The sequence below is a fragment of the Streptomyces ficellus genome (assembly GCF_030406405.1).
Lineage (GTDB): Bacteria > Actinomycetota > Actinomycetes > Streptomycetales > Streptomycetaceae > Streptomyces > Streptomyces ficellus_B.
Genome location: NZ_JAUEPL010000015.1, coordinates 57,672 through 112,213, shown reverse-complemented (window position 1 = coordinate 112,213; position 54,542 = coordinate 57,672). Strand labels below are relative to the sequence as shown.

At 71.4% G+C, this 54,542-nt stretch carries 53 protein-coding genes, 1 tRNA gene and 1 pseudogene (1 of these 55 only partly in view); 25 read left to right on the top strand and 30 right to left on the bottom strand.

Annotation, left to right across the window (positions count from 1 at the left end; genetic code table 11):
* A partial coding sequence (locus tag QWM81_RS13100) for a DMT family transporter (RefSeq protein WP_290112006.1) occupies positions 1–884 on the bottom strand: 884 nt, incomplete at its 3' end.
* Entirely contained in the window at positions 881–1,651 is a 771-nt protein-coding gene (locus QWM81_RS13095; protein ID WP_290112005.1) for a phosphatase PAP2 family protein, read from the bottom strand. The genes QWM81_RS13100 and QWM81_RS13095, both read right to left, overlap by 4 nt.
* Before the next feature lie 152 nt (positions 1,652–1,803).
* On the opposite strand from QWM81_RS13095, the gene QWM81_RS13090 reads away from it, so the two are divergent.
* Positions 1,804–2,430, top strand: a complete 627-nt coding sequence (locus QWM81_RS13090; RefSeq protein ID WP_290112004.1) for a TetR/AcrR family transcriptional regulator — start codon at positions 1,804–1,806, stop codon at positions 2,428–2,430.
* Between the two features lie 18 nt (positions 2,431–2,448).
* On the opposite strand, the gene QWM81_RS13085 is transcribed toward QWM81_RS13090, so the two are convergent.
* Positions 2,449–2,925, bottom strand: a complete 477-nt coding sequence (locus QWM81_RS13085; RefSeq protein WP_290112003.1) for a DUF309 domain-containing protein — start codon at positions 2,923–2,925, stop codon at positions 2,449–2,451.
* A gap of 178 nt (positions 2,926–3,103) precedes the next feature.
* On the opposite strand from QWM81_RS13085, the gene QWM81_RS13080 reads away from it, so the two are divergent.
* Together QWM81_RS13080 and QWM81_RS13075 are read left to right on the top strand one after the other, a co-directional pair.
* Entirely contained in the window at positions 3,104–5,761 is a 2,658-nt protein-coding gene (locus QWM81_RS13080; RefSeq protein WP_290112002.1) for an ATP-binding protein, read from the top strand.
* Between the two features lie 51 nt (positions 5,762–5,812).
* Positions 5,813–5,886 (top strand) — tRNA-Pro (locus QWM81_RS13075).
* 228 nt (positions 5,887–6,114) lie between these two features.
* On the opposite strand, the gene QWM81_RS13070 is transcribed toward QWM81_RS13075, so the two are convergent.
* Both QWM81_RS13070 and QWM81_RS13065 read right to left on the bottom strand, forming a co-directional pair.
* Positions 6,115–6,762 (bottom strand): flavodoxin family protein, encoded by a 648-nt coding sequence (locus QWM81_RS13070; RefSeq protein WP_290112001.1) that lies wholly within the window; start codon positions 6,760–6,762, stop codon positions 6,115–6,117.
* A 50-nt stretch (positions 6,763–6,812) separates the two neighbouring features.
* Positions 6,813–7,790 carry a DMT family transporter gene (locus QWM81_RS13065; protein ID WP_290112000.1) on the bottom strand — a complete coding sequence of 326 codons (978 nt, stop codon included), beginning with the start codon at positions 7,788–7,790 and terminating at the stop codon, positions 6,813–6,815.
* A gap of 121 nt (positions 7,791–7,911) precedes the next feature.
* On the opposite strand from QWM81_RS13065, the gene yczR reads away from it, so the two are divergent.
* Positions 7,912–9,345 carry a MocR-like transcription factor YczR gene (yczR, locus tag QWM81_RS13060; RefSeq protein WP_290111999.1) on the top strand — a complete coding sequence of 478 codons (1,434 nt, stop codon included), beginning with the start codon at positions 7,912–7,914 and terminating at the stop codon, positions 9,343–9,345.
* Between the two features lie 107 nt (positions 9,346–9,452).
* On the opposite strand, the gene QWM81_RS13055 is transcribed toward yczR, so the two are convergent.
* From QWM81_RS13055 to QWM81_RS13035, 5 genes are all read right to left on the bottom strand, one after another.
* Positions 9,453–9,800 carry a hypothetical protein gene (locus tag QWM81_RS13055; protein WP_290111998.1) on the bottom strand — a complete coding sequence of 116 codons (348 nt, stop codon included), beginning with the start codon at positions 9,798–9,800 and terminating at the stop codon, positions 9,453–9,455.
* A gap of 77 nt (positions 9,801–9,877) precedes the next feature.
* A complete protein-coding gene (locus QWM81_RS13050) occupies positions 9,878–10,810 on the bottom strand; it encodes a fatty acid desaturase family protein (protein WP_290111997.1) in 933 nt (310 codons plus the stop codon).
* Between the two features lie 36 nt (positions 10,811–10,846).
* Positions 10,847–11,803, bottom strand: coding sequence for an iron-containing redox enzyme family protein (locus QWM81_RS13045; RefSeq protein WP_290111996.1), 957 nt, complete (start codon positions 11,801–11,803; stop codon positions 10,847–10,849).
* Positions 11,804–11,919: 116 nt separating this feature from the next.
* Positions 11,920–12,084 carry a hypothetical protein gene (locus tag QWM81_RS13040; protein ID WP_290111995.1) on the bottom strand — a complete coding sequence of 55 codons (165 nt, stop codon included), beginning with the start codon at positions 12,082–12,084 and terminating at the stop codon, positions 11,920–11,922.
* Between the two features lie 333 nt (positions 12,085–12,417).
* Positions 12,418–12,741: a hypothetical protein gene (locus QWM81_RS13035; RefSeq protein WP_290111994.1), complete on the bottom strand. Its 324-nt coding sequence runs from the start codon at positions 12,739–12,741 to the stop codon at positions 12,418–12,420.
* 299 nt (positions 12,742–13,040) lie between these two features.
* On the opposite strand from QWM81_RS13035, the gene QWM81_RS13030 reads away from it, so the two are divergent.
* Entirely contained in the window at positions 13,041–14,030 is a 990-nt protein-coding gene (locus QWM81_RS13030; RefSeq protein WP_290111993.1) for a helix-turn-helix domain-containing protein, read from the top strand.
* Positions 14,031–14,204: 174 nt separating this feature from the next.
* Here QWM81_RS13030 and QWM81_RS13025 read toward each other — a convergent pair whose 3' ends face one another.
* The 4 genes from QWM81_RS13025 to QWM81_RS13010 are packed head-to-tail and all read right to left on the bottom strand — an operon-like array spanning position 14,205 to position 17,703.
* Positions 14,205–15,212 carry an ATP-grasp domain-containing protein gene (locus QWM81_RS13025; protein WP_290111992.1) on the bottom strand — a complete coding sequence of 336 codons (1,008 nt, stop codon included), beginning with the start codon at positions 15,210–15,212 and terminating at the stop codon, positions 14,205–14,207.
* Between the two features lies 1 nt (position 15,213).
* Positions 15,214–16,401, bottom strand: a complete 1,188-nt coding sequence (locus QWM81_RS13020; RefSeq protein ID WP_290111991.1) for an ATP-grasp domain-containing protein — start codon at positions 16,399–16,401, stop codon at positions 15,214–15,216.
* A gap of 43 nt (positions 16,402–16,444) precedes the next feature.
* Entirely contained in the window at positions 16,445–17,464 is a 1,020-nt protein-coding gene (locus QWM81_RS13015; protein ID WP_290111990.1) for a TauD/TfdA family dioxygenase, read from the bottom strand.
* Positions 17,461–17,703: a hypothetical protein gene (locus QWM81_RS13010; protein WP_290111989.1), complete on the bottom strand. Its 243-nt coding sequence runs from the start codon at positions 17,701–17,703 to the stop codon at positions 17,461–17,463. The genes QWM81_RS13015 and QWM81_RS13010 overlap by 4 nt, the downstream gene beginning before the upstream one ends.
* A gap of 276 nt (positions 17,704–17,979) precedes the next feature.
* Here QWM81_RS13010 and QWM81_RS13005 point away from each other — a divergent pair, with 276 nt between their 5' ends.
* Positions 17,980–18,198 (top strand): (2Fe-2S)-binding protein, encoded by a 219-nt coding sequence (locus tag QWM81_RS13005; protein ID WP_290111988.1) that lies wholly within the window; start codon positions 17,980–17,982, stop codon positions 18,196–18,198.
* Between the two features lie 21 nt (positions 18,199–18,219).
* Here QWM81_RS13005 and QWM81_RS13000 read toward each other — a convergent pair whose 3' ends face one another.
* The 3 genes from QWM81_RS13000 to QWM81_RS12990 all read right to left on the bottom strand — a co-directional run bounded on the left by QWM81_RS13000 (position 18,220) and on the right by QWM81_RS12990 (position 20,523).
* On the bottom strand, positions 18,220–19,179 hold the full coding sequence (locus QWM81_RS13000) for a DMT family transporter (RefSeq protein WP_290111987.1): 960 nt from the start codon (positions 19,177–19,179) through the stop codon (positions 18,220–18,222).
* Between the two features lie 126 nt (positions 19,180–19,305).
* Positions 19,306–19,902, bottom strand: coding sequence for a cupin domain-containing protein (locus tag QWM81_RS12995; RefSeq protein WP_290111986.1), 597 nt, complete (start codon positions 19,900–19,902; stop codon positions 19,306–19,308).
* A 42-nt stretch (positions 19,903–19,944) separates the two neighbouring features.
* Entirely contained in the window at positions 19,945–20,523 is a 579-nt protein-coding gene (locus QWM81_RS12990; RefSeq protein ID WP_290111985.1) for a helix-turn-helix transcriptional regulator, read from the bottom strand.
* Between the two features lie 473 nt (positions 20,524–20,996).
* Between QWM81_RS12990 and QWM81_RS12985 the strand changes: the two genes are divergently transcribed.
* A complete protein-coding gene (locus QWM81_RS12985) occupies positions 20,997–21,980 on the top strand; it encodes a GlxA family transcriptional regulator (RefSeq protein WP_290111984.1) in 984 nt (327 codons plus the stop codon).
* Positions 21,981–22,059: 79 nt separating this feature from the next.
* A complete protein-coding gene (locus tag QWM81_RS12980; protein ID WP_290111983.1) occupies positions 22,060–22,689 on the top strand; it encodes a DJ-1/PfpI family protein in 630 nt (209 codons plus the stop codon).
* A gap of 77 nt (positions 22,690–22,766) precedes the next feature.
* On the opposite strand, the gene QWM81_RS12975 is transcribed toward QWM81_RS12980, so the two are convergent.
* The 4 genes from QWM81_RS12975 to QWM81_RS12960 are packed head-to-tail and all read right to left on the bottom strand — an operon-like array spanning position 22,767 to position 31,654.
* The gene (locus QWM81_RS12975) at positions 22,767–24,986 is read right to left on the bottom strand and encodes an NADP-dependent isocitrate dehydrogenase (protein ID WP_290111982.1); all 2,220 of its coding nucleotides are present in this window, start codon (positions 24,984–24,986) and stop codon (positions 22,767–22,769) included.
* A 37-nt stretch (positions 24,987–25,023) separates the two neighbouring features.
* The gene (locus QWM81_RS12970; protein WP_290111981.1) at positions 25,024–29,652 is read right to left on the bottom strand and encodes a non-ribosomal peptide synthetase; all 4,629 of its coding nucleotides are present in this window, start codon (positions 29,650–29,652) and stop codon (positions 25,024–25,026) included.
* A complete protein-coding gene (locus QWM81_RS12965; protein WP_290111980.1) occupies positions 29,649–31,343 on the bottom strand; it encodes an amino acid adenylation domain-containing protein in 1,695 nt (564 codons plus the stop codon). The genes QWM81_RS12970 and QWM81_RS12965 overlap by 4 nt, the downstream gene beginning before the upstream one ends.
* On the bottom strand, positions 31,340–31,654 hold the full coding sequence (locus tag QWM81_RS12960) for an acyl carrier protein (protein WP_290111979.1): 315 nt from the start codon (positions 31,652–31,654) through the stop codon (positions 31,340–31,342). Before QWM81_RS12960 ends, QWM81_RS12965 begins: the two co-directional genes overlap by 4 nt.
* Positions 31,655–31,900: 246 nt before the next feature.
* On the opposite strand from QWM81_RS12960, the gene QWM81_RS12955 reads away from it, so the two are divergent.
* The gene (locus QWM81_RS12955; RefSeq protein WP_290111978.1) at positions 31,901–32,224 is read left to right on the top strand and encodes a CAP domain-containing protein; all 324 of its coding nucleotides are present in this window, start codon (positions 31,901–31,903) and stop codon (positions 32,222–32,224) included.
* A gap of 57 nt (positions 32,225–32,281) precedes the next feature.
* Here the strand turns inward: QWM81_RS12955 and QWM81_RS12950 are convergent, their stop codons facing one another.
* Complete coding sequence (locus QWM81_RS12950) at positions 32,282–33,046, bottom strand: peptidoglycan recognition protein family protein (RefSeq protein ID WP_290111977.1); 765 nt, start codon at positions 33,044–33,046, stop codon at positions 32,282–32,284.
* A gap of 143 nt (positions 33,047–33,189) precedes the next feature.
* On the bottom strand, positions 33,190–33,888 hold the full coding sequence (locus tag QWM81_RS12945) for a class I SAM-dependent DNA methyltransferase (protein WP_290111976.1): 699 nt from the start codon (positions 33,886–33,888) through the stop codon (positions 33,190–33,192).
* A 179-nt stretch (positions 33,889–34,067) separates the two neighbouring features.
* Here QWM81_RS12945 and QWM81_RS12940 point away from each other — a divergent pair, with 179 nt between their 5' ends.
* From QWM81_RS12940 to QWM81_RS12930, 3 genes are all read left to right on the top strand, one after another.
* On the top strand, positions 34,068–35,507 hold the full coding sequence (locus QWM81_RS12940; protein WP_290111975.1) for a WGR domain-containing protein: 1,440 nt from the start codon (positions 34,068–34,070) through the stop codon (positions 35,505–35,507).
* Positions 35,504–35,989: a hypothetical protein gene (locus tag QWM81_RS12935; RefSeq protein WP_290111974.1), complete on the top strand. Its 486-nt coding sequence runs from the start codon at positions 35,504–35,506 to the stop codon at positions 35,987–35,989. The genes QWM81_RS12940 and QWM81_RS12935 overlap by 4 nt, the downstream gene beginning before the upstream one ends.
* A gap of 205 nt (positions 35,990–36,194) precedes the next feature.
* The gene (locus tag QWM81_RS12930) at positions 36,195–36,734 is read left to right on the top strand and encodes a DoxX family protein (RefSeq protein WP_290111973.1); all 540 of its coding nucleotides are present in this window, start codon (positions 36,195–36,197) and stop codon (positions 36,732–36,734) included.
* A gap of 46 nt (positions 36,735–36,780) precedes the next feature.
* Here the strand turns inward: QWM81_RS12930 and QWM81_RS12925 are convergent, their stop codons facing one another.
* From QWM81_RS12925 to QWM81_RS12915, 3 genes are all read right to left on the bottom strand, one after another.
* Positions 36,781–37,500 carry a potassium channel family protein gene (locus QWM81_RS12925; protein WP_290111972.1) on the bottom strand — a complete coding sequence of 240 codons (720 nt, stop codon included), beginning with the start codon at positions 37,498–37,500 and terminating at the stop codon, positions 36,781–36,783.
* Positions 37,493–38,863, bottom strand: coding sequence for a TrkH family potassium uptake protein (locus tag QWM81_RS12920; protein WP_290111971.1), 1,371 nt, complete (start codon positions 38,861–38,863; stop codon positions 37,493–37,495). The genes QWM81_RS12925 and QWM81_RS12920 overlap by 8 nt, the downstream gene beginning before the upstream one ends.
* 165 nt (positions 38,864–39,028) lie before the next feature.
* Positions 39,029–39,502 (bottom strand): MarR family winged helix-turn-helix transcriptional regulator, encoded by a 474-nt coding sequence (locus tag QWM81_RS12915; RefSeq protein ID WP_290111970.1) that lies wholly within the window; start codon positions 39,500–39,502, stop codon positions 39,029–39,031.
* 71 nt (positions 39,503–39,573) lie between these two features.
* On the opposite strand from QWM81_RS12915, the gene QWM81_RS12910 reads away from it, so the two are divergent.
* From QWM81_RS12910 to QWM81_RS12870, 9 genes are all read left to right on the top strand, one after another.
* The gene (locus QWM81_RS12910) at positions 39,574–39,696 is read left to right on the top strand and encodes a hypothetical protein (protein WP_290111969.1); all 123 of its coding nucleotides are present in this window, start codon (positions 39,574–39,576) and stop codon (positions 39,694–39,696) included.
* A 187-nt stretch (positions 39,697–39,883) separates the two neighbouring features.
* Positions 39,884–41,476 carry an MFS transporter gene (locus QWM81_RS12905; RefSeq protein WP_290111968.1) on the top strand — a complete coding sequence of 531 codons (1,593 nt, stop codon included), beginning with the start codon at positions 39,884–39,886 and terminating at the stop codon, positions 41,474–41,476.
* Positions 41,477–41,718: 242 nt separating this feature from the next.
* Entirely contained in the window at positions 41,719–43,134 is a 1,416-nt protein-coding gene (gene guaD, locus QWM81_RS12900) for a guanine deaminase (protein WP_290111967.1), read from the top strand.
* A 65-nt stretch (positions 43,135–43,199) separates the two neighbouring features.
* Positions 43,200–43,601 carry a hypothetical protein gene (locus QWM81_RS12895; protein WP_290111966.1) on the top strand — a complete coding sequence of 134 codons (402 nt, stop codon included), beginning with the start codon at positions 43,200–43,202 and terminating at the stop codon, positions 43,599–43,601.
* 178 nt (positions 43,602–43,779) lie between these two features.
* Positions 43,780–44,583, top strand: a complete 804-nt coding sequence (locus tag QWM81_RS12890; protein WP_290111965.1) for an alpha/beta fold hydrolase — start codon at positions 43,780–43,782, stop codon at positions 44,581–44,583.
* Positions 44,584–44,711: 128 nt separating this feature from the next.
* Positions 44,712–45,098 (top strand): hypothetical protein, encoded by a 387-nt coding sequence (locus tag QWM81_RS29115; protein WP_353938294.1) that lies wholly within the window; start codon positions 44,712–44,714, stop codon positions 45,096–45,098.
* Between the two features lie 640 nt (positions 45,099–45,738).
* A complete protein-coding gene (locus QWM81_RS12880; protein WP_290111964.1) occupies positions 45,739–45,972 on the top strand; it encodes a hypothetical protein in 234 nt (77 codons plus the stop codon).
* A 393-nt stretch (positions 45,973–46,365) separates the two neighbouring features.
* A complete protein-coding gene (locus QWM81_RS12875; protein ID WP_290111963.1) occupies positions 46,366–46,902 on the top strand; it encodes a hypothetical protein in 537 nt (178 codons plus the stop codon).
* Between the two features lie 273 nt (positions 46,903–47,175).
* Positions 47,176–48,051 (top strand): alpha/beta fold hydrolase, encoded by an 876-nt coding sequence (locus QWM81_RS12870; protein ID WP_290111962.1) that lies wholly within the window; start codon positions 47,176–47,178, stop codon positions 48,049–48,051.
* 56 nt (positions 48,052–48,107) lie between these two features.
* Here the strand turns inward: QWM81_RS12870 and QWM81_RS29110 are convergent.
* Positions 48,108–48,206: pseudogene (locus tag QWM81_RS29110) on the bottom strand (DUF2188 domain-containing protein); the annotation flags it as partial.
* A gap of 549 nt (positions 48,207–48,755) precedes the next feature.
* On the opposite strand from QWM81_RS29110, the gene QWM81_RS12865 reads away from it, so the two are divergent.
* Complete coding sequence (locus QWM81_RS12865; protein WP_353938293.1) at positions 48,756–48,986, top strand: hypothetical protein; 231 nt, start codon at positions 48,756–48,758, stop codon at positions 48,984–48,986.
* Positions 48,987–49,681: 695 nt separating this feature from the next.
* Here QWM81_RS12865 and QWM81_RS12855 read toward each other — a convergent pair.
* Complete coding sequence (locus tag QWM81_RS12855) at positions 49,682–50,671, bottom strand: hypothetical protein (RefSeq protein ID WP_290111961.1); 990 nt, start codon at positions 50,669–50,671, stop codon at positions 49,682–49,684.
* A gap of 166 nt (positions 50,672–50,837) precedes the next feature.
* On the opposite strand from QWM81_RS12855, the gene QWM81_RS12850 reads away from it, so the two are divergent.
* Both QWM81_RS12850 and QWM81_RS12845 read left to right on the top strand, forming a co-directional pair.
* The gene (locus tag QWM81_RS12850; RefSeq protein WP_290111960.1) at positions 50,838–51,497 is read left to right on the top strand and encodes a hypothetical protein; all 660 of its coding nucleotides are present in this window, start codon (positions 50,838–50,840) and stop codon (positions 51,495–51,497) included.
* A gap of 111 nt (positions 51,498–51,608) precedes the next feature.
* Entirely contained in the window at positions 51,609–51,791 is a 183-nt protein-coding gene (locus QWM81_RS12845) for a hypothetical protein (protein WP_290111959.1), read from the top strand.
* Between the two features lie 68 nt (positions 51,792–51,859).
* Here the strand turns inward: QWM81_RS12845 and QWM81_RS12840 are convergent, their stop codons facing one another.
* Both QWM81_RS12840 and QWM81_RS29105 read right to left on the bottom strand, forming a co-directional pair.
* On the bottom strand, positions 51,860–52,426 hold the full coding sequence (locus QWM81_RS12840) for a hypothetical protein (RefSeq protein ID WP_290111958.1): 567 nt from the start codon (positions 52,424–52,426) through the stop codon (positions 51,860–51,862).
* 319 nt (positions 52,427–52,745) lie between these two features.
* On the bottom strand, positions 52,746–53,786 hold the full coding sequence (locus tag QWM81_RS29105) for an RNA polymerase sigma factor (protein WP_353938295.1): 1,041 nt from the start codon (positions 53,784–53,786) through the stop codon (positions 52,746–52,748).
* 656 nt (positions 53,787–54,442) lie between these two features.
* Between QWM81_RS29105 and QWM81_RS12830 the strand changes: the two genes are divergently transcribed.
* On the top strand, positions 54,443–54,542 hold the start of the coding sequence (locus tag QWM81_RS12830; protein ID WP_290111956.1) for a hypothetical protein. It continues 155 nt past the right edge of the window; only the first 100 of its 255 coding nucleotides appear in the window; its start codon is at positions 54,443–54,445; the stop codon falls past the right edge of the window.

The following is a 54,542-nucleotide window of genomic DNA, read 5'->3' as shown; positions in this document are numbered from 1 at the left end:
GGCACGCCGGGCCGTGCAGCCGCGCCGGGTGCGGTGGGCGGGGCGGGCGCGCGGGGCTCGGTGACCGGCGCCGGGTGACCCGCCGTCAGAAGGAGAACCCCGCGTCCCGCCACCGCCGCGGCGGCCGCCGCGACCAGCCAGCCGGCCGGGCCCGCGCGGAACGTCTCGCCCAGCAGCGCGACGCCGATGACCGCGGCGGCGGCCGGGTTCGCGAGGTTCACCACCGCGAGCGGCGCGGCGAGCCCGCCCCGGAACGCCGCCTGCGACAGCAGCAGCCCGCCCATGGCGAACGCGGACACCAGCACCGCGAGCAGGGCGGTCTGCCACCAGGTCACCGGCCCGCCCGGCAGTTCCCGCGCCAGCGAGGCGGTGACCGTCTGGGTGAGCGCCGACGCCACGCCGGACGCGATGCCCGACGCCGTCGCGAGGCGCAGGCCGCGGCCCGCCCGGTGGACCAGCGCGGCGATCAGCAGCGCCGTCGCCGCGGCCACCGACAGCGACTCCGGCAGGGACAGTGCGTCGCCGGGCGTCGCGGGGCCCACCACCGCGACCAGGCCGACCAGCCCGCCCAGCGTCCACAGCGCCCCGCGCCACTCCGCCCGGGCCACCCGCCGCCGCTCGTAGTAGGCGCCCACCGGCAGCGCGGCGACCAGGGTGAGGGCGCCCAGCGGCTGGACCAGCGTGAGCGGCCCGTAGTGCAGCGCCGCGACATGGGTGAGCGCGCCGGCCGCGTTCATGCCGACGGCCCACCACCACAGCGGCCGCGCCAGCAGTGCCCTGGCGCCCTCGGGCGTCGAGGCCAGCCGCGACTGGACGACAGCGGCGAGCGCGTACCCGGCGGCGGAGGCCAGCGAGAGCAGTACGGCGAACAGCGTGGCCCTCATCGCAGCGCCACCTCGGCCGGCCGGACGGGGACGGTGCCCATCGTGAGGCCCGGCGCCCGTACGGCCAGCAGGCCGCCGCCCAGCAGTACGGCGGCCACCAGCGTGTCCAGCCAGTAGTGGTTGGCGGTACCCACGACCACCAGCAGGGTGACGAGCGGGTGCAGCAGCCACAGCATCCGCCACCGGCCGCGCGTGGCGGCGATCAGCCCGACGGCGACCATCAGCGCCCAGCCGAAGTGCAGTGACGGCATCGCCGCGAACTGGTTGGCCATCGTGTCCGTCGCGGGAGCGGCCCCGTACACGGACGGCCCGTAGACCCGTGCCGTGTCGACGAGCCCGGCCTCGGTGAGCATGCGCGGCGGTGCGAGCGGCACGAGCAGGTGCAGGGCGAGCGCGGCGGCGGTCAGCAGCGCGAGGACGCGGCGCGACCAGAGGTAGTGGGCCGGGCGTCGCCAGTACAGCCAGGCCAGGAAGGCGAGCGCGGCCGGGAAGTGGACGGCGGCGTAGTAGGTGTTGGCCAGGTGGACGACGGTGCCGTCGTGCAGGAGCAGGCGCTGCACCCAGCCCTCGCCCGGCAGGTGGACCGCCCGCTCCAGACCCCACACGTCCTCGGCGTTGCCGAACGCCCGGGCCTCGTGCCCGTTCGCGGCCAGCCGTCCCAGCTTGTACACCACGAACAGCGCGGTCACCAGCAGCAGCTCACGCATCAGCGGCGGCCGGGGCACCTCGGTCGTCACCGGCTCGGCAGGACGTATCCCGGCAGCCATTCTCCGGCCTCATTCACAGATCACATCGGACGCAAACGAGTGAAGCGTAGATCCGTTCTCATCGAGACGCAAGCGTCTCGATACGTTTGCGTCTCGATTGAGCGGACCTTACTCTCGTACGTGCAGACGCCCCCGCACCCGTGGAGGAACCGATGTCCACGCAGGCCGCCACGGCCGCCGCGCGCCGCAGCAAGATCACCCCGGAGCGCGAGCGGGAGCTGTACGGGGCCGTCCTCGACCTGCTGCGGGAAGGCGGCTACGACGCCGTCACCATGGAGGGTGTCGCCGCCCGCACCAAATGCGGCAAGGCGACGCTCTACCGCCAGTGGAAGACCAAGTCGCAGCTGGTCACGGCCGCCCTCGACAAGAGCCGGCGCAGTCTGTTCACCGGCATCGACACCGGCACCCTCGCGGGCGACCTGCGCGCGGCCGCGGTCGCCGCCGCCGCGCGCCGGGGCGCGGACACCGAGCTGATGGAAGCCGTCGGCCAGGCGTACCTCCACCACCCCGACCTGCGGCGGGCGCTGCGCGAAACGGTCATCAACCCGGAGGTCGCCGCGCTCGACGCGATGCTCCGGCGCGGCGTCGAGCGCGGCGAGATCGCCCCCGACCACCCCGCCATCCCCTTCGTCGCCCCCGGCTTCCTGGGCGTCCTGCGCGTCGAGCCGCTCTTCGAAGACCGCTTCCCGGCCGCCGACGCCCTGCCGGCGTACCTGGAAGCGGTCATCCTCCCCGCCCTGGGCCTCACCCCACCCGGCGGCCACCGGCCCGCGCCGTAACCCCTCTGGCGTACGGCGCTACTGACGGACCGTCAGCGAAGGCGCCTCCGCCGCCGCGTCCACCGCACCGCCCTCCAGACGTCCGGCCAGCGCCCGCGCCCATGTCACCAGACCGCTCACATCGATCCCGTGCACCGGCGCGTACGCGCCGATCCGGTCCGCGCCCCGCAGCAGCAGACGCGCCCCGCCCGACAGGTTGCCACGGGCGGCGTGCGTCAGGCCGACCGCCAGCTGCGCCAGCCCCCGCCACAGCTCGCGCTCCTCCTCCGGGCACGACTTCCAGGCGTCCTCCAACACCTCGTGGGCGTGGAAGGGCATCCCCGCATCCAGCAGACGCTGCGCCTCCCGCAAGGTCTCGCCGGGCGCGCGCACCACCCCCTCGGGCTGCCGCTCCACCCCCCGCTCGCCGTACGGCAGGGGGCGGCCCAGCCCGTCCCGGGGGCGTGCGCTGCGGGCGCGCCCCTCCGCGTCCCGGTCCCTTCGTGTCCTGTTCACGCCCCAATTGTCACCCGTCCGGCGGGCACTGTCCCCACCATGTCCTCCACCCAGGGCACGGGACTACGCTCTTGTTCAGCGCTCGTTTTTCACGCTCGTTGTTCGCGCCGGTGCGGAGACACGGTGGGGAAGACATGGTGTGGAGACTTCGTCGGGTACTCGTGGGGGAGACAAGGCGATGCTGCCGTCCCGGCCGGAACACCGGCTTGCCGTCCCGCTGTTGGAGCGCGAGCCCGAGCTCGCCGCCGCCGCCCACGCCGTGGACGCCCTCCGCGGCGCGGCCGCCTCCGGCGGCCTGCTGATCTACCGGGGCGAGGCCGGCATCGGCAAGACGGCCCTGCTCGCCGCGGTCCGGCGGCTCGCCGACGACCGCTGCACCGTCCGCTGCGCGCGCGGCGGTGAAACCGCCACCTCCGTCCCCTTCCACGTCGTACGGCAACTGCTGCGACCCGCCCTCGCACAGCTCGGCGACGACCGGGTCAGGCACCTGCTGGGCGACTGGTACGACGTCGCCGCGCCCGCCCTCGGGCTGGCGGCGCCCGGCGGGCCACCCGCCGACCCGCGAGGCGTGCGGGACGGCCTGGACCGGGTCGTCGCCCAGCTCGCCGAGCGCCACCGGGACCGGCCGCTCGTCCTGCTCGTGGACGACGCGCACGGGGCGGACGCCGAATCGCTGGCGTGGCTCGCCTCCTTCGCCGAGTCGCTGCCCGGGCTGCCGCTGCTCGTCGTCCTCGCGCACCGCCCCGGCGGCACACCCGTCGAGCCCGCCGCGCGCCTCCTCGACCGGCTCGGCGCCGCCGCCCGGCTCCGCGTCGCCCTGCGCCCCTTCACCCCGGAAGCGATCGCCGAACTGGCCCGTGCCACCCTCGGCGACCGGGCGGACGACCCGTTCTGCCGCGAGGTGTGGGCGGTGACCGGCGGCAATCCGTACGAGGCGGTGGAGCTCCTCGCCAAGGTCCAGGACCGGATGCTCGACCCGGTGGAGAGGTCGGTGGCGCTCCTGCGCGACCTGGGCGCCTCCGCGCGCGGCAGCGGACTCGTCGCGCGGCTGGAACGGCTCGGCGCCGGCCCGACCCGGCTCGCCTGGGCCGCCGCCGTGCTGGGCACCGACATCTCCCAGCGCCTCGCCGCCACCCTGGCCGGGATGCCCCCGGCGGAGGCGGCACGCTGCACCGAACGGCTCCGGGAAGCCCGTATCGTCACCGGGCCCGACCCCATCGAATTCGTCCACCCCCTCATCGCCACCGCCATATACCGCTCCATCCCGCCCGCCACCCGCACCGCCATGCACGGCAGGGCCGCCTGGGCCGTCGCCCGCGCGGGCCTCGGCGCCGCGGCCGCCGCCCGCCACCTGCTGGAGATCCACCCGGACGATGACGAGGAAGTCGTCGCCCAACTGCGCGAGGCCGCCCGCGAGCACCTCGCCGTCGGCGCCCCCGAGGCCGCCCGCCGCTGCCTGGAACGCGCCCTCCAGGAACCCCCGCCGCCCCACGCGTACGCCGAGGTCCTGTACGAACTGGGCTGCGCCGCCCTTCTCACCTCACCGCCCGCCACCGTGCGCCACCTGCGCTCCGCACTCGACCTGCCCGGCCTCGACGGAGACCTGCGCACCGACGCCACCTGCCGCCTCGCCCAGGCCCTCGCCCACAACAACCAGCTCCGCGAGGCCGCCCTCTCCGTCGCCGGTGAGGCCGCCCGCACCCCGGCGGGCACCGCCCGCATGCGGCTCCAGGCCGCGCACTTCATGTACGAGGCGTTCCAGGCGACCGAGACCGACGGGGCCGGCCGCTCCCGCCGCCTGGCCGACCTCGCCGACCACCTCCCCGGCGCCGACAACGCCGAGCGCGCCCTGCTGTCGCTGCGCGCCTTCGACGCGATGCTGCGCGGCGAGGACGCCGACCTCGTCCTCCACCTGTGCGAACGCTCCCTCCTCGACGGCCGCCCGGCCCGCGGCCTGGGCTGGACCGACACCGAGTGGGGCTTCGAGACACCCGCCATGGTCGGCATCACCTACGCCTTCACCGACCGGCCCGACCGCGCCCTGGACCTGTTCGAGGAAGCGGTACGGGCCTTCGAGATCTCCGGCTGGAGCGGCGCGCACCTGGCCTTCGCGCACGCCCTCGTCGGCCTCGCCCACCGCCGTCGCGGCGACCTCGTCGCGGCGGAGAGCTATCTGCGCGAGGGCCTGCGCCTCGCCGACCGCGTCGGCACCGGACTGCCCGTCCAGTGGGACGCCGCCTGCCTGCTCATCGAGACCCTGCTCGCCCGCGGCCGGGTCACCGAGGCCCGCGGCGTGGCCGACCACTACGGCTTCGGGCCGCCCTGGCCGAGCGCCATGATCATGCCGGACGGGCCCTGCGTCCACGGCCGCCTGCTCCTCGCCGAAGGCCGTACGGAGGAAGCCGTCACCGAACTGGAAGCGGCGGGCCGCGCCCTGGAGGGCCGCGACCGCCACAACGGCCTGTGGGCGCCCTGGGCCTGCGACCTCGCCCGCGCCCTGGCCCCTGGCGACCCCTCCCGCGCCGCCCAGCTCGCCACCCGCGCCCGCGTCCAGGCCGAACGCTTCGGCACCGACACCGCCATCGGCGAAGCGCTGAGGTGCGCCGCCCTGATGGCCCGTCCCGACGAGGCCGTCCAGCTCCTGGCCCAGGCGGTCCACCACCTGGAGGCGTCCCCATCGGCGTACGAACACGCCCTGGCCCGCTACGACTATGCCGTGGCGCTCGGCTCCCCGGCGGAACTGTCCCGCGCCGCCGCCCTGGCCACCGCCTGCGGCGCCGACACCCTGGCCGCCCGCGCCCTCCTGGCCCGCGACACGACCCGGGCCCGCGAGTGAGGTAATGTTCTCTTGCGCGCTCACCCGGCGAACCCCGCGGAACGCGCGCAACGGGACGTGGCGCAGCTTGGTAGCGCACTTGACTGGGGGTCAAGGGGTCGCAGGTTCAAATCCTGTCGTCCCGACTTCGCGAAGTCGAAGGTCAGGGGCCGTTTCAGAGGAATCTGAAACGGCCCCTTGATCATTTCTCGGGGCCTGTCCGGGGCGGGGGAATGGTGGGGCCATGCTGGTGGTCGAGCTGCCCGGAAGGCCGATCAGCCGACCGCCCGCTGACGTGGCGAAGCCCCGGCTCGGTGTGTCCACCGGCCGGGCTTCCGCCGTCTCCTGTGGCGCCCCAGGGCGTGCGTGCCCGCTCAGCCGATGGCCGCGACGGCACTGACGCCCTCGTCCTCGCCCTCGACCTCGTCCGCGCCCGGCGTGTCGGGCGAGACCCGGCCGAACAGCGACGTGGCCCCCTGAAGCGCGGCGGTGTCCGTGTGGACCTGTCCGGGTGCGCTCCCGTGACCGAGCAGGGCTCCGCCCCAGTGCATGCCGAGGAACTCGGCACAGTTGCGCAGGGTGCCGAGCAGCGGATCGGCCTTCGCGCGGTCCGCCGAGGAGAGCGCGGTGACCGCCCACATCGTCTTGCCCGCCATCCGCTCCTTGAACGCGACCCCCGGGACCCGCATCCAGGCCGACCAGTGGTCCAGGTAGAGCTTGGTGCTCGCGGACAGGCTGTACCAGTAGAGCGGGGACGCGATCACCAGGTCCGTGGCGGCGAGCGTGGCGTCGAGCAGACCGCGCGCGTTGCCCACGGGCTCCGGGTACTGGCCGGTGCCCACATGCCGGAGGTCTTCGAAGGGGGGCAGCGGTACGTCGCTCAGCCGTACCCAGGACCGCTGCACGTGGGCCGGCAGCTCTGCCGCCGCGATACGCGCGAGGGTCTCGGTGTTTCCTTCCGGCCGGGCACTGCCTAGAAGGAAGAGGAACCTTCGGTCCGTTGTGTGGTGCGGTGCGGTCATGCTGTGGCCTCCTGATCGGTTCCCTGACGTGGCGTGGTCCCCGGAATGGTTCAGCCTCTGCGGCTTGAGGGACCCTCGGCAGCGGGTTCGAGGACGGGGGACGGTACGGGCTTCGCCGCGTCGGGAGCCGTTGTCGACGGGAGCGCGGCAGGGGCCGGCCGGCGGCGGGTCAGCGCGATACCGGCGAGCACCAGGGCCACGCCCGCCAGGGTTATCGCGGTGACCGGCTCACCGAGCGTCAGCACTCCCAGAGTGACCGCGACGATCGGCAGGAGGTACGCGACGGTCGACGCGAGAGTGGCGCCGTCGTCCTCGATCAGCCGGTAGTTCAGGAGCACGGCGTACCCGGTCCCCAGGGCGCCGAGGATGACCAGGGCGATCACGGCGTCCGCACGCAGGTGTATGGGTGTCAGCCCGGCGAACGGGGTCGTCACGGCCGCGATGGCGGTCGCGGCGAGCAACTGAGCGGCCACCAGCGCGACCGGCGGTATGCCACGGCCCGCCAGCGTGCGGTCGATGTAGGTGTACCCGAGGGCGTAACTCAGCGCCGCGGCCAGGCAGGCCAGCACGCCGCCCATGGCCGGGGCGGACGCCCCGCTCTGCCAGGGCTCGAAGATCAATACGGCGCCGGTGAACCCGACGACGAGGCCGGCGAGCAGTGCGGGTGTCAGCTTGGCACGTTGCCGGCCCGCGAAGACGCCCACCAGCAGGGCCCACAGCGGGGTCGTGGCGTTGAGCGCGCCGGCCAGTCCGGAGTCGACCGTCTGCTCACCGACGGCGAACAGCAGGAACGGCACCACGTTCGCGAGCAGTGCGGCGACGCCCAGGTGAACCCAGACCATGGTGCCGCGTGGCAACCGCAGCTTCGCGAATCGCACTGCCGCCAGCAGCACCAGCGCGCCAAGGGCCAGGCGGACGAGAAGGATCTGGGTGGGGGTGAATCCCCGTAGCGCGATCTTGATCCAGAGGTAACTGGATCCCCAGACCAAGGCGAGGAGTGCCAATCGAGCGAGAGCGCCTCGGCGCATGACGTGTATCCCTCCAACTGGAGTGCTGTGGCCTTGCAGCCTTGACGTGTGCCTGGAAATGTAGGAGCCGACCCGACGAGTGGCTATATCCAATCGGGGGGCAGTGGCTTCAGGGGGATAAATGGGACGTCACGTAGGCGCACCGCAGTTGGCGGCGATGCTCGGCACCTTGCGCACCGACCGGCCCGGCTACCTGGAACTGGCCGACGCCGTACGGCAGTTGATTGACGACGGTCGGCTGGGTGACGGCGTGCGGCTGCCCGCCGAGCGGGAGCTCGCCGCCGCGATGGGTGTCAGCCGCACCATGGTGACCGCGGCGTACCGGGAGCTCCGCGCCGGGCGGTACATCACCAGCCGCCGGGGGGCCGGCAGCTTCACTTCGCTCGCGGGAAGGAGGCAGCCGGCTGCCCGCGGGTTGTGGTCGGCGGGGCACGCGGAAGTGATCGACCTCGCGTGCGCCGCCCTGCCCGCACCGCCCGAGCTGCTGGAGGCGGTGCGTGTGGCCGGTACCGATCTGGCGCTCTACACGCGGCACTCGGGGTACCTGCCGCTGGGACTGCCGGTGCTGCGCGAGCGGATCGCCGAGAAGTACACGGCGCGCGGCGTGGCCACCATGCCGGAGCAGATCATCGTCACCGCGGGCAGCCTCCACTCGCTGCACCTGGTCCTGAAGCTCCTGGCCGGGCCCGGCGAGAAGGTCCTCGTGGAGTCGCCGACGTACCCCAACGCGCTCGCGCTGCTGGACCAGGCCGGGGCCCGGCTGGTCACCTGCGGTCTGGGGCCGGCCGGATGGGACGGGGCGCAGTTCCTCGACATGCTCGCCCAGGCGCAGCCGCGCCTGGCGTACCTGATCCCCGACTTCCACAACCCCACGGGGCATGTGATGCCGGCCCAGCTGCGCGAACAGCTCGTCGCGGTGTCGCGGGCCACCCATACGGACCTTGTGGTGGACGAGACCCTGGTCGATCTCCACCTGGACGGGGGCCCCGTGCCGCCGCCGTTCGCGAGCTTCGACCGGAACGGGCGGGTGCTGTCGATCGGCAGCATGAGCAAGGCGTTCTGGGGCGGTCTGCGCGTGGGATGGATCCGCACCTCCGCGCAGGTGGTGCAGCAACTGGCGGCCGTCGCTGTCGACCTCGGCGTCAGCTGCTCCATCCTCGACCAGCTCATCGCGGCGCGGCTGCTCGAATCCGCCGCCACTGTCGTCGCCAACCGGCGTGCCGAGTTGGCGGCGCAGCGCGACGCGCTCGTCGCCGCACTGCACGAGCATCTGCCCGAGTGGCGGTTCCGCATCCCTTCGGGCGGAATCTCGGTGTGGGCGGAGCTCGACGCCCCGGTCAGCAGCCACCTCGTGAAGGCCTGCGAGGAAGTCGGCGTCCGGCTCGCGGGCGGCCCGCGCTTCGGCGCCGCGGGGACCCTCGAACGCTTCCTCCGGCTGCCGTTCACCCGGCCGGCACCGGAATTGGAAGAGGCGGTACGCCGTATCGCCGCTGCGCGGGCGCACCTGGACGCTCGATCCCGGCCGTACCTGACTGAGCCTGCCGTACTGGCGTAGCCCGCCGTACGACCCCCGGGGACCGGGGCACCGTCGCATCGGTGAGCGGGTGGCAGGGCGCGTGTGTCCGTCCCGCCCATGCGCGCCCCGCCACCCTCCCCGGCCGTTCACAGGATCTCGTCGCACTCCCAGCACTGCGCGTCGCTCAGTGCCTCGGCGAATTTCCGTCGGCTCTTGTTCAGCTCACTGGCGAGCAGTTCACCGATGTGCTCGGCGTCCCGGGACTCGGCGTCGACGGACCAGCTGTTCCACCATGTGCCGCCGGGCTGGCCGGCCTGGACGAGCTCCCGGAACACCGCGGTGAATTCGAGCCGCATCCTGCCCGGGCCGTCACTCAGCCGGACGGTGAAGTCCGCCTCCGGGACGGACACCTTGATGAGGTCTTGAATGAACGAGGCGGAGAAAACCCCCGGAATGGACTTGCTGAGCAGCGGATGGGCCAGGCGCACCGCCAAGCCCCCGATGCGGATGGCACGTGTCCCGTGTCCGCCGGCCCGGGGGCCGCCATGGACTTCCGTACTCGCCAGGATGGTCATGCCGATCGCCCGCTGTTGCGGTTCGCCTCACGCACGATGGCGCGGTAGAAGTCCGGGTAGCTCCGCTCGACGAATTTGGCACAGGCGGTCACCTCGCCGTGTCGCTCCCTGAGGCGATTGATCGCTACCGTCATCGCCGCATGGTGTTCTACGTGGAGATTGTTGCCGTTGGTGTACCAGGTGCTGAACCAGGAGCCTTTTATCGACCGCGTGTTGCGCAGTACATCAGTGGTGTCACTGTCGCAGAGGATGTGCTCGGGGAGCTCCAGGAGGAAGTGCATGGGAATGGCCACCAGGAGCGGCAGAAGCCAGAGCTGTAGGACAAGATCGCCGTAACCCGCACAGACCGCCACTACCGCCGCGGCGATCGGCAGAATCATCATCCGGTATTCGATGATGATTTCACGCCGGCGGCGCTCGGCGATCTGGCCGGCGTCGTACTTCCAGGTGCCCCGCCAGCTTCGCACGATCTCCCTCGCCACGATGAGGAAGCGATCGTAGGAGAATGTGCCCCGCGCCAGAACACTCCAGGTGAGAGGCGCTCGTGTGTCGAACCCGAAGAACTCCGAGTCCTGGGGTGTTCCCAGAGAAGCGTGATGCTGCAAGTGGCGCACGCGGTAATGGCTGAACGACACGAGCATCGGGAGGCCCAGCGGAATCCCGACGATCCGGTGCGGCTTCGCCGCGGTGAACGCCGAGTGGTGCAGGCACTGATGCTGAAGCTCCACCATATGTGCGTAAAGTGCGCCGAGGACGAAGACGCCGATCAGTTTTCCGGCCCACCCGTCCTGGAGTCCCAGGAGCACGCCGACCGTGCCGATCGCGCCCGCGACCAGGAGCTTGCCGACGAACACGGTCTGATCGCGCTTGGTGGTCCTGGCTCTTTGAAAGAGCAGTCCGTCCCGCTCTTTTTTCGCTGCTGTTGTCACGATTACCCCTCCCCTCTGAAGTCGTGGACAGTCCCTCTACCGCAGACCCCGCATGGCGTCCCAGATCTCCCTGTAGTAGCCGTTGGCCACCCGCACGCGAGTGAGAATGCCGAGGCTGATCTCCCGCAGAAGTTCCGGGGAGCGGTCCACGAGCGGCACGAAGACCCCCTCGAACCACTCGGCGCCGTGGTCCGCGTCGACGTGCACGTGAATGCGCTGGTAGTCGATGACGTCTTCCGGAACCCCGAGCCTGTTGCACCCGTCGACCATCGCCTGGAAGCGGGGCGAGGCGCTCTGCTCCAGCACGCCCATCGCTCCCAGCGCACGCGGGTTCAGGTGCCGGTGGATGCCGTACATCAGGAGCATCGACGCGTTCTCGTACGCCTCCGGGACATCCAGGCTGGAGTGGTCGACCCCGGCCTTTTCGAGGTGCGCGCGCATGTACCGGGCCGAGTGCTCGAACATGCGGGTGTGCACCCGCTCGATGTCCCCCTCGCCCATCTCGTCCCAGTAGTTCTCGGCGATCGTGAGCTTGGTGTGACCCTGAGTCCCGATCTGGACCATCGCCATGAGGTCGTCGAACTTGCTGTCCACCAGCTCTTCACCCATGAAGAAGAGCGCGATTTCCTCAAGGGTGGCCTCTTCTGCCAGATACCGGCAGAACTCCGGCTGGGTGTGCTGATCCGCGGTCGTGAGGAACCACTCGCGGAACTCAAGCCCGGTCTTCGGCAGCGTCCCCTCGTCCACCTGCGCGTCCTCCCACCGAAGCCATGCGCTCTCGATGGCGCTGATCTCGGCGTCCGCGTTCAGGCGCGGAATGCTGCCGAACTCGTCCGGGCCCGCCATGTAGGCCACGTAGTGGGCGTGGAGCTGTTTGAACAGCCGCAGCCGGACTTCCCTGTCGGGGGAGGCGTTGAGCGGGAAAGCGAGCTCCAGCTCGCGCTGGAACTGCGACGTGGAATGCGCCGAGACCTCTATCAGTGAAGCGGTCATGCTTGCCATCCTTCTGTGTGAGTGTGTCGTTCTCGCCGAACCGGTACGCCGGTTCGGGCCGGATCGGAAAGTGGCCTTTCAGCCGCGGCAGGCCCGCAGGCCGCCCAGTCCCGGCGTCACGGGCCCCAGGTCAGGTCGTTCGTGGTCAGGATGGGGGCCGTCTCTCCCGGCGCCTGGGCCTGGAGGCGCGTCGTGGTGGCGACCTCCGGCTGGGGTGCCGCCGACAGGAGCAGGCCTGCACAGGCGAGGGAGAGAACGAGTGCGCTGCGAACCGCTGACAAAAGAACCATCCTTCTGAAAATTGACCGGGGAATGCCGGATACGCCTTTAAGATTTCGACTTACGGCCGGCGCCCGACTGGTTTTCCGTTCCGACGTGCTAAACCCTGCCGACCGGGCGTTGCGGAAGGAAGAGCTCCGCTATGGACAGATCATGCAGTGGCATATTGCGTCCAGGTGCTCGGCTGCTCGTGGAACGGGGTCGGTACGACGGCCGGGCCGGCCGGCCCGCGCGGCGGCGCGGCTGGTCAGGGGCACGGTCCGGCGCCCCAGCAGTGGCCGGCTCACCCGGCGGGAACCGGCGAAGCGGTCTCCGGGGCGCGGTTACGGATTGCCTCATTCCGTTCCCCGGCCGTCGCCGAGCAGCAATTCGTACGGGAGGGGAGGCAGGGCGGCCTGGCAGGTGATGAGCCGAAAGCCCTGGAATTCCCCGGCCGTCTTCAGGGCGCGTGTACAGACCGCATGCGCGGAACGCTCCGCCTCCGCCAGGGAAGCGCTCAGCAGGAACAGTCCGAGGACGGGACCCGAAGCCGCCCATGGATGCGCTGCGACGTGCTCCACGCTCTCCTCGGGGAGAGCGCACTGCATCACGGCGTCCGCGGCGTTCTCCGGCAGCGTTTCGCTGCTTACCGCTGCGAGTTGGGCATGAATGAGATACACCCATCAATACTCACCACATTTTAACCAGCGGTAAGGTGACGGGTGTGGACACTTTATGCCGCTGCAGAAAGTGTCCTCCGCGGCACCCGCCACCGCCGCTCGCGCACCCGAGAGGCGCACATCGGCGCGTGCGGTCGCGTTGCTCTCGGTACACGGTGGAGCGGGTGGGACCGGAAGGTGAACGGATCAGGCCATAACGGCGATTCCGCACGGTGAGCGTTTTTTCACCGTAGACCGACGGGTCACACTCGCCTAAGCTCCCCTCGTCTTATGTGAACTGGGCTGGCGGGGGGCCACATATGCTGGAGACTCTGGGCGTCGGTCCGTTGTCCGAGCGGATCTACCGATCGATGCTGGCGTACCCCGGCGAGAGCGTCAGCGGGCTGGCGCTGCGTCATGGGATAGCGGAGTCAGAGGTTCGCCAGTCACTGAGCCAGCTCAGCGAGCTGTCCCTCATCCGCCCCTCGGAGAGCGACGGCAGCGGTTTCCACCCCATCGCCCCGGAACTGGCCATGGAGTCGCTCCTTGCCCGCCAACAGGCGCGGCTGGCCGCCGAGCAGTCGAAAGTGGAGGCCTCACGGGCAGCCGCCGCGCAACTCATCGCCGAGTATTCGGCCCTTCGGCCGTCAGGATCGCAGACCGACCAACTGGTCGGGGTCGACGCCATTCGTGAGCGCCTGGCACAGCTCGGAAACGCGGCCGAGTCGGAGGTGATGACGTTCGCGCCGGGCGGCGCGCACGCCCCGGCGGATCTGGCAGCGAGCCGTGGACCCAATACGACGCTGCTCGACCGAGGCGTCCGCATGCGGACGATCTACCTCGACAGCGTCCGCAACGACCTTCCGACCGTGGAACACGTCAGCTGGCTGCACTCCAAGGGAGGCGAGGTGCGCACCACGGCGAGCCTGCCCACCAGACTGGTCATCGTCGACCGCAAGCAGGCTCTCCTGCCCACCCAGCTGGTGGACGCCCGCAATGGAGCGGTGCTGGTCAGGAGTGAGGGAACCATCGCCGCGCTGTGCGCCCTCTTCGACTCCGTGTGGTCGGCCGCCACCCCGTTCGGCACCAAGCCGGCGCTCGACCCTCGCGGCCTTCCGCCTCAGGAGGCCGAGGTTCTCCGGCTGCTCGCCATGGGCCTGACGGACGAGGCCATCGCGAAGAAACTCGGAGTCTCGCCGAGAACCGCCCGGCGTATCGCCGCCGAGCTGATGGAGCGACTGGCCGCGCGTAGCCGTTTCGAGGCCGGGGTCCACGCCGTCCAGGACGGGTGGCTGCCACCCACACGCTGATGATGCGGCCCCCGGGCCGGCGCGAGCACGGGCCGCTCAACCTGCCCGGTCCTCGCCGGTGCACGACTCCGCGTCGGGTGGCACGCCGTGACCAGGGGCCGTGTCAGAGGAATCCGGCACGGCCCCTTGGTCATCCCGGGGCCGCCAGGAGCAGCACCCCGGCGGCGCCCCCGCCTACGGCAGCTTCCCGGCCGTGCGCAGCGCGGCCAGTACCGTGTTCACGGCCTCCGAGGACTGGTCCTCGCCCGTGACGCGCCGGTGGTAGTTCAGTCCGCCCGGGTTCTCCATGTTGATCTCGATCACATAGGGGAAGGCCAGATCGACGCCCACATAGAAGATGCCGTGGTCCATCAGTCGCTTGCCGAGCCTGCGCAGGAACGCGCGCTCGTCCGGGGTGAGTCGCAGCGCTTCGTAGCGTGCCCCCACCGTCGCGTTGGCCCGGTTGTCGTTCTCGCGGGGGAAGCGGAGAAAGCCGGACACCGGGGTGTCACCCGCGAGGATCACCCGCTTCTCGTTGGTGCGGACGTTCGGGATGTACTCCTGGACGGCCGCATGGCGCTTGGCCATGCCGATGATCTCGCGCCCGTAACTGACGTACCGCGACGTCTCGTTACCGGTGGCGGAACTCAGCAGCGCGGAGCGGTTGCGGTCTCTTTCGTTGACGACGTAGACGTCCGCGCCGCAGCCCCCGTTGGTCGGCTTCACGACCCAGGAGCGGTCGGCGTCGGACTCGACCAGTCCGTTGAGGAAGTCGAAGTCGTTGGACACGTACGACACGGGCAGATGCTCCGGCGGCACCACCGCACCGAGGTTGATCTTCGTGTTGAGGTAGAACAGCGCCGACGCGTCGTTGACGAACGGCACCCGCTGGTTCAGCAGCCACAGCAGCTGGAAGTAGTCGGTGGCCGCCTCGGGATGGGTGCCCGCGAGGACCCACACCAGGTCGAAGTCCTCCGCCGAGGCATGGGGCTCGCTCAGTTCCGGGAACGCACCCCCGGCGATGAACTCCTCCGACAGCCTCATCCGGTCGCACACGACGACGGAGTCGTGCACACCCAGCGAGTCGACGTCCCCGATGTGGACCTCGTGGCCTTCGCGGTAAAGGGCACTCGGAATGATCGACTGGTTGTCCAGCTTGAACGTGGACGCCTGCGACACCAGGACCAGAATCCTGTACGGCAACTCAACTCACCTTCTCCGGCAGGTCTTCCAGGTTCTCCATCAGCCAGGCCTCCGCTTCGAGAAGGCGCTTCTCCACTTCCGCGGTGTCGGTGCCGCTCACGATGACGAAGCACAGGTACGAGGCGCTGTAGGTGGTCACCGCGCCCGGTTCGAGCCCCTCGTTCACCTCGTAGTGCCGCACCCAGTCGAACGGCGGCCTGCCCGGCGCCCGTACCGGAATGCCCTGGGGCAGGATGGAGACCGAGCCGTGCACCTCGGCCGGCGGGCCGGACGGCGGCGGGTCGACGGGCAGGCCGCACGACTGGCGCAGCACGGCGGTGTGCAGGTCCACGCCGTAGGTGGCCCGGGTGAGGGCGGGGATACGGTCGCCGCCGACCCGTGAGGCGATCTCGCAGAACACCAGCTCGTCCCCGGGGGCGTGGAACACCTCCAGGTGGTACGCGCCGGTCTCGGGGGTGTCGAAGGCTCCGAGTACGCGGTCGAGGAACTCCTCCAGCCTGACGGCGAATGCGTCGTCCGGGCGCAGTTGCAGGGAACCGTTGTTCTGCCCCGAGAACACGCCGAGGCAGCTGCGCAGGTAGCGGGAGGAGGCGACGAACCGGTAGCCGTCCGCCAGTACCGCGTCGACGTGGTACATCGAGCCCTCGATGAATTCCTCGGCCATGAGGTCCTCCCGCCAGGGGCGGCGGCTGAACGCGATGAGGTCCTCCTCACCGCGCAGCACCACGATGTCGCGCGAGCCGCCCTGCTTCACCGGTTTCACGACGACGGGGTAGGCGTTCTCCGCGATGAAAGCGGTCAGGTCCACGATCGTGCCGAGGCGGGCGAAGCGGGGGGTGCGGACGGTACGGCTCGCGGTCTGCTTCATGACGACCTTGTCGCGGAACGACAGGGCGCTGGCCGAGGACTGGCCGGGGATTCCGAGGTCCTCCCGGATGCGGGCCGCCCGTTCGAGGTCGTACTCGTTGTCCGTGATGAGGTGCGTGAACGGCTTCTCGCGTGCCAGGCGCCGGATCATGAGCTCCACGTACGGCACGGACTCGCAGTTCTCGACGTACTCGTACCGGCCCAGTTTCCCGGTGTTCTTCAGTTCGTGGTGGCTGAACACCTGAAGGCTGCCGGCGATGTCCGGGAACATGGCGGCGTAGTCCAGGTGGGGGCTGTAATTGATCACTGCGACATTGGTCATGGTGCGTCGGCCTCGTGGTCGTGGGCGGGCGTCGTCAATGGGGTCAGTGGAGGCGGCGGCTGCCGACCGCGGCCCGGTAGCGGATGTCCCACTGGTTGCGCCGCACATAGGTCCGCTGGAGCCAGCGGTCGCGCCCGTCGTAGCGGGCGGTGAAGCGCGAACGCGCGTGCAGGCCCTTGCGGTTGTTGATCAGCAGCGCCTGCCCGGGGCGCAGGAACACCTCGTGCGCCACCTCCCGGCAGGCCGCCTGGAGCCGGTCGAGGGCGGACCGCGCGCGGTCGTCCACCGGGCGGATGCCATTGGCCGCGGCGGTCACCTCCGGGAACGCCTCCGGTCCGCTGATCATGGGGACCGGCTCGGACAGCACCTCGGCCCCGCCCGCGACGTCACGGACGTAGCTGCCCGGGGCGTTCATCCGGAACAGCGGGCTGCGCAGGATGTCGAGCGTCCCCGCGTCGACGGCACGGCAGATGTCGCGGGCGTCGGCGTAGTACGTGCCCGCCACCCCCTCGTGATCGGCGCGCAGACAGCTCAGGACCAGGAAGTCCGGGCCGGCGGCCTCGTAGCGGCCGCTCGGGTCGTGGACGATGTCGTTGTGGAAGTTGAGGAAGACGGACGATCCCTGGTTCGTCTGCGTCATGGCCCCGCCCTCGACGGGGACCACATCGTGAACCAGCCGGCCGTTCTTCTCCGTCATGAAGCCGACCGGCTCCCCGATCAGCCCGCTCAGCCCCAGCAGCACCCCCTCGGCCACGAAGGTGTCCTTGTCCGGGCTGGGCCCGCCGTCCCGCGGGGTGTCGGGCAGCCGCTCGTCCACGGGGAGGTTGCGGACGTAGCCCACGCCGGGAGTGTCGGGGTGCCGGCCGAAGTCCAGGATCTGCTGGAGCGTCTCGACGGGCAGCTGGGCGAACACCTGGTGGTAGCGGGCCATGGACCGGTCGATGTCCCGGCTCGGGTCGGGCGTGGCGGCCAGTTCGGCGCCGAGGACGTCGCGGACCCGGTCGGACAGGTCGATCTCGATGAGCGTCGGTTCCGTGGTCACCACGGAGGCGTTGACGGTCATGAACGTACTCCTGCTGAATCTCGGACGGTCGGTGGAACGGTGGGGGTGGTGGCGGGGATGGGGAGGTCGTCGTGGAGCTTCTGGGCGAGGCGCACCGCCGCGTCCTCGTCGGCGGCGATGTGGACGGTGGCGAGCCCCCCTCTGATCTCGGTCACCGGGACGCCGGCGACCTGCGCCGGTACGAGGCCGTGGCGGCGTACGGACGCCTCCAGGTCGACGTAGCCGCCGACCAGCACCACTACGGGGCCGTCCCCACCCCGTGGGGCTGTGGGAGCCGGAGGCGTTCATCGTCCTCGCCCCCGGCCACGAGCGCGGCACCGCGAGCGCCGAGGCCGTCTTCCGCCGGGCGGTGGAAGAACTGCCGCGCGAGAAGTGGGTGCGCGTCCTGGAGTTCGTCGAGCGGCTGCCTCTGACGCCCTCCGGCAAGATCCGCCGAGCCGAGCTGCGGGACCGTCCTCAGACGCCCGGCATGGTCCACCGGCTGCCGCACGCCTGGGAAGAGGAAGGAGAGCGCGATGAACAAACCGCTGGGGCAACCCAGTCCGCTGCTGTGCCTGTGCGCGCACGTCACGGAGCGTGAGATCGTCGAGGCGGTGGAGCGCGGCGCGGACGACCTGCCGGCCGTGCGCGAGGCCACCGGGGCGAACACCGGCTGCGGTGACTGCGCCCACGACATCGAGGACCTGATGAGCGACTGCCGGGAGCGGTCGGCGGCGCGCACCACCCACCGCTGACCTCGGCTCCCGGGCCGGAGTTCAGCGCCGGACACGGTTGGCGAGGAGAGTGCCGGCCGTGGCGAGAACGAGTCCCGCGAGGGTGAGGGGGCCCATCCGCTGCCCCAGCAGCAGGGCCCCCAGGCCCGCCGTACTCATCGGGACCAGATAGAACAGGCTGCTGACCTGGCTCGTTCCATGACGCTGCAACAGGTGGTAGAGCAGGCCGACGCCGACGATGGAGTTGATCAGCGCGCTCCACAGCAACACCGGCCAGTACGCGGCGGTGAGCCGCACGTCCCACCCCTCGACGAGGAGGGCCGGTACGAGCACCACGGCCGCGGCGGCCAGCAGCTGCACGGCGTTGCCGCTGACCGGGTCCATCTGTCCGCAGAACCGCTTCTGGTAGACCGTGCCGACGGAGATGCCCAGCAGCCCCAGCGCGAGGAAGCCCAGGCCGAGCAGGTAGCCGCCGGAGAGGTGGATCCCGTCGGCCACGGCCAGGGCCACGCCGCCGAGGCCCAGCGCCAGGCCCAGGTACTGGCCCGCCGACACCCGCTCACCCAGCAGCGGCACCGCCAGCAGCGACGCGGTCAGCGGGTAGAGCCCGATGATCAGAGCCGCGAGCCCGGAGGGCACTCCGAGGTCCATCCCCATGTAGATGCTGGAGAACTGGACCGCTTGCACGAGGGCGCCCGCGACGGCCAGGTGCAGCAACTCCCGCCCCCGGGGCAGGCGTTCGCGGCGCATTCCGGCGACGGCCAGGAGTAACAGGCCGGCGATGGCGAAGCGTAACGCCGCGAAGGTGTAGGGGGCCGCGTGGCGCAGACCGAGCTTGCCCGAGATGAACCCGGAGCCCCACACCACGACGAGCGCCGTACGGGCGGACAGGTCGGCCAGGCGGGCCGTGGGCCGTGCGGCCGCGACGGGTCCTGCGCCATGTGCGCCACTGGGGGCGGGGGACCGCTCGGGGCTCTCGACGGGCGGGTTCGGGGTCGTCACCGCTGACACCTCCTCTGTGCGATAAAAAGCACTCTAGAGCAGAATATTGCTCAACGCGAGGGTCCACACAGCGAAAGACCCCATGGACCAGGTCCATGGGGTCGTCCGGGCCGGCGATTCGGCGGGTCAGTAGAGGCTGGAGAAGAGGACTCCGACCAACTGGGCCGGCTCGTCGGTGTCGTTGCGGAAGCTGTGCGGGTGGCCCGCCGTCCACTGGGCACAGTCCCCGGCGCGCAGCACGTGGTCCACCCCGTTGTAGCGGGCGACCAGCGTGCCCCGGGTCACCATGATCAGGTCGGAGCCCTCGTGCTGGAGGTCTTCCGCGAGTCCGCTGTGCGGCGCGAAGTCCCCGGTGACGACCTGGTATCCGAGCTCCGGGGAGCGCAGCACCCGATAGACCACGCCCGGCGCGCGGTCCAGCACGTCCTGCTCCTCCCTCGGGAAGAGCGAGGGCGTCGCCCGGCCCCGTGAGAAGCCCAGGAAAGAGCCGACATCGTGGTCGAACACCTTGGCGAGGCGGCCGAGCCGCTCCAAGGCGATGTCGGTCTCCCCCCGCTCCAGAGCGGCCAGGAAGGAGACCGACAGGCCGCACTCCGCCGCCACCTGGCGAAGCGACATCCCCTTGTGCGTGCGCAGCCGGTGCAGCACCTCGCCGGGCGGCGGGAAACCGAGCTCCGGATCCCGTGAGGGGGTGACAGGGGTGGAGGGGTCCGGCTCTCTCATGGCACACATCCTAAGGGGCCCTCGGGCGGGGCCGGGGGGCGCTCATCCCTGGCCCAGAAGGCCCGACTGGGCGATGAGGACACCCAGCTGGCAGCGGCTGCGCGCGCCCAACTCCTGGTAGATCTTGTCCACATGGGTACGGCAGGTGCGCACGCTCAGTCCGACGCGGCGGGCGATCGCCTCGTCGGTCTCGCCCTCCGCGAGCAGCTGGATGATGGACATCCGGATGCCGGAGACCAGCTCGCTGACGTCCGCCACGCGGTTGTGGCTCTCGAACGGCCTGGCGTTCACCCACGCACGCTCGAAGACTCCCAGCAGGAAGTCGACGACACCGGGCTGGCGGATGGCCACGGCCACGTCACGGTCACTGTCCGCCGGGATGAACGCCAGCTCCCGGTCGAAGATGACCATCTGCTCGAAGGGGTCACCGAGGGTGCGGACCTCTCCGCCGGCGCCGCCGATCCGCTCCACGCGCTTTCTGGTGGGTCCGTCGAAGCGGGTGGAGTGCTGGTACAGCGTTCTCGCCCTGACCTGTCGCTTGAACGCGGCTTCGGGCGGCTCCCAGGCGTTCTGCACGGCGTCGGCGGTGCCACGGCCGCCTCCCGGACGGGCGACCAGCATCAACCTCCCGGCCGACCGGCCGCGGCCGTGGGCACGGTACGCATGGCGGAGGGCCTTGGCGCCCTGGCCAGCGGAGCCGTAGGAGGCCAGCTGTAGGCCGCGACAGCCGACCACCAGGGCGCGGGGACGCCGCTGTTCTGGCTGCTGCTGGCCGCCCAGAGCACGGCGCTCGCCGTCGCCGCGGCGCTCGCCTCCCGCCGCACGCCCCGGCCCACGCGCCCCGACCGACCGGTCCCATAGCCGCCCGGACGACCTCCTCACCGCCCGTGACGTCCTTGGCCTCCGGCGACAGGTCTGCGTGGCCGTCTGGCACTCCGCGTGCCGGCGGGTGAACGCCTCCTTCACGTCGGCGTCCCCGACCGGGAAGTCGGCCGGGAACCCGGCCGGCTGCGCGCCGGCCTTGGGCCGCGATGGCAGGAAGGGTGGGATTCCCGTCATTGCGGACGGTGAAGGCCGCTTGAAGAATCGACCCCATGACACGGCGCCCCGGCAAAAGCGGCAAGGACGTGCTGGTCGTCCTCTTCCAGGAGGTCCAGAGCCTGGATGTGACAGGCCCGGTCGAAGTGTTCACCGGCGCGGGCCTGTCCGTCGGCGACCCCGGCGCGTACCGCGTCACGACCGCCTCGCTGGACGGTGCGCCGGTCCGTACCTTCAGTGGGCTCACCCTCGTCCCGGACCACGCCCTCGCCGGCGCGCCCGTACCCCACACCCTGCTCGTACCGGGTGGGCAGGGCACGCGGGCACCGGACGCCCGCCTGATCGACTGGCTGCGCGCCCACGCCCCGAGCGCCCAGCGCCTGCTCTCCGTCTGCACCGGGGCGATGCTGCTGGCCGAGGCGGGACTCCTGAACGGCCGCCGGGCGACGACCCATTGGGCGTACAGCGACAAGCTCGCCCGGGACCACCCCGAGGTCGAGGTGGACGCCGGGCCCATCTACATCCGGGACGGGCATGTCGCCACCTCGGCGGGCGTGACCGCGGGCATCGACCTCGCCCTCGCGCTGGTCGAGGAGGACCTGGGGCGTGACACCGCCCTCCATGTGGCCCGCAACCTCGTGGTCTTCCTGCGCCGGCCCGGAAACCAGGCGCAGTTCAGCGCCCAGTTGTCCGCCCAGACCGCACAGCGCGAGCCGTTGCGCGAGGTCCAGCGGTGGATCGCCGAGCACCCGGACGACGACCTGTCCGTGCCGGCGCTCGCCGAGCGCGCCCGCCTCTCCCCCCGGCACTTCGCCCGCGCCTTCCGGGCCGAGACGGGCGTCACCCCCGGGCGGTACGTCGAACAGGTGCGTCTGGAGCAGGCCCGCAGGCTCCTGGAGGACACGGCCCGCAACGTCGAGGAGGTCTCGCGGGCCTGCGGCTACGGCACCCCCGAGGCGATGCGCCGCGCCTTCGTCAAGGCCCTGGGCTCGGCACCGGCCGAATACCGCCGCCGCTTCCGCCCCGCGCTCAGCCACTGACCCCCGCGGCCACCCGGCCGCCGCGCCGCCGCGTCCCGACGCGCTGCGGCGTACGCCGCAACCCGAAAAGAGGGACAGCATGCAGATCGCGATCCTGCTCTACGACGGCTTCACCGCCCTCGACGCCGTAGGCCCCTACCAGACCCTCGCCCCGCTTCCCGGCGCCGAGACGGTGTTCGTCGCCGAGCGGACCGGCCCGGTCCTGGACGACAACCGTGTCCTCTCGCTCGTCGCCGGGAGGTCACTCGCCGAGGTGACGCACCCGGACATCGTGGTCGTCCCCGGCGGCCCGGAACCCGATCTGACCAACGAGGCCGTGCTCGACTGGCTGCGTACCGTCGACGCCACCACCACCTGGACGACCTCGGTGTGCACCGGCTCCCTGCTGCTCGCGGCCGCCGGCCTGCTGGACGGCCGCCGCGCGACCTCCCACTGGACGGCCCTGGACCTGATCAAGCAGTTCGGCGTGCAACCGACCGGGCAGCGCGTGGTGTTCGACGGCAAGTACGTCACCGCCGCCGGAGTGTCCGCCGGCATCGACATGGGGCTCACCCTCGCGGGCAGGATCGCCGGCGACACGCACGCGCAGACCGTACAGCTGCTGATCGAGTACGACCCCCAGCCGCCCTACGACGCCGGCTCGCCGGACAAGGCCCCGGCCGAACTGGTGGCGCGTTTCAGGCCGCAGGCCGCCACGCCCCAGCCGTAGACGCCCGTCAGGCGGCACGAAACCGCCCCGGCCGGGAGTACCGGCCGGGGCGGTTCCGTGACATTACTGACAGTGCGTCAGCCCAGGGTCGCAAGCGCCTGGTTGAAGGTGGCCGACGGGCGCATGACGGCCGAGGCCTTGGCCGGGTCGGGGTGGTAGTAGCCGCCGATGTCGACCGGCGAGCCCTGCACCGCGATCAGCTCGTCGACGATGGTCCGCTCCTGCTCGGTCAGCGTCTTGGCCAGGCCCGCGAACGCCTCCGCGAGCTGCGGGTCGTCCGTCTGCCCGGCCAGCTCCTGCGCCCAGTACATCGCCAGGTAGAAGTGGCTGCCACGGTTGTCGATGCCACCCAGGCGACGGCTCGGCGACTTGTCCTCGTTGAGGAAGGTCGCCGTCGCGCGGTCGAGCGTGTCGGCCAGGATCTGGGCGCGCGCGTTGCCCTTGGTCTGCGCCAGGTGCTCAAAGCTGACCGCGAGGGCGAGGAACTCACCCAGGCTGTCCCAGCGCAGGTAGTTCTCCTTCACCAGCTGCTGCACATGCTTGGGCGCCGAGCCGCCGGCACCGGTCTCGAACAGGCCGCCGCCGTTCATGAGCGGCACGACCGAGAGCATCTTCGCGCTCGTACCCAGCTCCAGGATCGGGAACAGGTCGGTCAGGTAGTCACGCAGCACGTTGCCGGTGACCGAGATCGTGTTCTCACCGCGGCGGATCCGCTCCAGCGAGAACGTGATCGCGTCGACCGGGGCCATGATCCGGATGTCCAGGCCCTCGGTGTCGTGCTCCGGGAGGTACGCCGTGACCTTCTCGATGAGGTTCGCGTCGTGCGCGCGGCCCTCGTCGAGCCAGAACACGGCCGGGTCACCGGTCGCGCGGGCGCGCGTGACGGCGAGCTTGACCCAGTCCTTGATCGGCGCGTCCTTGGTCTGGCACATACGGAAGATGTCGCCGGGGTTCACCGGCTGCTCCAGCACGACGTCGCCGGCGCCGTCGATGACCCGGACCGTACCGGCGGCGGGGATCTCGAAGGTCTTGTCGTGGCTGCCGTACTCCTCGGCCTTCTGCGCCATCAGGCCGACGTTGGGCACCGAGCCCATGGTCGACGGGTCGTACGCGCCGTGCGCGCGGCAGTCGTCGATGACGGCCTGGTAGATGCCCGCGTAGCTGCTGTCCGGCAGCACGGCGAGCGTGTCGGCCTCCTGGCCGTCCGGGCCCCACATGTGGCCCGAGGTGCGGATCATGGCCGGCATGGAGGCGTCGACGATGACATCGCTCGGTACGTGCAGGTTGGTGATGCCCCGGTCGGAGTCGACCATCGCCAGGTCGGGGCCCTCGGCGAGCTCGGCCTCGAAGGACGCCTTGATCTCGTCGCCCTCGGGCAGCGACTCCAGGCCCTTGAGGATGCCACCGAGACCGTCGTTCGGGCTCAGACCGGCCGTGGCCAGCGTCTCGCCGTACCGCTCGAAGGTCTTCGGGAAGAACGTGCGCACCACGTGGCCGAAGATGATCGGGTCCGAGACCTTCATCATCGTGGCCTTCAGGTGCACCGAGAACAGCACGCCCTCGGCCTTGGCCCGGGCGACCTGCTCCGCCAGGAACTCGCGCAGCGCCGCCACGCGCATCACGGCCGCGTCCACGACCTCGCCCGCCAGCACCGGCACCGACTCACGCAGCACGGTGGTGCTGCCGTCGGCGCCCGCCAGCTCGATGCGGAGCGAACCGGGCTCGGAGATGACCACGGACTTCTCGGTGGAGCGGAAGTCGTCGGCGGTCATGTGCGCCACGTTCGTCTTGGAGTCGGACGTCCACGCACCCATCCGGTGCGGGTGGGTCCTGGCGTAGTTCTTGACCGACGCGGGGGCCCGGCGGTCGGAATTGCCCTCACGCAGAACCGGGTTGACGGCGCTGCCCTTGACCTTGTCGTAACGGGCGCGGATGTCGCGCTCCTCGTCGGTCTTCGGGTCGTCCGGGTAGTCCGGCAGCGCGTAACCCTGCTGCTGGAGCTCGGCGACCGCCGCCTTCAGCTGCGGGATGGAGGCCGAGATGTTCGGCAGCTTGATGATGTTGGCCTCGGGCGTCTTGGCCAGCTCGCCGAGCTCGGCGAGCGCGTCATCGACGCGCTGGCCCTCCGCCAGGTACTCGGGGAAGCCGGCGAGGATGCGGCCCGCCAGGGAGATGTCCCGGGTCTCCACGCTGACCCCGGCCGTCGAGGCGTACGCCTGCACCACGGGCAGGAACGAGTGCGTGGCCAGGGCCGGGGCCTCGTCAGTGTGTGTGTAGATGATGGTCGAGTCAGTCACCGGGTGCTCCGCTCCACGTCTGCAACATTGCTCGACATCAAGATATCTCCTGAGTGACCCGTTCTCGACAGGGGCCTCGGTCCTTCTCCCCGGGCGGTGGCGGAAGGAACCCCTCCCGTACGAAGGAGTGGACGTACCGGGCGAAGAGCACGTCGTCCACCTCGCAGGACACCACGCCGGACCCGCGCAGGGCGCGGCGGGTGGAGGAAGAGTCGAACAGCGGCGAGCCGGCGACGCCGTGCGGTTCGTGGGCGCCGTGCGGTTCCTGGGCGCCGTGTGGCGGGAGCAGCCCGAGCAGCGGGAACGCCGCGTTCTCGGGGTGACCCTCCACATGGCGGTGCCAGTCCTCCAGGCTCACATCGCCCAGCCGGTAGCCGAGACCGCGCAGAGCGTCCGCGATACCCGTGAAGAGCCGGAGCCGTTCGCTGGAGACGTGGAAGATCTCACCCGCGGCCACGGCCGAGGGGTCGGTGGCGAGCACGCTGATCGCCCCGCTGACGTGGTCCACCGGTACGAGATCGAAGTCCGAGACGTAGTCGCGCGGCGCCAGGCCGGCCTGCACGCACCCCTTCACGAGCAGCCACAGGAAGTCGGACGTCTGGCAGACACCGGTCTCGCTGCTGCCGCCGATGCGGGTGGGGCGGTACACCGTCACGGGCAGACCGCGGTCCCTGGCCTGGGCGACGAGCGTCTCGGCCACCCACTTCGACTCCGCGTACCCGTTGCGCAGCAGCGCCACGTCCCCCAGGGGGTGGCCCGGCAGCACCCGTCCCGTCGGCGGACCGGCCGCGGGGAAGACACCCACGGTGGAGACATGGTGGACCGGTACGGTCCGGTGGGCGGCGGCCAGCCGCAGCACCTCCGCGGTGCCGTCGACGTTGGCCGCCTTCAGCCGGTCGTAGCCGTACGTGAGGTTCACCTCCGCGCCGGCGTGGAACACCACGTCGACGGTGCGCGCCAGCTGGTCGAACCGCTCCTGCCCGAGACCGAGCCGGGGGAGCGCCAGGTCCCCGGCCACCGCCCGGACGCGGTGCGCGCGGGAGGACTCCCAGAGCCCGTAGCGCTCCAGCGTGGCACGCAGCCGCCGGCCGGCCGCGTCGTGACTGGCTTCGTCCGCCGTGGCTGTGCCCCGCGTGGCCTCCGCCGTGCGCACGAGGCAGTGCACGACGGCGTCGGTACGCTCCAGCAGATCGCGCAGCAGGAACGCGCCGAGGAACCCGGTGGCGCCCGTCAGCAGGATGTGCGCCGGGTCGGTGGCGACGGTGACGACCTCCGGCGCGGGAGCGATGTCCGGCGCGAGCGTCTCGCGGCCGATGGCCGGCTGCCGGACGGCGGCGCTGCCGCGCCTGCCGGTGAGTGCGGTGAGCCCGGTGAGTGCGGTGAGTGCGGTGAGCGTGGGAGCCGCGACGATGTCGGCGGGACGGACGTTCAGCCCCAGCTCGGTACGGAGCCGGACCGACAGCCGTACGGCCAGCAGGGAATCGCCGCCCAGGGAGAAGAACGACTGGTCGGGGTGGACGTGGTCGGCGCGCAGTACCTCTGCCCAGATCCTCGCCAGGTCGCTGTCGAGCCCGCCGGCAGAAGCCACGCCGGGCGCGGTGGACATGCCGGGCGCGGTGGGCGCGGTGGGGGCGCTGGGGGCGGTGGAGGCGGTAGGGGTGCTGGAGGCGCTGGGGGCGTACAGCCGGTGGACGGCCGCCCGGTCGGTCTTGCCGCTCGTGGTGAGCGGGAGGGCCGGGATGCGGACGGCGAGCGCGGGCACGAGGTAGTGGGGCAGCCGCTCCAGGAGCGCGGTCCGCACCTCCTCCGGCCCGGGCCCGCCGGCGCCGGGCGCCGCCGTGGTGAAGTACGCCACGAGCCGCTTCTCGCCCGCCCCGGTGCCGTCCACGTGGACCACCGCGTCGCTCACCCCGGGAACCGCCTTCAGCGCGGCCTCGACCTCGCCCGGCTCGACGCGGTACCCGCGGATCTTGGCCTGGTCGTCGTCGCGGCCCAGGAACTCGATCGTGCCGTCCGGCCGGAACCGCCCGAGGTCGCCGGTGCGGTAGAGCAGGCCGCGGCCGGAGCCGAACGGGTCCGGCACGAACCGGCGTGCGCGCGCCGCCTCCCCGGAGAGGTAGCCGAGTGCGACGGCGTCACCGGCGACGCAGATCTCCCCGACCGTACCGACCGGGCACGGCCTGAGCCGGTCGTCGAGGACGTGCACCCTGCTCCCCGGGACCGGCCGCCCGATCGGCGGGCGGTCCGGCCACGACGCGGGCGGACCGGTGAGGGCGTGCGCGGTGACCACATGGGTCTCCGAGGGGCCGTACTGGTTCTCCAGGCGTGCCCCGGGGCAGGCGGTCGTGAAGAACGCCCGGATCGCCGGCGTCACGTACAACTGCTCGCCCGCCGTGATCACCTCGCGGAGGCTGCCGGCCGAGCGGCCGGCCGCCACGGCGTACTCGGCGAGCTGCTGGAGCGCCACATAGGGGAGGAAGAGCCGGTCGACCGCCTGCCGCTCCAGGAGGTCGAGCAGCCGGTGCGGATCGCCGCGTGTCGCGTCGTCCGCGAGGACGAGCATGCCGCCGCACGCCCAGGTGGCGAACACCTCCTGGAACGCCACGTCGAAGCCGAGGGGCGCGAACTGGAGCGTGCGCGAGCCCACGGCCGCCGCCGAGGCGCGGCACTGCCAGTGCAGGAGCGCCGCCAGCGACCGGTGCGGCATCGCCACGCCCTTGGGGCGCCCGGTGGAGCCGGAGGTGTAGACGACGTACGCCAGGTCTTCGGGCCCGGTGTCCGGCAGCTCGTCCGCGTCCTGGGTGTCCTGGGTGTCCTGGGTGTCCTGGGTGTTCTGGGTGTTCTGGGTGTCCTGCGCGCCGTGCGTGTTCGCGTCCTCCATGAACAGCACCGGTACGTCCCCGGCCGGGGGCTCCCCCGTGGCGCGGGTGGTCAGCAGCGCCGCCATGCGGCAGTCACCGACCATGAAGGACGTCCGCTCCTGGGGGAGGGACGGGTCCAGCGGTACGCAGGCCGCGCCTGCCCGCAGGACGCCGAGTACGGCGACGAGCGCCTCCAGGGACCGCTCGACGCGGATGCCCACCCGCTCCCCGGCCAGCCCATGCGACACCAGCCCCCTGGCGACGGACTCGGTGGCCGCCGCCAGTTCCGCGTACGTCATCGTGCGCTCGCCGTGTACGGCCGCGATGGCGTCCGGCCACCGCCGGGCCGCCCGCACGACGAGCTCATGGGCGTGCGGCCGGTCGCCCTCCTGCTCGGCGCCCCGGCTCAGGGGGCCGGTCACCAGCCGCCGTTCCGGCTCCGGCATGACGGCCAGGTCGTCCACGGCGGTGTCCGGGTCACGGGTGGCGTCGGCGAGGAGGGTGCGGAAGCGCTCGGCGAGGCGCCGCGCGGTCGACGGGCTGAGGACGCCCGTCGCGTACTCCATCAGCGCCAGGTAACCGCCCTCCCTCGGGACGAGTTCGAGGAACACATCGAACTTCGCCGTGCCGTTGTGGCCGTAGAGGCGTTCGGCGGCCACACCCGGCAGCCGCAGTCCGGGCGCGCCCGCGTCGTCCACCGTGAACACGACCTGGAACAGCGGGAACCGCCCCGGAACCCGCTCGCCCGCCAGCTCCCGCACCAGACGGCTGTGCGGGACGCCGCGGTGCGCCATGGCCGCGCGTACGCGGGAGCCGCTCTCCTTGACCAGCTCCCGGAACGTCTGCCCGGGGCGCAGCCGCTGACGCAGCGGCATCACGTCGCTGAGGCAGGCGATCAGCGGTTCCAGCTCCAGCCGGTCGCGCCGGGTGACCGGGGTGCCCAGCACGATGTCGTCCTGGCCGCCCAGCCGCGCCACGAGGGCGGTCAGCGCGGCGGTGAACAGCACGAAGGGGGTCGTACGGAGTCGGCGGCAGGTCTCGCGCACGGCGTCGGCGAGGTCCGGGCCGATGGAGAACTCGATCCGCGCGCCCCGGTGGTCGGGCACGGCCGGGCGGGGCTGATCCAGCGGGAACGTGGACTCGGCGGGGGCGCCGTCCAGCGTCCGGCGCCAGTAGTCCACGGCGGTGTCGTCCACCGACGCGGCCGGCCCGCTGCGCTGGGCGCGGGCGTAGGCGCCGAAGGTGGTGGGCAGTTCGGGCAGCCGGGGCGGCCGGTTCTCGACGGCGGCGCGGTACAGCTCGCTGAACTCCTCGTCGAGCAGGCGCAGTGACCAGCCGTCGATGACCGCGTGGTGCAGGGCGACGGCCAGGACGGCGTCCCGCTCGCCGGTGCGCAGCAGCGTCGCCCGGAGCAGCGGCGGCCGGTCGGCGGGCAGTGGCCCGCAGACCGCCTCCCGTATCGCCTCGGCCACGGGATCGCCGAAGCCGGGGCCGAAGCCGGGGCCGGGGCGCGGGCGAGCGTCGATCTGTCGCACGGTGAGCGGAACCGGCGCGGGAGGGGACACCCGTTGCAGGGTCCGGCCCCCTTCGAGGACGAGGGCGGTGCGCAGTGGTTCGTGCCGTGCGACGACACCGGTCAGGGCCGCCCGCAGAGCGTCGACATCGATGTCGCCCCGCAGCCGGTGGATCCACGACTCGACGTAACGGCCGGCCCCCGCCTGGAACTGGTCGTTCAGCCAGATCGACTCCTGCTCGAACGACATCGGGTGGGTGGTCGGCTCGTCGCCGGCGCTGTACGTGCTCACGCGTCGGCCTCCGTGCCGTTGCCCGGCCGGAGCGTGCGCAGCAGCGCGGCCCGGTCCAGTTTCCCGTTGGCGGTGAGGGGCAGATCGGCCTGCCGGCGCACCAGATCCGGTACGAGGTGGCGGGGGAGCCTGCCGGCCAGTTCCCGGCGCACGGCCTGCGGCGGCAGGGCGTCGGCCGCCTCGGTTGCGGCCGTGTAGAAGAGGGCCAGCCGCTCGAAGCCCCCGCCGCCCCCGCCGCCCCCGTTGTCGTCGTTGTCGCCGTTCGCCGCGGGCCCGGGCCCGGGGGCGGGGGCGGGGGCGACGGGCACGACCGCGCAGTCGGCGACGCCGGGCAGGGCGCGCACGACGGCTTCGATCTCCTCCGGCTCCACGCGGTGGCCGCGCACCTTCACCTGCCGGTCGGCGCGTCCGGCGAAGTGCAGGACGCCTTCGGTGTCCTGGAACCCCAGGTCCCCGGTCCGGTACACCCGCGTCGGTACGCCGTCGAGGGCGACGGTCGGGAACATGCGGGCGGTCAGCTCCTCGTCCCCCAGGTAGCCGAGGGCGACCCCGTCTCCCGACACGCAGATCTCACCGGTGGTCCCCGGTTCGGCAGGCCGCCCGTCCGTCAGGACATGCACGCGGCGGCCCGGTACGGGCACACCGACCGGGATCCCGCTCGGTACGTCGCAGTCGGCGCGGCGTACGCGGCGCGCGGTGGCGAAGACGCAGGTCTCGACGGGTCCGTAACCGTTGGTCAGCGCGATGGCGGGGTGGCGGTCGAGGAAGGCGCTCACGCGGGGCACCGAAAGCCGTTCGCCGCCCGTCAGCACGTGGCGCAGTCCCTCGAAGCAGTCCGGGTCCTCGTCCAGGAGGAGATGGAACAGCGACGCGGTGAGCCAGACGGTGTTCACCCCTTCGCGCTCGATGAGCGCGCGCAGCGTGCCGGGCATCAGGTACCCGCCAGCCAGAAGCACACTGGTTCCGCCGTTGATCAGCGGGCCCCAGGTCTCCAGCGTGAAACCGTCCCAGGAGACCGGCGCCGCCTGGGGCATCACCGGTCTGACCGGCCCGCCGTGGAACGGCTCGAAGCCGCCGTCGAACAGGCTGACGGTGGCCCGGTGGCCGGACACCACCGCCTTGGGCCGGCCGGTGGTGCCGGAGGTGAAGAAGACGGCGGCGGGGCTGGTGCCGTCCACCTGCCGGCCAGGTCCCACCGGCCGCCCCCGGAACTGCTCGGCCGCGCCCCGCGGACCGCGCGCCGGGGGCGACCACACCGGGCCCTCCCAGCCGTCCCGCGAACCGTCCGCCACGGTCACCTCTGGGGCGAGCACCCGGGCCACCGACCGCAGCCGCTCGACGGGCCACTCGGGGTCCAGCGCCGCGTACGCCGCCCCCGTCTTCAGTACGCCCAGGATGGCCGCCACCAGCGTCGCCGAACGGGGCAGCAGGACGGGCACGAACCCGCCGGGCCCGGCACCCCGGTCCCGCAGTTCGGCCGCCCAGGCGTCGGCCGCCGCGTTCAGATCCGCGTACGGGACGCGGGTGTCACCGTCGACCAGCGCGACGGCATCGGGCGTGCACCGCGCGTGCCGCTCGACGGCCTCATGGATCAGCGACGGTCCGGCCGCGCCGGTCGGCGGCTCGTCGGCACGGGGCGCGCGGACGGTGCCGGCCGGGCCGCCGGCCGTGGCCACCACGCCGCCGGTCATCGGGCGCCGTCCCGGTCGTCGCGGGAACCCCGGGCGTCCCACTCGTCCTGCTCGTGCCGGTCGTCCCGGGCGGCTGAGACCACCGCCGCGAACCCGGCGAGGTCCTCGCTGTCGAGCAGTGTCTCGGGGGCGATGTCCACGCCCAGTTCCCGGCCCACGCGCAGGCATATGCGTATCGCGTCCAGGGAAGTGCCGCCGACGTCGTAGAAGCTGTCCGTCAGCCGGTGGGGCCCGGCGCCCGTCACCTCGGCCACGACGGACAGCACGACCTCCGCGACATCGTCGGCGGGCGAGGTGCTCTCAGTGCTCACGTGCGGGGCTGACACCCTGGCGGTCCCTTCTGCTCTCGGCCTGAATCCACCACCGCCGGACGGCTTTTATCGAACATGTCCGGCGAGCTTTCGCACATCCTGCCCCATGGCTGGCTCGATCGGAGCGGCGCGTCGGCGGCTCGGCGCTGGCCTTATGAGGTCGTTTCGGCAGCGGGCCGGTCTCCGGCGAGAGCCCGTACGGAAGTCCTCCTGTCGTGCCAACCCTCGCGAAAGGACGTGTAATCGGTGCGGCGGCGCGCAGGGACGTACCAGGGCATCGGAACCGTCATCGCCGGAGCGGTCACGGTCGCCACCGTGGTCACCGGAGACCTCATGGCCGGGGATACGGACGGCGACACCGATGTGCCCAGCGGCACGGGAGCCGAGCCCCAGGACGCGAGCACCCCCCGTGCGGGAGGCGCCGAGGCCATGAGCACGGCGACCGGGTACGCCCAGCGGGTCGTCGAGCTGGTCAACACCGAACGCGCGAGGTACGGGTGTCCGCCCGTGCGCGTCAACAGCACACTGCGGACGGCCGCACAGGGCCACGCCCCGCCCCCCCCCGGCTGATCCGCACCGGGCTGACCCGCCCCCGGCCGGCGCGCACCGGGCTGGCCCGCGGCGGCGTCAACGGCGCTGGATACGGGCCGCTCTCGCGGCGATGTCGGGAAGCTTGGCGTACAGGGCCGCCCCCGGGCACCGGGTGGGGTAGCCGTCCATGTGCCCGCCGACCACCGGGAGCCGGGCCTTCGTGCCCTTCGGGTAACGGGCCTCGTCATGGGTGGACACCAGGAGGACCGTGCCGCGCGGGTCGGGGCCATGGGGCCCGAGCTTCCAGGCGACCAGCCGCGCGATGGCGTCGAGCATCGGCTCCGGAACGGTCTCCCCGCGCGTGAAGGTCCCGATCGCGGCGATGCCGACCGTCCCCTCGTTGAAGCCCTTGGTGTGCGCGCCGACGACCGGCCTGCCGATGCCGCCCGCCCGGCCCTCGTAGATGGTGCCGCAGGCGTCGACGAGGAAGTTGTAGCCGAGGTCGTCCCAGTGCCTGCCGTAGGCGTGTCCGGCGTACAGATCTCGCAGCGTGCCGGGCACGGCCGCGCAGTCGTAGCCGTTCGGCGTGCTGGTGTGGTGGATGACCGCGGCCTTCACCGACGGCGCGTAGCGGGCGCCGGGCGCCGTGTCCACCGTCTCGGCGTGCCACGCCCGCCGCGGCACGATCGCGGGCCGGGGCCCCTGGTGACGGGCGCCCTGCGCCTGCTTCCGCCCGGATGCGGAGTTGGCGTCGCGCAGCGGCGCCCCGGAGGGGTTGAGCCACAGCGAGGTGCCGGCGAGGACCCCGAGCGCCGCGAGGGAGGCGGCGGTACGGTAACGGCGCCTCCGTATCAGCTGCATGCCTCACCCTCCGCTCGTCGGCACGCGGCCGCGCGAGGGGTGCCGCACCCACCGGTGACCGGTGTCGCCGGTGCCCATCGTCTCCGGGCCCCGGCCACCCGCGCCCGCCGGACTGCTCCGACCGGACGCCCCGCGCCTCCCCCCTACGCCTCCACTTCCGCCTCCACCGCCTCCACCACCTCCTCCGCCTCCTCCACCGTCCTCTTGCGCGCCAGGAGGTAGGCCTGCGGGGTCCTCTCGGTCGCGGACGGCTCGCGCAGCAGCCGCGCGTCCAGCGTGAACCCGGCACCGTCCAGCAGGGCGGCGAGCCGGTCGGGCGACCACCGGTGGAAGTCGAGCGACACGGCGTGGCCGAGCGCCTCGGTCAGACGCAATGGCTCGTCACCGACCTGGAAGGCGAGCAGCAGGTGCCCGCCCGGGGCCAGCACCCGGTGGAACTCGGCCAGCACCGCCGGCACGTCCCGCGGCGCGATGTGGATGAGGGAGTACCAGGCGACGACGCCGGCCAGAGCGCCGTCCGCCATGTCCAGGGCCGTCATCGAACCCTCGTCGAACCGCAGATCCGGGTACGTCCGCCGGGCCAGCGCCACCATCGCGGGGGACAGGTCGATACCGGAGACGGCCAGTCCGAGGGAGTGGAGGCGAGCCGTCACCCAGCCGGGCCCGGAGCCGAGATCCACGACCGGGCCGCCGCCGGCGCCCCGCACCAGCTCGGCGAAGGCGGCGAGCATCGCACGGTCGTACGCCTGGGTGTCGAAGACGTCCCTGAAGTGCTCGGCGTAGGAGACGGCGATGGCGTCGTAGGACTCACGGGTGGTACGCACATAGCGTGGTTCGGTCATGCCCGACGACCCTAGTGCCCGTTTCCCGGCCCACTCCACCACACTGCCGCGGGCCACGGCCGCACGCCGCTGACCAGGGACTTGCTGCCTTCGAAGTGATTGTCAGTGGGTCCTCCTACTGTTCAGGCAGTGGGACTCGCGGAACAGGCCGCGGGGCCTGCCCTGGGGAGGGGTCTGCCATGTCGACGACGTATCTGGAGCTGTCTCAGGACGGCGGCGGTGCGCACAAGTTCTACGAGGTGACGGTGCAGGGGCAGCTGGTGTCCGTGCGCTACGGGCGGATCGGGGCCGCCGGGCAGACCCAGACCTCCACGTTCCCCACGCCGCAGAAGGCACAGGCCGCCGCGGCGAAGAAGATAGGCGAGAAGGTGCGCAAGGGGTACGCGCCGGCGGTGCCCGGACAGCGCGCCCCGCGGGCGGTCACACGCCGTCAGGTCTCGTCCGCGCCCTCGACGGCGAGGGCGGTTGCGCCGGTGCTGTGGCGGTTCCGTACCGGCTCATCGGCGTTCGGCATCCACGTGGACGACGAGCGCTGCTGGGTCGGCAACCAGGCGGGGGACGTTTACACACTCGGCCACACCGGCGAGGTCCTCGCCCGCTACAGCCTCCCGGACGGCGTCAAGTGCCTGGTCGCCGACGACTTCTGGATCTACGCGGGCTGCGACGACGGCCGGGTGTACGACCTGTCCTCCAAGCTGCCGTTCGCGGCGTACGACATAGCCGCCGACGTGGACATCTTCTGGCTGGACATCCACGAGGGCGTGCTGAACGTCGCGGACCGCGCCGGGCGGCTCACCGTGATCGACCACGAGGACGAGCACCAGTGGTCGCGCGGCGGCCGGGGCGAGCACGCCTGGATGGTGCGCGCCGACGACCGGGCCGTCTACCACGGACACCACCGGGGCGTGACGGCGTACGCGCCCGACGGTGGCGGCGAGCTGTGGCACACGCCCACCCGGGGTCCGGTCCTCTTCGGCTGGCAGGAACACGACGCCGTGTACGCGGGTACGGCGCACCGCGTGGTCCAGCGGTTGTCCAAGGCGGACGGCGCGCTGGAGGCGACGTACGGCTGCGACAGCGCGGTGTACTCGTGCGCCACCTCGCCCGGCGGCCGGTTCGTCTTCGCCGGGGACTCCTCGTCGTCGGTGTACTGCTTCGACCGGGACGGTACGCGGCTGTGGAAGCTCGGGACCGGCGGCGGCTCGGCGCTGTCGATGCAGTACCACGAGGGCCGGCTGTACCTGGTCACCACGGACGGGTCCCTGGTGTGCGTGGACGCGAGCGAGGCGGCGATCACCGCCGCCCAGCAGGGCACGGTGCCGGTCGCGCGGGACGTGAAGCTCGCCGCCGCGACGCTGCCGACGTACGCTCCGGCCACCGCCGTCTCCTCGGTGACGACGGTGACGGCCGCGCCCGCCGGCTCGGTGGTCGTGGAGTGCGTACAGGACGGGGGCGGGCGGATGCGCGTCCATGTGGTGTCGGACGGCTACGAGCCCTCGTGGAACGTCCAGTTCCCGAGGGCGATACGGGAACCGGGCGCGCGGTACGTCGTCGACGCGCTGCACGCGGCGTCGGGCGGCTTCTACCGGGTCCGGGGGGACATCAGGAGGCTGCGGTGACGGCCGGGGGTTTCGCCGCGGCCACCGGGGACGGGCCCACCAGGCCGCCCGGGGAGGCGGAGCGCCGGGCGGCCGAGGTACGGGTGGCGTTCGAGGGACTGCTGCAGATCCGGCGGCTGACCCATACGGCGAGCGGGGACCCCCGGGCGGTGCCCGCCCTGTGGGAGCGCAACCAGCCGGTCAGGGCGGTCGCGCTGGCGCTGGAGGCCGCCGGGATCGCACCCTCGGCCGTCGACGCGGAAGGGCGCCGGGTGGCGACCGGGTACCGGGTGGGGCCGGGGGAGGCGCCGGGGACGGTGCGCGTGGAATGGCTGGGCCCGCCGGGTGGCGGCGCCGCCCACGAGGAGGACCGCGCGCTCGGCGAGTGCGCCCGCGTGCTGGGCGGGCTCGGCTGGGAGGCCCTGCTCTACCGTGGCCCGCGCAAGCGCCGCTTCCTGGAGGTCGAGCCGGTCCACGGCACGGACCGACCGGGCCGCGGGTGACCCGAAGTCGTCGCCGCCGTCCGCCGTTCGCCGTCCGTCGTACGTTGTCCGTCGTCCGCGAAGCCGCATCAGCCGTACGGCCCAACAACGTGTTCCCTCCAGGCGTCCCGGGCCCACAGTGGAACCCGTACGCATGGTGGAACCCGTACGCATCCGCCGCCGCATCCGCCGTCGTCGCATCCGCCGTCACGCCCGGGAGCCCCTGATGACCTCAGCCCCAGCCAACCGCCGCGATCTCGGTCTGCTCGTCCTGAGGGTCGGCACCGGAGCGGTGCTCGCCGCGCACGGCGCGCAGAAGCTGTTCGGCTGGTTCGGCGGCGGGGGCCTCGACGGCACGTCCCGGGCGATGGAGGCGATGGGCTTCCGGCCAGGGCGGCAGAGCGCCCTCGCGGCCGGACTCAGCGAGGCGGGCGGCGGAACACTGCTCATGATTGGGCTCGCCACCCCCGCCGCCGGAGCGGTCGCCGCGGGCGCCATGGCCGGCGCGGTGTCGGTGCACGCCCCGGCCGGGTTCTTCAACCAGTCCGGCGGTTACGAATACCCCGCCTTCCTCGGCTTCACCGCGGCGGCCATCGGCATCACCGGACCCGGGCGGTACTCGCTCGACCACGCCACCGGTCACCGCTTCGACCGGCCCTGGACGCTGGCGGCGGCCTTCGTCGGCAGTGCGCTCGCCGCGGCGACCGTGGTCGGCAAGCGCGCCAAGGACCAACTGGCCGCGTCCGCCGACGACGGCGACGACTGACGGCGACGACTGGCGGCGACGACTGAACGAACCGGCCGGCCTCTGGTCAGCTCAGCTCGGAGAACGCCTCGACGTCATGGGTCTTGCCGGTGACCACGATGACGTCGCCCCGCTCCATCACCGTGTCGGCGGTGGCGTAGGTGAAGCCCTGCCCGGGGCGTTTGATGCCGACGACGGTCACGCCGTACCTGCTGCGCACCCGGCTCTGCCCGAGCGGCATCCCGGTGGCGACGTCCGGGGCGACCGTCTTCACCAGCGCGTAGTCGTCGTCGAACTCGATGAAGTCCAGCATCCGGCCGGTCACCAGGTGGGCGACACGTTCGCCCATCTCGTGTTCGGGCAGGACGACATGGTGAGCGCCCAGGCGTTCGAGGATCTGGCCGTGCTGGCGGCTGATGGCCTTGGCCCAGATGTTGGACACGCCGGCGTCCAGCAGGTTGGAGGTGACCAGAATGCTCGCCTCGATGTGGCTGCCGATGGCGACGACGGCGCTGGTGAAGTCGCCCACGCCGAGCTGCCGAAGCGCCTCCGGGTCGGTGCAGTCGGCGACGGCGGAGTGAGTGAGCCCGTCGCTGTACTTCTGGACGAGCCCGGCGTCCGTGTCGATGCCCAGGACGTCCCAGCCGCGGCGCATCAGCTCGCCCGCCAGCGAGCTGCCGAACCGGCCGAGTCCGATCACGGCGACCCGCTGATCGCCCGGCTGGGCGTACTGGGCGGCGAGCCGCTTACGGCGGCGAAGGCGAAGGGAGTTCAGGTAGTTACCCAATGACAGGTCGCTCCTCGGGCAGCTGGTAGCGGCGGGTCCGCTCGCGCAGGGCCAGGGCCGAGACCAGGGTGACGGGTCCGAGCCGGCCCACGAACATCAGCAGGACCAGCAGCAGTTGGGCGGAGGTCGGCAGGTCAGCGGTGATGCCCGTGGACAGTCCGACGGTCGCGAAGGCGGAGACCACCTCGAACAGCACCGCCTCGAACGCGTGCCTGCTGACGGTGAGGACCGCGAGCGTGGCCGCGACGACCACGCCGACGCTGAGCAGCGCAACGGTCAGGGCCTGACGCAGGACGTGCGGGCCGAGCTTGCGATTGAGGATCACCGAATTGGGCTCACCGCGTACCTCGGCGAGTATGGCGGCGGCCAGGACCGCGAAGGTGGTGACCTTGATGCCGCCGGCCGTTCCCGCGCTGCCTCCGCCGATGAACATCAGAATCGACGTCATCAGCAGCGTCGAGGGGTTCAGGGCGCCGATGTCGAGGGCGTTGAACCCGGCGGTGCGGGTCATCGCGGAGTGGAAGAAGCCGTTCAGGATTCTGTGGCCCCAGCCGAACGGCGCGAGGGTGTCCTGGTTGGTCCACTCCAACAGGCACGTCAGCAGGGTGCCGACGACGAGGAGCACGGCAGTGGTGATCAGGGTCAGCCTGGTGTGCAGCGACCAGGTGCGGCGGTCCGAGGTGCGCCGCCGGTGGCGGTGGCGCAGCAGCTCCAGCAGTACCGGGAAGCCGATGCCGCCCAGGATCACGGCCGTGGAGACCGGCAGGGTCACCCACGGGTCCTGGGCGTAGCGCACCAGGTTGTCGGCGTGCAGCCCGAACCCCGCGTTGTTGAACGCCGACACGGCGTGGAAGTAGCCGAGGTAGGCCGCCTGGCCGGCCCCCTCCTCGTACCCGAAGCGAAAACGCAGGGCGAGGACCGCTCCCACCACGAGCTCGACGGCCAGCGTGGTCCCCGCGACCCCGAGAAGCACCCGCCGTACCTCACCGAGCCCGAGGCTCTTCGTCTCCGCCGCCACCGTCAGCTGCATGCGCAGCCGCAGCTTGCCGGAGACCAGCAGCGCGAGCAGCGAGGCCATCGTCATGATGCCGAAGCCGCCCACCTGGATCATCGCGAGGATGACCCCTTCGCCGAACCCGCTCCAGTACGTGCCGGTGTCGACGACCGCCAGTCCGGTCACGCACACGGCGGAGGTGGCGGTGAACAGCGCGGTGACCGGCCCGGTGGCGCGTCCCTCCTCGGCCGCCAGGGGCAGCGCCAGGAGCAGGCTGCCCAGGAGGATCACGGTGGCGAAGGCGAGCACGACGGTACGAGCCGGGTGCACGGTCAGCAACTGCCGCCGCGCCCGGGCGAGCCGTCCCACCCTGTGACGGGCTTCCTCCACGGTTCAGCCCCCGTGAGCGTCAACGAACAACACGGCACCACGTCGAGGCACCGGCCGCTCACCCTACCCAGATGATCACCCGGTGACGGGGAGACCGGCCGTCGTCAGCAAACCCGTCACGGCGCGCACGGGTGGCCTTCGCGGTCAGCCGCTCGCGGGGTGCAGCTGCCGGGCCATGGCGTGGAGGGCGTCCACGGCCGACCCGAGGGCGTGCCGTTGCGTGTCGGTGAGGGCGCCCAGAGCCTCGGCGATGTGAGTGCCCATGACGCGGTCGGCCTCGGCGATCCGCTGCTTCGCGAGCGCCGTCAGGTGCAGGTGCGCGATCCGCTTGTCCGAGGGGTCCTGCCGGCGTTCCAGCAGGTCCTGCTCGGTCAGTTGGGTGACCAGGGCACTGACGTTGTTCGGCTTCATCAGCAGGGCTTCGGCGGCTTCGCGGACGGTGACGCCGTCGTGGGTCTGGACATGCTTGAGCAGTGCCAGCTGGGCCTCGGGGAGCTTGGGGTGCGGGAAGTCCTGGCTGATGCGCCGGTCGAGGGCCCGGTGCAGCGCGGGCAGGCACGCCACGAGCTCGGCGGCCACGTGGTCGGTGTCCTGGACGGACGCGCTGGTGGTGGGCATGGACCCCACTATAGGTACCTCGGCGAATAGGTCTATTGACATAGCTATGTTTGCGTACCTACAGTGGGTGCATGCCCACTGCCCGCGCGTCCGCCCCGCTCACCGACGGGGAACGAAGCGCGCTCGGGTCGGCCGTCGACGCTCTCGCGGCCCCCGACCCCGTGGACCGTCACCTTCGCCCCGCGGCCGGCTGACCGCGGGGCCCGCACCTGCCCACCCTCGCGCGCGGAGCGACTGCGCCGCCGTACCGCATCCGCATCCTCATGCCCACGCGCACGTGATGTGTGAGCGCGGTGCGCGCCACCTCCTCCACAGCACCCCCGTACACCCCGTACACCCCGTACGACTCCGTACGACTCCGTACAAGGACCAAGCACCTCGATGCCTTCTTCCACCGTGGAACGCCACGCCCTCACCCCTTCCTCACCCCGGCCGCACGCCGGCGCCGCCCCCCGCGGGGTGCGCGCCAACCCCTGGCTGACGCTGGTCGCCGTCGCGTTCGGCCTGTTCATGGTCGGCCTCGACGGCTCGGTGGTCTCGATCGCCAACCCCGAGATCGGCCGGGACCTGCACGCCTCCACCGCTGACCTGCAGTGGGTCACCAACTCCTACCTGCTGGCCCTGGCCGCCGCGCTCATCCTGGGCGGCAAGCTCGGCGACCGGTTCGGGCGCCGCACTTTCTACCTGGTCGGCGTGGCCGGGTTCACCGTGGCCTCCGTGGCCATCGGCCTGGCCGGGTCGATCGAGGGCGTGATCGCGTTCCGCGCCGTACAGGGCTTCTTCGGCGCGCTGCTGATGCCCAATACGCTCGGCATGTTGCGCGCGGTCTTCCCGCCCAAAAAGTTCGGTATGGCGGTGGGCATCTGGGCGATGGTCTCGTCGGTGTCCACCGCGCTCGGCCCCATCGTCGGCGGACTGCTCGTCGAGCACGTCACCTGGGAGTCCGTCTTCTACATCAACGCGCCCATCGGTGTCGTCGCGGTCGTCGTCAGCGCCCTCGTCCTGCCACAGAGCAGGAACACCGCGGCCACGGGCGAGAAGTTCGACATCCCGGGAGTCGTCCTGCTGGCCCTCGGCCTGCTCGCCATCGTCTTCGGCGTCGTCAAGGGCGAGACCTGGGGCTGGACGTCGGGCGGCACGCTCGGCGCCATCGCCGCGGGCGTGGCACTCCTGCTGGTCTTCGGCTTCCACGAGGCCCGCGTCGCCCATCCCCTGCTCCCCATGCGGCTGTTCCGCAACCCGGCCCTCACCGTCGGCACGGTCATCACCGCGCTCAACTTCTTCGTCCTGCTCGGCTCGATCTTCTTCGTCATGCTCTACCTCCAGAACGTGCAGGGCCTCACCCCCGTCGAGGCCGGCGTGCGCACGCTGCCGCTGAGCCTGGCCTCCGTCGTCGCCTCGCCCCTCGGCGCGGCCCTGACCGAACGGTTCGGCGCCCGGCTGACGATGCCGCTGGGCATGCTGCTCCAGGCCGGCGCGTCGTTCTGGATGCTCACCTGGGACGCCCACTCCGCCTACGCCTCGCTGTGGCCGCCGTTCATCGCGCTCGGCCTGGGCGTCGGCATGGTGATGGCCGCCTCCTCCGACGCCATCGTCGGCAACGCGCCGGTCAAGGACGGCGGTGTGGCCGGCGGCCTCCAGGCCACGGCACTGCAAGTCGGCGGCGCGCTCGGCACGTCCGTCCTGGTCTCCGTCATCAGCAGCCGGGTGGGCTCCACCCTCACCGGCGAACTGACCGGTGCCGGGGTGCCCGCGGCCATGGCCCACGGGCTCGGCGACGCCAAGGACGCGGTCGCCATGGGTGTCGCGCCGGTCTCCGGCGACATGCCCGCGCACCTGAAGACGGCGGTGATCGAGGGCAGCCACCAGGCCTTCATGAACGGCGTGCACACCGCGGTGCTCACCACCGGCGTACTGACCGTCATCGGCGCGGTCGTCGCAGTCCTCGGCATCCGCCGCGCCGGCCCCTCCTAGGGGCGGAGAAAGGGCAGCCGCCCTCGCCGACGCGACCAGGAGCGGCGGACTGCCGCTGTCCGCTGTACGGGTGGCGCGGGTGGCCTCCCGGGAGCGTCTGCACCGGTCGGCGCGGGACCCTTCGGAATGCTCGGCGGGTGATCCACTCCTCAGGCAGCGCCGCCGTCCCGTCGCCCCCCTCCCCGCTCTCTTCCTCGCCCCCCGTCCGGTCCGGTCCCGGCCGTCGCAGCATGCTGGGTGGCATGGCCGCCGCGGCCGTACTTCCGGTACTGGGCTCCGGCGCCGCACCCGCCGTTGCCGCACCCGCCGGCGCCGCCACGTCCGCCGCCCCTGGCCGCGGCTGCCCGCTGGTCGTGCGCGGCACGGTGCTCCACTTCCTCGACGACCCCGGCGACCCGCCCGACCCCGCCACGTGGGAACTCTTCGAGGACGGTGCCCTGGTCGTCGGCGCGGACGGCAGGATCGCGTGGACCGGGCACGCCCGCGACCTGCCGCCGGGGCTGAGCGCGGGAGCGGAACGCGTCGACCACCGGGGAAAGCTGATCGTGCCCGGCTTCGTCGACACCCACATCCACGCCGCGCAGGTCGACGTGATCGCCTCCTACGGCGAGCAGTTGCTGCAGTGGCTGGACACGTACGTCTTCCCCGCCGAAGCGAGGTTCGACGACCGCGCCCACGCCCGCGCCCTGTCCGGATTCTTCCTGGACCGCTTGCTGGCCGCCGGCACCACCACGGCCACGGTGTTCCCCACCGTCCACCCCACCTCCGTAAACGCCTTCTTCGAGCAGGCGGAGCAACGCAACCTGCGCATGCTGTGCGGCAAGGTGCTGATGGACCGCGATCCCTATGCCCCGGCCTACCTGCGGGACGCGAGCGTGGCGCAGGCCGAGTGGGAGACGCGGGAGCTGATCGCCCGCTGGCACGGCCGCGGCCGGCTCGGTTACAGCATCACCCCGCGGTTCGCCCCGACCTCCACCGTGAAGCTGCTCACCATGGTCGGCCGGCTGTGGAACGATCACCCGGACCTGTGGATCCAGACCCACGCGGCGGAGAACGAGGACGAAGTGGCCCTCGTGGACGAGCTCTTCGGCGGCCGCTCGTACATCGACGTGTACGACCGCCACGGGCTGCTGACCAAGAAGTCGTTGTTCGCGCACTGCGTGCACATCGATGACACCGACCGTACCCGGCTGGCCGAAGCGGGTTCCGCCATCGCCTTCTGCCCGACGTCCAACCTCTTCCTGGGCAGCGGTCTGTTCGACCTGCGCGCCGCCCGGGAGCAGAAGGTCACCGTCGGACTGGGGACGGACGTCGGCGCGGGAACCAGCTACTCGGCCCTGGTCACGCTGAACGAGGCGTACAAAGTCACCGCGTTGCGCGGCGGGACGCTCTCCGCACAGCGCGGCTTCTACCTCGCGACGCTGGGCGGCGCGAAGGCGTTGGACCTCGACGGTGTGATCGGCAACTTCCGCCGGGGCAAGGAGGCCGACTTCACGGTGCTCGACTTCGCCGCGACCCCGGTGCTGGCCCGCCGCACCGAGGTCTCCGAGTCCTTCGCCGAGCGGCTCTTCGCGCTGATGATCCTGGGCGACGAACGCGCGGTCGCGGCGACGTACGTGATGGGCCGACGGGTCCACGAGCGCGCCGCGCGCGGCTGACGGGGCGGACGGGCCCGGGAGACCGGTGCGCCGCACCGCAGTGGCGGCTGCTAGCTTCGTACGCCATGCGATCACGCGACTATGACCTGGACTTTCGTGACCGATCCAGGCGGGAACGGGCCTGGGGCATCGGGCTGTTGTCGCTGGCGGCCCTGCTGTGGACCTGGTGCGCCGTCCTGCTGCTCACGCCGTACGAGGTCGACGAGGAGCCCGGCGACCGGTACCCCCAGGAGTGCGAATCCCGGCTGTTCACCGAGGGGGACACGGCCAACGACGGGATACGGCGGGGCGATTGGTGCGACAGCGAGCGGGACTGGCCCGAGGCGCTCGCCGTGCTGGGGCTGTCGGTGCCCGTCTCGGTCGCCGGTGCGATGCTGTTCACCAGCGGCAGTGTGAGCGCCCGGATGAGTTCCCACGCCGAGGCGATGCGCGTCCTGGACGAGCTCGCCGACCGGCGGTCGAAGTAGAACGGCTTCCTGCGGGCGTACCGGGGCGGCCTGTCCACCGAGCAGGAGCCGCGCGCCCACAGCAGGACGGCCAGGCCGGAAGGCATATGCGCCTTCAGGAGGTCCTCCTGTTGGGAGAGACTGACGGTGTCGGCAACGCTGTGCTGAACTGTGCTGAACCCATCGGTGGAGGTGTCCGATGACCCTTCTGGCGTCTTCCCTCCTCGCGGCCGTCAACCGGTCCCGGCGCCCGCCGCGGCAGCCCCGCGCCCTTTCCCCCGCCCGCGGCCCGGCGTCATACGTGGAAGGCCGTGCCGCGGGCCTGGCCGCTGTCACCGTGGCGTACGAACGGCAGGGGGACGGAGAGCCGCTGGTCCTGCTGCACGGCGTCGGTGACGACCGCCGGGTCTGGGGCGACGTGGTGCCGCTGCTCACCGGGTACGAGACGATGGCGATCGATCTTCCCGGCTTCGGTGACTCGCCCGACCTGGACCTGGGGGTGCCGCGCGATCTGGAGACGGCGGTCAGGTGGATGGGTGCGCTGTTCGCCGCGCTGGGGGTGGAGCGGCCGCATGTGGCGGGGCATTCGCTGGGCGGGCTGATCGCGTTGCGGCTGGCCCAGGCCGGGCTGGTGCGCAGTGTGACGGCACTGGCTCCGGCCGGGTTCTGGACCGGCCCCGAGCGCAGGTACGCCTACGCGGTGCTGACCATGTCCCGGCAGGGTGCGGCGTGCAAGGCGGCTCTCCGCGCCGGACGTGGCGCGGAGCTGTTCAGCGGGGACATCCCCGATGTGCCGGTCACCATCGCCTGGGGCACCCGGGACCGGCTCCTTCCGCCGTGGCAGGCGGCGCGGGCCAAGGCCATGATCCCCGCCGCGCGACTGGTGCCGCTGCCCGGCTGTGGCCATGTGCCGATGGCTGACGCACCGGAACTGGTCGCCGCCGTGCTCCGCGACGCGAGCAGCCGCGCGGCGCCGGGCTGCGACCGCGCCTCGCCCGGGTGAGTCACGCGGACAAGGTGCGCCGCAGGACTCGCCCCTCGCCCCTGATCCCAGGGGCAGAAGCCGCGGACCGGCCAGAATCACTCGGCGGGTGCTGCGGTGCTTCCTGGGCCGGTGCGGGTGATCGCGCCGTGCGGTTTCCGTTGTGGCGCTGGGTGCTCGCGCCCTGTACGACATGGCAGGCCCACCGCCTGGCGGCGCCTTCGGACCGGGCCTGGACGCCCGCACCGGCTGGGTGGCGGCATGGCCGGCGCGGCACCAGGTACGTGTACCCATGCACCACCTGGGCCGCGAGCCCGGCTCGGTCTGGAGCGCGGTGGACGTACGCGATCACCCGGGACGAAGCCGCGATCGACGCGGCCGCGCGGTTCCTGAAGGACGAACGGGACGGGCTGCGTCAACTGATGGATGCCGGTGATCTGCTCGCTGACCAGCCCAGGTCCGAGGGCCGGTCCTACTATGAGATCAAGGACGAGACCGTCACCATCCTGGTCACCCACTCCGGCCGAATCGGCTGATCGCATGCCGTCCATGTGCATCCGGCAGGAGCGGCTGCACGGCTCGCTGTCCCCGCGACCTCAATTCCCTCTCCAGCGCGGTCCAGCGTTCCGCGACCACCCTGACGGCTGGGTACCTTTCCAGCAGTTCCTCGTCCGTCAGAGACAGCTCAGTCGCAGCGGTCATCGCGTGGACAGCCGAGTTGTCTGCGTGGGGCAGGGCCCTTGCACGGTCTTCGTTCGGCATCCGGCCTCCAGTCGGTTGGGCATGCGCCTGGCCTCCCGTGGGGAGCCGGGAGGCGGCGCCGCCCCGCCCAAGCGGAGACGCAGGGCGGAGCCGAAACGGCTACCCGACGGGGGATTCGAGCGCCGCGGGCACAGCATGCACCCGAAATCGGCCACGGGGTAGAGGTGTGGCTGAAAAGGGCATCGAAGTCGCTGCTGTGGCTGCTCTTGAGCCATTCGGTCGAGGGGTGCGGCCTGTGGGTTCCTCCTGGCGATCCCGAATCAAGCTGATCGCTGATGTCTGTGCATGGGAGTCTTGGAGCAACACAACGCACAAAAAGGCCTGTTGGCACACATGACGTCATGGGGACACGGGGGGATGGGGGGAGAAATCATGCGGAATAGTACGCGGCCGCCACGGTGGACGGCGGCGGAGATGGACGCCTACGAACAGGCGCGCGCCCTGCTCAACGCGGTGATCGCGGCCTACAGCGGCCGTATCAGCACCGCACCGAGTCCGGAGGCTGCGCGCGCCCTGCGCGAGGAGCGCGCCCCGCTGCTGGCCGAGCGCGACGCCCTGACTGCGGACGACCGGATTCGCATCGCCGAAATCATCAGGGAAATGCCTGCCCGGCTTGCCCGGGTACGCGAGGGCGACGCCGGTGAGTGACGCATCGACGCCGGCGCCGGCCGACGCGGACGAGGAGCGGAAGCCGCCACGCCGCTTCTCAGACTCTTGATCACCGTGTTGGCCGCCGCGGCAGCGGCCGCGTACGCCTCGGCCCTGGCCCGGGCCGCAGTGGACCGGTTCGCCGCGGTCGCCGCCAGGCACTTCACCTGAACCCCTGCCGTAGGCGCCGTACCTGGTGTGCCACGGCCGTACAGCCGCACGATGACGTGGGCTCCGGCACTCCCTTCTTCGAGGGGGCCGCCGAGGCCTAAGGGTCATCTGGCCAGAAGACCACAGAAGCCCTTCCATCGGGATTCGCCAGCCTGCGTCCGGTCGGCGGTCTACCGTACAGACATGCCGCGTTGCCTGCCGCGGTCACATGAGGAGGATCCTGTGTCATCGCCCTGCGACCCCCAGTACGCTCCCGCCGGCGATGTGGGGGCAGCGCTCATGGTGATCGACTCTCGGCTCAAAGCCATCTACGGCGGGAGGACAGAGACCGACCCCGCACAGCAGCAGCTGATCGACCAGTTCACCGCGTCTTTGGACCGCAGGGGAGTCCAGGATCTGCTGGACGGCGCGTGCACGCTCATCTTCATGTTCATGAAGTGGCTACGGGCGGCCTACGAGGACCACGACAAGGACGTCATCGAGTACGTGGTGCCCAACCTCGTGGCCACGATGAGCATGATGCCCAAGAGCGTCCGCCCGGAGGCCATCCCCACCATGGCCGGCCTGGTCGTCGCGGCAGGTACCGACCTGAGTCCCAGCCTGTGGCGCAAGCAGTACGGAGACTGGACCGAGGACGAGATGAATCCCCTGGAAGCCACCGCCTTCCTGCTCGCGGAGCACATCAACCGGCTCACCGACGACCGCGACTTCGCCACCCGCCTGATCACCAAAGCTCTGTCCAGCGCGGAGCAGGACTGAGGCGCGGTGTCTTGGAGAGGGAGCTCTTTCCGGTGGCTTGGTTTCTCTCAAGCAGCAGCGATTGTCTGCCCTGTTCGGGCAGTCGCAGCGGCGTAGACAGCCGTCGGCCTCCCGTGCTGCTTGGGTGTTCACAGCACCCGCAGGGGCAAGAGAAGGCTGTGTCGGTCCAGCACTCGGCGAGGAGAAGGTCCAGCTCGCGCAGCCTGTTGGCCCTGTGGTCGTCGTGGGCGAGTGCGGGGTTGTTCTTGTCAACGAGAGCGGGAGGTTCGGGCCTTGTTCGAGGACTTCCAGTCCAGGCGGGTACAGGTCGATGAAGCATCGATCTTCGTTCGCTACGGCGGGGACGGGCCGCCGGTGGTGCTGCTGCACGGTCATCCCCGGACTTCCGCGACCTGGCATAGGGTCGCCCCGCTCCTCGCCCGGCGTGGTTTCACCGTGGTCTGTCCCGACCTCCGGGGATACGGCCGGTCCACCGGCCCGGCGCCGACCGCAGACCACGCCGGGTACTCCAAGCGGGCCGTCGCCGGTGACGTGGTCTCGGTGATGCGCTCCCTCGGCCATGCCCGGTTCGCGCTCGCCGGGCACGACCGCGGAGGCAGTGCCGCGCTGCGTCTCGCGCTCGATCATCCCGACGCGGTCTCGCGGGTGGCGCTGATCGACTGTTTGCCCCTCACCGAGCACCTGTCCCGCATCACGACCGAGTTCGCCACGCAGTGGTGGCACTGGTTCTTCTTCGCCCAGCCGGACATCCCCGAGCGGGTCATCAACGCTGACCCGGACAGCTGGTACCGCGGCGATCCGCAGAGCATGGGACAGGAGAACCACGACGAGTGGCGCGCGGCCATGAGGAATCCCGACGTCGTGCGGGCGATGCTTGAGGACTACAGGGCCGGCCTCACCGTCGACCGGCGGCACGAGGAGGACGACCGGGCCGCCGGAGTACGAATCCGGTGCCCGGCACTGATCCTGTGGTCGCTCCGGGACGACCTCGAGGACCTGTACGGGGATCCGGTGAAGATCTGGCGGCAGTGGGCACCGGACGTACGGGGCCACGGCATCGACTCCGGGCACCACGTGGCCGAAGAGGCCCCAGAAGAGCTCGCCTCCTCCCTTGCGGGCTTCTTCACCGGGTGGGGGTCGTCGCCGTAGGTGTAATCGGTGCGGATGCGACCGTCACGTCCGTGGACGACCACCTGGGCGGGCTTGTGTTCCTTGGCCTGGTTGCGGGCGGCGTTGATGGCTTCCTTCTGGGTGCGGTGAGGCTCGCGGACCTCGCGGCGGCCTTCTCTGTCTCGACCTGCCACTTCTCGCCTGGGTCAGAGGTGTGCGCTGGGGTGATGTGGTAGACGGTGCGCTTGGGCTTGGCTGCCATGATTCCTCGCTTGGTGTGGTGTGGGGCCGGGCCAGTCCGTGAATCGGCGGGCGGTGAGCGGCCGGGTTGGACGGTGGGGACCTCGCTTGCGGCGAGGCCGGTGCGCAGGCGCTGGAGGCGTATGGGGTAGCGCCAGCGACCGCGGTCAACGGCCGTGTCGCCGTGGAACTCAGCAACGACCTCCGGTTCGACGCAGGTGAAGTCAAGGAGGTCGCGACTTCCCAGTGCGAGGCGACCCGCATATCGGCCCACGGGTGCTCTGCGCCGGCTGGGTGCAGTCGTCGTGCGAGCTGCTCTCGCAGCGTTGCCGGTACTGGTGTGCTGCGGGCGATGAGACGCAGGTCCCCCTTTGGCTGCTGGACCAACCAACCGCTCCCCGCGCTGCTGCAGCCCCTGGTAGTGCTCGTCTGGCGCCATATGGCAGAGGAGGGCACGCTGAAAGAAGCGGGACGTTCCCGTTCGGGTCTCCGGCCGTGACCGGATGGCTGTGGTCCTGCTGGCACCGCCGCCCAAGGAAGTGACCGTCATGGCTCTCCTGCTTCTTATGATCATTGTCGCCGTGGTCCTGGGCATCATCGGCGCTGTAGCAGAAGGGCTTGGCTACTTACTGGCGATCGGAATCGTGATTTTCGTGGCTGCCGTCGCGGTGGCGGTGGCCCGCCGGTCCGGAGCAGCGCGCGGCGGAGGGAAACGCCGACGCCGTGTCCGGTGACGGCACTCGTGCGCAACGTCCTACTGAAGAGCTGGGCGGCTACGCCCGGTCTTTGTGCCTGACAAGCCGTTCAAGGCTCTGGTGAGCCCTGCGTATCGAGGAGGCGGGTTCCCATGGCGGAGCCGAACAGTGCCACCAAGTCCACGACCGAACCCCGTGCAAACACTCCGCAGGCCGAACAGAGAGGGGCGCACACTGCCTCAGAGACCCGGGGCACGACGAGCATCGCCGACGGAGTGGTGGCGAAGATCGCCGGAATGGCCGCCAGGGAGGTTCCCGGCATCCATGCCCTGGGAGCGGATGCGACTCAAGGCCGCATCCCGTGCCGAGGTAACGGTTACCACGGCGGACCTGAGTACCGCCCCCTGAGGAGGCGTCACTCACGATGCCCGACTGCGGATGCTCCGGACGGAGACCGCGCTCGGCCTCGGCCATCGATGTCGCCCGGCGTCGTACCGGGGCGGCGGCCGGTGATGTCGACCGGCGCGACGCGTACGCGTGCCGCGCTGGCAGCGAGTCGTACGGCGCGGGCGGGTAAGAGTCCGAACCGAGCCGCCACCGTGCTCCAGGGTCTGGTGGCCGATCGGGCCCGGAGCTCCGGTGGCGGCCGCGGCGGTACGGCGCTCGGCTGGTGACTGGAAATCGCTGCCTCGGCGCAGCCCCCGTACGTCCAGGTCGTCGTCCTCCATACGGGATCAAGGAGCTGGCCTGCGCCAGGACTCGTCGGCGTACGGCACGCAGCTGACGCCGAGCATCGCGCGGATCGGCGCCCCGGCGGGCCCGGCCGCCTGTACCGACGCCGGACACAGCACCGGGTCCCGGCCGTCCGCGCCGGGCGGCGGGGTGAGAGGAGTTCCGCTCCTGGAGCTGGCTGAGTCGTATGTGACTGCTGCGCTTCGTCCCGTGGTCGTTGTAGAGCAACTGCGGTGTGACATCTGCCCCTTCATGCAGGGTCTGCGTGTGGGAGGGCGGCACATGGGTGGTCGTTGTGCCAGGTCACCGGCCTTATGTCCAACGTGACTCCGAACCCCGTATTCACGTTGCGTTCCTGTTCGTGATCCGACGGCGATTTTTCTCGGGGTGGGCGTGAGTGCGGCGGCCCCGAAATCGACAGGGTGGTTCCTGAGGGCCAACGGGGCCCTTGTGCGGGCGAGTTGCCCGCGCCCCACTCCTGCATCACCGCCCTCGACGATGAGGACGAACGCGGTGATCGATGTGACGCGGAGGGCCGTGTGAGAGATGGCGACGTCAACGCTGACGGTTCGCCCCAGGACAGCGCCGGCGGCCGGCCCATGGCCGACCAGGAGCTGAACCTGCCCCTGGACTTCGAGGCCTTCTACCTGGGCCATCAGGAGTTCTTCCACGCGTACGGCGAAATCCACCTCGGCAGCCGGCGCGCGGCGGAAGACGTGGTCCACCAGGTCTTCCTGGAGATCCTCGCCGGCTGGGACCAGCTGCTGCAGGAAGGAGACCTGGAGCAGCTCACGCTCGCCGTACTGCACCGCCACGTCCAGGCCCGCCTGGAGAAGGAAGGCCGTGAACCGGCCTTCGTGATCAATGGCCCGATAGCCCGAGCCCTGCGTGAGGCGAAGGACAAGCTCGAGCTCATGGAGTCCAGCAGCGGCCTGTACGAGGCGATCACCGGCCTGCCGACCCGGCAGTTCACCGTGATCGTGCTGCGCCACCTCCTCGGCTACGAGATCCCCCGCATCGCCCGCTTCATGGGGGCTGCACGAGCGGACGGTCGACTACGTCGACTACCACGGCCGCAAGGGCAAGGAAACGCCTGCGGACGCAGCTCGGCCTTCCCGCCCCGCAGCGGGGCAAGAACAAGAAGAAAGGGACGGGACAGTGAACACCATCGACGAGTTGTTGGCGGATGCGGCCGTACCGGTGTCCTCGCGGGCCGCCCTCGATGTGGCTGCCGCCCTGCGCCGCCTCGCCCGGGACGCGGCCAAGGCGTCACCTGGCCCGGACATGGCCCGCGCGGCCGAGGCCGGCAAGCGCCTGGCCGTGGTGTCGCGTTGGATCCTCAACGAACCCGACGCGGCCGTGCACGTCGACCGGCTGGCTGAGGACACCGACGGCACCCAGCGCGGCGAAGAGCACCTGGACGTCGACGGCGCCCTGGTGTTCGCGTGCCTGCTGTACCTGACCGGGCATCCGGAAAGCGCCCAGTTCTGGTGGCAGCTGGCCGCCGGGGCCGGCCACCGCGCCGCCGCGTACTGCCTGCACCTGCACCACCTGGCGCTGGGGGAGAGCCGCGAAGCGCAGCACTGGCTGCACAAGGTGACCCACTACGTCGTCGACTCCGAGGCCCCGGACGCCGCGTTCCTGGACTGCCTGGAGCTGGTCGCGCGGTACGTACGCAAGAACGGCTCCGCGGCCGCCCCGCCGACGGGAGGTCTGGAGATGGAAGTCGACCGCCTGGCGACCGAGGACTCCTGCATCATCGTCCGCGGCCGGGACCGGCGTCTTGCCGACCACCTGCACGACTTCGCCCGCCGCTGATCAACCCACCACACGGCGAAGGAGCCCGTCCTCGACCCCTGGGGTTCCGAGTCCACCGGGTCGAGAGGGCTCCTTCATACGACGTGCCCCCGAAGAAGAGGAACATCTGCGATGCACCCTAGCCGCACCCGGCGTACGGCACGCGCGATCCGCGAATTCGCCCAGCAGTCCACCCGCTGGGTCCCCCAGCGCCGCCGCGCCGCTCTCAGCCACCTGCTCCGCGGCGTTTGCTACGGCATCGGCACCGGCGCAATCAGTCTGATCGTCCTCTGGATCCAGCACGGCACTCGTTAACGAGGTGGGGGTTGAGTACGGCTGCGGGGCCGCCTCACGTAACGCGGCCCCGCAGCGCATAAGGAGATCTAGCCGCCCTGACAGGGCACCTCGATGGTGTAGGTGCGCTCACCGGGCTTGATGCTCCACTCGGTTCCCCAGCCGGTCTTGCTGCCCCAGTGCGGGCCGTCCTGCTCCAGATCGGCGGTCACGTTGTAGGTGCCGCACGGCATGCGCGCGCCGTTCTTGTGGCCGAAGAATCCGCTCTTCTGCGTGTACCGGGTGCGCTGGTCTTCCGCCATGCCGTATTCGGATGACCACCCGTCGGTGGCCACGGTGCCTCCCGCACTCCACTGGGCGGGCCACCGATCGCTGGCGTTGTACCAGATGCCGCCCCACTTGTAGGTGGTGCGGTCCTTCTTGATGGTGAAGAGCTCGCGGTTGTCCTTCCCGTTGTTATATCCCGGCCTCAGGCACACCTGGAAGTCGGTGAAGGTCAGGCCGTCGCTGCCGTAGAAGCTCTCCTTCGGCCCGCAGTACTCCCCCGGAACTGGTTTACCGGAACGATCATCCTCGGCAGCAGCCGCCCCCTGGGGTAAGACGGTCAACAGCATCGGAGCGGCAGCGGCGACAGCCGCCAGGGCGCGCAAACGCATGGAGCCCCCTTTCGGTCGCATCGTGCAGGAACGGGAGCCGGGTTTCCGAACCCTGGCGGAGTACACGGGCGAGGCACTCTTCCACTCTTGTGAGTGATGGGATTTGCGCCAGGTTCCGCTCGGATCAGAGCGCGGGTTGGCTCCCAGGACGCCACAGGTCAGTGCAGCAGAGCGAAGGTGACCACCGCCGGTTCCTGCACACCGCCGCATACCGGGGTATCTCACCGTTCCACTTCTCCGTTTCCGGGACGCCTCTGCCGAATAAACGTTGGCCGCCCTGTGCCACGCACGTAAGAGGGTTGGCCTGGCCGCATGGTGGTCAGCAAATCGTCGGCGGGCTCGGAACGGTGGGGGTGTGTCCACACAGTGTGCCGGGGACTGCCTGGAGGCTTGTGTCGACGGTGCCGGTCGTGTGCGGGGCTTGGTCGATGGCGTCGGTCGCAAGGGGCGGTGAGGTGACTGCTGTCGTTTGTGGGGGCGTGGGGCGGATGTCGGGGACGACAGCGGGAGCGGGGGTGGGTGCGGGGGTGTTCGGTGTGGGAGGACGGCCCGCGGTGGGGGTGTTGTCCGAGGCGTGCCCGATAGGGGTGGTGGTGGGTGGTCCGGCTGCCTCTGTGGTGGCGGGCGCAGTGGGTGTGGAGGCGCGGGGTGGCGCGGTGGTCGGTCGGGTGTGGTGGGCACCCCGCGCGGTGGGTTTGGCGTGTACTGCCATGGAGCCGTCGTGGGGGGCTGGGTGGGTGTGGGCGGGAGCTGACGGTATGAGAGCGGGAATGCGGGTGGGGGTCGGGGTGGGGGTGGATGAGGGGATGGCGAACAGCGTGATGCCGAGGGTGAGGGGGGCTGCGAGAGCGGCGGGCAGTGCGGGGACAGACGTGTCGCGCAGGATGCGCCGTAGTGTGCCCAGAACGGGCACGAGTGCGGTGGCTGCCATCCGCCTGAGCCACGTGCGGGCGCGGGTGAGGTGGGACTGCACCGACCGGATGGACAGACCGAGCAGCTCGGCGATCTGGTGCGGGGGCAGGCCGGCGGCGGTGGCGTCGCAGACCTGCCGGGTCACTTGAGGCAGCTGAGTGAGCTGGTCGGCTATCAGCCAGTGGGCCAGAGCCTGATCGCTGACATGCTCAGCCGGGTCGACAGCATCCGTGGGCCGCAGCGCGGCGGCGCGAGTCGCTCTGAGCCGTTCGCGCTGGGCGCGGCGGGTGGCGTCGGCCATCCGCCGGCGGGCAACGGTGACCAGCCATGCCTGCGCGTTCGACACCTCCCGTTGCGCGGCGGGCGCCTCCAGGAGCTGGAGGACGGCGTCGTGAGCGAAGTCTTCGGCTTCCTCTCTGCTCGCTCCGGCGGCACGGCAACAGCGCACCGCCTGTTCCACTGCTTGGACCAGGTCGTCTTTTTTCTGCAATGAGACACCTCCTGCCCCAACCTGTTCATCCCCGGCCAGGTTCCGGCAACCGTAGAACGCAAGGTTTTCGCAGCAGCGGGGGCTTACGTCAGGCGCGCGGCCAAGAACTCGCGCCCCCGCAGCGCATTTCAGCGGTCCCCTTTGGGCTCCGAGTCCGGTGAGCCGGCAGCCTGTCTGCCCCTCCGGTATGCGCCTGGTGTGGCTGCCACTGGTTGAGGCGGGCCGTGGGCCTCCTGGTGCCGGGAGGGCAAAGGGGCACGGCGCGGTGCGGTGAGCCTGACCCTCCTTTCCGGCCGGCTGGGAAGCCGGCAGCCCCCGGGGCCGCCAAGGTGGAGCGCCCGTTCGGCCAGACCAGCGGCCACGTCGGCTGCCGCGCCGGTCTGCGGAGAAGCCCTGAGGGGAGGGCTCGGTGGACCGGCGCAAAACTTTTTCAAGATTTTTTTGCGTATAGAGCGCCGCTGGGACGACTACAGGGTGAACGGCCCCTCTGCCCGCGCAGCCGGGGGCCGCTCAGCACAAGCGGCGGGGCCCCTCAAGCCCCGCCACCACACAACACCAGCACTCCGGTACCGGCCCCACCAGGCCAGCCACCGGACAACTGAAAGGAAACCATCATGATCTCAACCCGTATCCTCGCCGCCACCGCCGCCCTGACCGCCGCCCTGGCCCTCCCCCTCCTCGGAGCCGGCACCGCCCACGCAGTAATTCAGGGCG

Excerpts from the sequence above, each read along its gene's own strand:
- QWM81_RS13095 (WP_290112005.1), bottom strand. The coding sequence starts at position 1,651 with ATGGCTGCCGGGATACGTCCTGCCGAGCCGGTGACGACCGAGGTGCCC.
- QWM81_RS13090 (WP_290112004.1), top strand. The coding sequence starts at position 1,804 with ATGTCCACGCAGGCCGCCACGGCCGCCGCGCGCCGCAGCAAGATCACC.
- QWM81_RS13080 (WP_290112002.1), top strand. The coding sequence starts at position 3,104 with ATGCTGCCGTCCCGGCCGGAACACCGGCTTGCCGTCCCGCTGTTGGAG.
- QWM81_RS13070 (WP_290112001.1), bottom strand. The coding sequence starts at position 6,762 with ATGACCGCACCGCACCACACAACGGACCGAAGGTTCCTCTTCCTTCTA.
- QWM81_RS13065 (WP_290112000.1), bottom strand. The coding sequence starts at position 7,790 with ATGCGCCGAGGCGCTCTCGCTCGATTGGCACTCCTCGCCTTGGTCTGG.
- yczR (WP_290111999.1), top strand. The coding sequence starts at position 7,912 with ATGGGACGTCACGTAGGCGCACCGCAGTTGGCGGCGATGCTCGGCACC.
- QWM81_RS13045 (WP_290111996.1), bottom strand. The coding sequence starts at position 11,803 with ATGACCGCTTCACTGATAGAGGTCTCGGCGCATTCCACGTCGCAGTTC.
- QWM81_RS13030 (WP_290111993.1), top strand. The coding sequence starts at position 13,041 with ATGCTGGAGACTCTGGGCGTCGGTCCGTTGTCCGAGCGGATCTACCGA.
- QWM81_RS13020 (WP_290111991.1), bottom strand. The coding sequence starts at position 16,401 with ATGACCAATGTCGCAGTGATCAATTACAGCCCCCACCTGGACTACGCC.
- QWM81_RS13015 (WP_290111990.1), bottom strand. The coding sequence starts at position 17,464 with ATGACCGTCAACGCCTCCGTGGTGACCACGGAACCGACGCTCATCGAG.
- QWM81_RS13005 (WP_290111988.1), top strand. The coding sequence starts at position 17,980 with ATGAACAAACCGCTGGGGCAACCCAGTCCGCTGCTGTGCCTGTGCGCG.
- QWM81_RS12995 (WP_290111986.1), bottom strand. The coding sequence starts at position 19,902 with ATGAGAGAGCCGGACCCCTCCACCCCTGTCACCCCCTCACGGGATCCG.
- QWM81_RS12990 (WP_290111985.1), bottom strand. The coding sequence starts at position 20,523 with ATGCTGGTCGCCCGTCCGGGAGGCGGCCGTGGCACCGCCGACGCCGTG.
- QWM81_RS12985 (WP_290111984.1), top strand. The coding sequence starts at position 20,997 with ATGACACGGCGCCCCGGCAAAAGCGGCAAGGACGTGCTGGTCGTCCTC.
- QWM81_RS12980 (WP_290111983.1), top strand. The coding sequence starts at position 22,060 with ATGCAGATCGCGATCCTGCTCTACGACGGCTTCACCGCCCTCGACGCC.
- QWM81_RS12965 (WP_290111980.1), bottom strand. The coding sequence starts at position 31,343 with ATGACCGGCGGCGTGGTGGCCACGGCCGGCGGCCCGGCCGGCACCGTC.
- QWM81_RS12950 (WP_290111977.1), bottom strand. The coding sequence starts at position 33,046 with ATGCAGCTGATACGGAGGCGCCGTTACCGTACCGCCGCCTCCCTCGCG.
- QWM81_RS12945 (WP_290111976.1), bottom strand. The coding sequence starts at position 33,888 with ATGACCGAACCACGCTATGTGCGTACCACCCGTGAGTCCTACGACGCC.
- QWM81_RS12940 (WP_290111975.1), top strand. The coding sequence starts at position 34,068 with ATGTCGACGACGTATCTGGAGCTGTCTCAGGACGGCGGCGGTGCGCAC.
- QWM81_RS12930 (WP_290111973.1), top strand. The coding sequence starts at position 36,195 with ATGACCTCAGCCCCAGCCAACCGCCGCGATCTCGGTCTGCTCGTCCTG.
- QWM81_RS12915 (WP_290111970.1), bottom strand. The coding sequence starts at position 39,502 with ATGCCCACCACCAGCGCGTCCGTCCAGGACACCGACCACGTGGCCGCC.
- QWM81_RS12910 (WP_290111969.1), top strand. The coding sequence starts at position 39,574 with ATGCCCACTGCCCGCGCGTCCGCCCCGCTCACCGACGGGGAACGAAGC.
- QWM81_RS12905 (WP_290111968.1), top strand. The coding sequence starts at position 39,884 with ATGCCTTCTTCCACCGTGGAACGCCACGCCCTCACCCCTTCCTCACCC.
- guaD (WP_290111967.1), top strand. The coding sequence starts at position 41,719 with ATGGCCGCCGCGGCCGTACTTCCGGTACTGGGCTCCGGCGCCGCACCC.
- QWM81_RS12895 (WP_290111966.1), top strand. The coding sequence starts at position 43,200 with ATGCGATCACGCGACTATGACCTGGACTTTCGTGACCGATCCAGGCGG.
- QWM81_RS12890 (WP_290111965.1), top strand. The coding sequence starts at position 43,780 with ATGACCCTTCTGGCGTCTTCCCTCCTCGCGGCCGTCAACCGGTCCCGG.
- QWM81_RS12880 (WP_290111964.1), top strand. The coding sequence starts at position 45,739 with ATGGACGCCTACGAACAGGCGCGCGCCCTGCTCAACGCGGTGATCGCG.
- QWM81_RS12865 (WP_353938293.1), top strand. The coding sequence starts at position 48,756 with ATGGCTGTGGTCCTGCTGGCACCGCCGCCCAAGGAAGTGACCGTCATG.
- QWM81_RS12845 (WP_290111959.1), top strand. The coding sequence starts at position 51,609 with ATGCACCCTAGCCGCACCCGGCGTACGGCACGCGCGATCCGCGAATTC.
- QWM81_RS12840 (WP_290111958.1), bottom strand. The coding sequence starts at position 52,426 with ATGCGTTTGCGCGCCCTGGCGGCTGTCGCCGCTGCCGCTCCGATGCTG.